The organism is Vibrio sp. ZOR0018 (assembly GCF_963865925.1).
GTDB classification, from domain to species: Bacteria; Pseudomonadota; Gammaproteobacteria; order Enterobacterales; family Vibrionaceae; genus Vibrio; species Vibrio anguillarum.
Window position 1 is genome coordinate 1 of record NZ_CAWMCN010000148.1, and the last position, 57671, is coordinate 57671.

A 57671-nucleotide genomic window follows, 5' to 3' on the forward strand; every position below is an offset into this window, starting at 1 on the left:
ACTGATTTGACCTACTGATTGGCTGCTGGTTGGGCTTGAACCCTTACTGGCTGTGCCGTGTCAGTGAGGCGGCATTATAGAGATCGCCGTCACGTTGGCAACCCCTTTTTGCTGTTTTTTTTGATTTTCTATTCGTTCGAACAGAAAAAAGCCAAAAGACGCTAAAAATCGACTTTTTATTTACAATTTTTTAAAGTTATCACTAAAAAGAGATACTTTTTGCCAGTTTGTGTACTCAACTTCTTTTGAGGTGTCAGTTTCACCGCCAGTCAATGACATGATGAAACGAATCATCACCTTATCGAAAAAGTGATAACGTGGATAGTAAAGAGCACCAGCGAAAACTCCGATTAGCTTGGGTTGCCATGCTGATTTACTGAGAAAGGTTTTAATATAGACACTTCCTTCTGGAGTATCTTTACCCTGCGCTTCTTTTCTTGCAGTTAAGTTGACACAAAAGAACGCCGCTTTAGCGAGTGCTAATTGCTCGGCATGTTTTTCTATAAATTGATAAAGCTTTTTATTTAAATGTCCGTAGCGAATAGAAGCACCAATTAAGACTCGATCGTAAAGAGCTAAATCAATATCCTCAATTTGATGTAAATCGGCAAGTTCGCAATCAAACTCAGAAAGTTCCTCTTTTATATAGTTAAGAATTTTCTTGGTTTGACCTTCACGGGAAGAATAAAGAAAAAGAGCTTTTTGCACGGGATATCCTTAACTGCGCCAAAACGTAGGGGTAAGCAGTATTAATAGTGTAAAAATTTCTAAGCGACCAAAGAGCATCGAAACAACCAATACCCATTTTGCACTGTCATTAACATCCGCAAAGTGTACGGAGACTTGACCCAATCCAGGCCCCAAGTTATTCAATGTTGCCGCGACGGCAGAAAATGCACTCAGTTCATCCATCCCTGTTGCGATCAATGCCAACATACACGCCACGAAGACCAGTGCGTACGCTGAGAAAAATCCCCAAACCGCGTCAACAACTCGCTGTGAAAGAGCACTTCCGCCCACCTTAATCGTATACACGGCTCTTGGGTGGATAAGGCGTTTCATCTCACGAGCACCTTGTAAGGTAAGCAATAAGATACGGATCACTTTCATGCCACCGCCCGTAGAGCCAGCACACCCACCTATAAATGAAGAAAACAACAATAATACAGGTAAGAATAACGGCCAATCTGCAAAACCCGTAGTGGTAAAGCCTGCCGTCGTCGAAATGGATACCGTTTGAAATAGCGCCTGATCAAAAGCGTCATAAAAAGAGTCGTAAGAATGGTGTTTGAGTAAAATCGAAAAGCAAACCGCAAACAAAATGACTTGTATAAGAGCGAAAGCTCTAAACTCTGGATCTTTAAGGTAATATTTTGGATGAACACCACCTGTCGCAAACGCCGCGTAATGGAGCGTAAAATTACAGGCTGAAATGAGCAAAAAAACAACTGTAATTAAATTGATCGCATAACTGTCAAAATACCCCATGCTTGCATCATGAGTCGAAAACCCACCAATAGCGATCGTAGAGAAGCTATGACAAATAGCATCAAATAGGGTCATTCCTGCTGCCCAAAAAGCAGTCGCGCATGCAATCGTTAAGCTTAAATAGATGTACCAAAGTGCTTTGGCGGTTTCGGCAATTCTTGGAGTGACTTTAGTATCTTTGACCGGGCCTGGAATTTCCGCTCGATACAACTGCATTCCCCCAATTCCCAATACTGGCAAAATGGCCACCGCTAGAACGATGATCCCCATCCCACCAAACCATTGTAAAAACTGCCGATAGAACAAAATCGCTTTAGGTAATTCATCTAACCCAACAATGACGGTTGCTCCGGTGGTGGTTAATGCTGAAAATGATTCAAAAAACGCATCAGTAACCGATACATTAGGGTTATCCGCTAACCAAAACGGTAATGAACCCGCACTACCGATAACCGTCCAAAACAGTACAACGATCAAAAAACCGTCTCTGGCTTTCAATTCATGTCGATAGCGGCGGTTTGGAAACCAAAAAAAACCGCCACACATCAACAATACAAAAAAGGTCGTGACAAAAGGCACACCTGCACCATCGCGGTACAGCAAAGCCACCAGCGCAGGGGCAAGCATAGAGACACTAAATAGCGCGAGCAAAAGCCCGACGATACGAATAATAGATCGAATTTGCATTGCTTTTTCTGAAGCGAAGCTTCTGACTTCCTAATTATTTTTTATGGCGGTCACTACAGCTTTTGCACCGCTTTTATTAATGATAGTTTGAGTAAAGGCATCAAGATGGCGCAATTCTATCTCAACAAGAAATTTAACCTGTTCTTTATAATCGGCTTCGACTTCTAATGCTTCATACTGCGCGATGATGGATTGAGCAATCGGCACAAAACCGTAGTCTAACGTTAGGGATAATTTTGTGGTGATTTTTTTCTCAATAGTTTGAAGCTGCTTGAGTGCTTGTTGTACTCCGCCACCATAAGCTTTAACTAACCCACCAGTGCCAAGACGAATCCCACCATAATAACGAGTGACGACGGCCGTTAACTCCCCGACACTCGATCCGGCTAGCTGCGCCAATATCGGTTTGCCCGCCGTCCCTGATGGCTCACCATCATCACTAAAACCCCACAACATCGAATCTTCCGGTCGTCCGGCAACAAAGCCCCAGCAGTTATGTCTGGCGTCGCTATGTTTTATCTTTATTTGCGCAATGAAAGCTTTGGCAGCGTCTACACTCGGAGTATGGGCCAAATAGGTAATAAAGAGGCTTTTTTTGATTTCCTCTTCAAATTGGGTGGGCAACGCTGGAATTAAATAAGGTTGTTCGTTCATGTGAAATCATAGATCGAGCGGATGGCAAGAGTGTAACACGTGCACTTAAAAAAGCAGCGCTGATCTCCATTCGCACTCAATGTTAAACAGTTGTTTAAAAAATGTATTGAAATTAAACAATCCTCAGGTCAAACTAAACCGACTGGTCAAACCAGAACCATTAATACAACAAAAACTCTCACACACGATCTTAAGGTTGTATGTCACGGAGATAGACAATGATTTACCAAGCCAACACCCTACAGGTAAAGGAATTACAAGATGGTATTGCGGAGTTGCGTTTCTGCTCCAAGGAGTCAGTGAACAAACTTGACCTTGCCACTCTTGAATCGCTCAACCATGCACTTGATGCCCTAAAAGCCCACCAAGGACTGAAAGGCCTTATTCTTACTTCCGATAAAGAATCTTTTATTGTCGGGGCTGATATCACGGAGTTTTTAGGTCTCTTTGCTAAACCTGCGCAAGAACTCGACCAATGGCTGCAATTTGCCAATAGCATTTTCAACAAACTAGAAGATCTACCCGTTCCGACACTAGCCGCTTTAACAGGACACGCTCTAGGCGGTGGATGTGAGTGTGTACTCGCTACCGATTTCCGTATTGGTGACGCAACCACCAGCATAGGATTACCGGAAACAAAGCTTGGTATTATGCCGGGGTTCGGTGGCTGTGTGCGTCTGCCTCGTGTAATTGGTGCCGACAATGCTATGGAAGTGATCACTCAAGGCAAAGCATGTCGTGCTGAGGAAGCCCTTAAAATTGGACTGCTCGATGCGATTGTTGATAGCGACAAACTGCTTGAGTCAGCACTCAAAACCATCACATCGGCCATCAATGAAACCGTTGATTGGAAAATGCGTCGCCAGCAAAAAATGTCCGCGCTGACACTCAGCAAATTAGAAGCCATGATGAGCTTCACCATGGCCAAAGGCTTGGTTGCACAGCATGCCGGACCTCATTATCCAGCGCCAATAACCGCTGTTATTGCAATAGAAGAAGCCGCGCGCTGTAGCCGTGATGAAGCATTGGCCATTGAGCGTAAACACTTCGTTAAGCTCGCTCATTCTGAAGCGGCGAAATCCTTGGTCGGTTTATTCCTCAACGACCAATATATTAAAGCACTGGCAAAAAAAGCGGCTAAATCAGCCAATAAAGAAACCGGACGAGCGGCTGTACTTGGTGCGGGGATCATGGGCGGCGGCATTGCTTATCAATCGGCAGTAAAAGGCGTGCCTGTTTTGATGAAAGATATTGCTCAATCGTCCCTTAATTTAGGTATGACTGAGGCATCTAAGTTACTTAACAAGCAGCTAGAGCGCGGAAAAATTGATGGTTTTAAAATGGCCAGTGTGCTGGCATCGATTACGCCTAGCCTGCATTATGCGGGGATTGAGCAAGCGGATGTGATTGTTGAAGCTGTGGTTGAAAACCCGAAAATCAAAGCCGCGGTACTAAGTGAAGTCGAAGCCAATGTTGGTGAGGATGCGGTTATCACCTCGAACACCTCAACCATTCCAATCAACCTACTGGCCAAATCACTCAAACGTCCAGAAAACTTCTGTGGTATGCATTTTTTTAACCCAGTACATCGTATGCCATTGGTGGAAATTATTCGTGGTGAACACACTTCCGATGAAACCGTCAATCGAGTTGTCGCTTACGCGGCCAAAATGGGTAAATCCCCCATCGTGGTCAATGACTGCCCTGGGTTCTTCGTAAACCGCGTACTTTTCCCTTACTTTGGTGGCTTTAGTTTATTACTGCGCGATGGCGCTGATTTCACTCAAATCGATAAAGTGATGGAACGTAAGTTTGGTTGGCCAATGGGCCCAGCTTATCTTCTAGATGTGGTCGGTATTGATACCGCTCACCATGCACAAGCAGTAATGGCACAAGGTTTCCCTGAACGTATGGGCAAACAGGGCCGCGATGCTATTGATGTACTGTTTGACGCCAATAAATATGGCCAGAAAAATGGCAGCGGTTTCTATCAATACACTTTAGATAAGAAAGGCAAACCGAAGAAAACTTTCTCTGAAGAGGTCCTCACTGTTCTTAACGTAGAATGTGGTGATAAACGTACTTTTGACGATCAAACCATCATTGAGCGCATGATGATTCCGATGATCAATGAAGTGGCACTCTGTTTAGAAGAGAAGATCATCGCCTCACCCCAAGAAGCTGATATGGCGTTGGTGTACGGCTTGGGGTTCCCTCCTTTTAGAGGCGGCGTATTCCGCTATCTCGATAGTCTTGGTTTACAAAACTACGTTGCAATGGCAAGCCAATACCAAGCATTGGGCGCGATGTATCATGTACCTCAACTGCTGCTTGATATGGCAGAAAAAGGCGAGACCTTCTACGGTGCTCAACAAGCAAGTTCTATCTAAGGAGAGATGTCCAAATGACTTCACATAAGAGAAATGTCGTAATTGTTGATTGCCTACGCACCCCGATGGGTCGTTCAAAAGGTGGGGCATTTCGTCATACTCGTGCGGAAGATTTATCTGCACATCTGATGAAAGGCATTTTAGCCCGTAATCCACAAGTCAACCCAAAAGAGATCGAAGATATCTACTGGGGTTGTGTGCAACAAACCTTAGAACAAGGCTTTAACGTCGCGCGTAATGCGGCACTGTTGGCTGGCTTGCCGATTGAAATTGGTGCCGTCACCGTTAACCGTTTATGTGGTTCATCAATGCAAGCACTGCATGATGCCACCCGCGCCATTATGGTTGGTGATGCTGAAATCTGCCTTGTGGGCGGCGTTGAGCATATGGGACACGTACCGATGAACCATGGCGTTGATTTCCATCCTGGCATGTCAAAAACCGTTGCCAAAGCTGCGGGGATGATGGGGTTAACGGCTGAGATGTTAGGTAAAATACACGGCATTAGCCGTGAGCAACAAGATGCCTTTGCCGCTCGTTCGCATCAACGCGCTTACGCAGCAACCGTTGAAGGCCGCTTCAAAAATGAAATCCTCCCCACTGAAGCTCATGCCGAAGATGGTACTCTGTTCACGCTCGATTTTGATGAAGTGATCCGCCCGGAAACCACTGTTGAGGGGCTAGCACAGTTGCGTCCTGTTTTTGACCCAGCCAATGGTACTGTAACGGCAGGCACCTCATCGGCTCTGTCCGATGGCGCATCGGCGATGTTGATCATGAGCGAAGAGAAAGCCAATGCGCTTGGCTTAAAGATTCGTGCGCGTGTGAAATCAATGGCCGTCGCTGGTTGCGATCCTTCAATTATGGGTTACGGGCCAGTTCCGGCGACCCATAAAGCGCTACAGCGTGCAGGCCTCACCATGCAAGATATGGATGTGATTGAGTTAAACGAAGCGTTTGCAGCTCAATCTCTACCTTGCGCGAAAGATCTTGGTTTGCTCGATGTAGTGGATGAGAAGGTTAACCTAAACGGAGGGGCGATCGCACTGGGTCACCCTCTCGGGTGTTCTGGCACGCGCATCTCCACCACACTGATTAACTTGATGGAAGCGAAAGACGCCAAATATGGTCTAGCAACGATGTGCATTGGTTTAGGCCAAGGCATTGCGACTATTTTTGAGCGCCCATAACCATTCTGTTTTTCTTCTCACTGAAGAGTCTTTTAAGAGCCAGCTCTGCTGGCTCTTCTTATTAGGTTATTTAGCTTGAAGCCAATCACGATAAAGTTGATCGCTACTGCCCAGATAATTTACCATCCACTCGATCAATTTATGATTATCATCTTTGCGCCATACTAAACAGCATTGACTAAGCAGTTTATCAACGGTGAGAACCCGTTCAACCAACCCACCATCAACAATCAAAGGTTGTGCAATGTGTCTTGGCATGTAGCCCACACCGACTTCATTTTTTAAGCATTCAATCGCACTATACCAATTCGGTAAAAGTAAACGCCGTTGCTGCGGGTAGTGATCCGTATGTCGCTTGGGTAATACACTTGACGTGTCATCCAAACAAATCGCCGGGAACTGACTGACAAAATCTTCGGTTAAATAGGACTCTTGAGCACAAGGGTGATGAGGAGACATTACAAATGCCCAATCCAACACCCCCATGTCACGCACTTCAAAATCACCACCGACAGGAATCGCAGAGGTTGCACCAATCACAATGTCAGCTCGACCTTGCGCAATAGCTTCCCATGAGCCATTAAACACTTCCATGTTGATTTGCAACTCAGCAAACTCAAACGTGCGATAAAAATCTTCCACCAGCGGTTTCATTTTGTCGAGTTTGACCACGTTATCAAGCGTCAATTTTAGCGTTTTCTGCCAACCATGCGCCGCGCGTTTAGTTTGTGAACGAATCTCTTCCATCTGCCTAAGCAATTGGCGAGCCTCCACCATAAACAGCTCACCAGCGGGCGTCAGCTCCACCTTTCTAGGTAAACGGCGAAACAGCAGCACATCCAAATCTTGTTCGACTTGGCGAACGCCGTAGCTGATCGCTGACGGCACTTTATGCAAAACCTCCGCAGCGGCGGTAAAACTACCCAACCGTGCGACAGTATCAAGCATTTCTAATGAGGATTTAGAAAACATAAGCCTTCAATTTTTTTGATGAATAACCAACAAATTTAGCGTTTCATTTAATATTAAACGAAAAATAGAATAGATGAGTAGATAAATTAAGGTTGGCATAGATTAATGCTGGCCAAATATTGATTAATTTTTTTGAATGGTAATAAAAATGAAAGCATCAAAATTACAGTTGCTGTACTTAGCCGCGCTCTCTATGCTTGGCTTCATTGCCACAGACATGTACCTCCCTGCCTTTAAAGCAATGGAAATGGACTTTGCCACAGGGCCAGAGCAAATAGCCTTGTCTCTCACCGTTTTTCTGGTCGGTATGGCATTAGGTCAACTGGTGTGGGGCTTAGCTTCCGATAAATATGGTCACCGTAACACTTTAGCGGCTGGCCTAGTTCTCTTCACGTTAGCATCATTTGGTTTAGCTTTTAGCGAGCAGGTGTGGCAATTATTAGCGTTGCGCTTTGTGCAAGCTTTAGGGGTGTGTGCTCCCGCAGTGATCTGGCAAGCAATGGTAATTCAACGCTACCCAGCTAAAACAAGCCAGCAAATATTCGCCACCATTATGCCTTTGGTCGCGCTTTCACCCGCGCTTGCACCTCAATTAGGCGTCTTACTGGCCGATAACTTTGGTTGGCACAGTATTTTTGTGACATTGACATTAATGGGCGTTGCGCTTGTAGCCTGTACTTTTGCTCAAAAAAATGAACAATCACAACCCAAACAAACCTCAATTAAGCAAGATATCAAAGCTCTGCTCAGCACTAAAACCTACTTGGGTAATGTGATGATGTTTGCTTGCGCTTCTGCGGCCTTCTTTGCTTACTTGACTGGGATGCCAGAGATTATGGCACACCTTGGTTATGCCGCTAAAGATATCGGTTTGAGTTTCATTCCTCAAACGATCGCTTTCATGGTTGGTGGCTACTTAGGTAAGGTGGGAGTGAATAAATTTGGTGACGAAAAAGTGCTCAAGCAGTTGATTGGCCTCTTCAGCGTTGCCACTTTATTAGTATTCATTGCATCACAATGGCAACTGACCTCAATTTGGCCAATTTTGGCACCGTTTTGCTTAATAGCAGTTGCCAACGGAGCGCTTTACCCTATCGTGGTGAACCGCGCACTATCGAGTGCCAAACAAAGCCCAGCCACTGCAGCGGGTTTACAAAATAGCTTACAAATCTGCGTTAGTAGTTTAGCCAGCGCATTGGTCGCAACGTTGGCCAGCCAAGCACAAATGGTGACGGGTATTGCAATTATGATTTGTATGGGCGGGCTATGGATTGGTTATATCGTCTCGAACCGCGAACTTTCTCAACACTTCACCGCACCAGATAATGCACGCGTAGTCAGCGATGAAGAGTAAGTCTTTTAATAAGAACTGATAAAAAGCCGCTCATTATAAGCGGCTTTTTAATCGTTCATTTGTTAGCTACGCTTAACAGGACGCTTCCAACCATTGATTTTGCGCTCTTTCGCGCGAGTGATGACTAACTCACCTTCAGCAACGTTACTGCTTAGCGTAGTGCCAGCACCAATCGTTGCACCATTGGCGATCGTTACAGGAGCAATCAACTGGCTGTCTGAACCGACAAACACATCATCACCAATTGTGGTTTTGAATTTATTGACACCATCGTAATTACAAGTGATAACGCCAGCTCCGACATTAACACGCTGGCCAATTTCGGCATCACCAAGATAAGTTAAGTGATTGGCTTTCGAACCTTCACCCAAACGAGTATTTTTTACTTCCACGAAGTTACCCACGTGAGCATCATTACGCAGTTCAGCACCAGGACGTAAACGGGTAAAAGGCCCAACGGTACAGTTTTCTGCAACGGTTGCCCCTTCAATGACGCTGTATGGGCGGATCACTGTGTTGTCATCAATTTCGCAATCTTTAAGCACGCAACCCATGCCGATAATTACGTTATCACCCAAAGAGACATTTCCTTCGATGATGACGTTTGCATCAATCTCAACATCCATCCCACACTGTAATTCACCACGCAGATCAAAACGCGTAGGATCACGTAGCATCACACCTTGTTCTAATAGCTTTTTCGCTTGTGTTGCTTGATAAGCACGCTCTAAACGAGCCAGTTGAGCGCGATCATTTACTCCTTCCACTTCAATAGAGCTGGCAGGATGAACAGCCTCAACTGCACGGCCTTCATTGTGCGCGGCAGCGATAACATCTGTCAGATAATATTCGCCTTGTGCGTTCTCATTACTTAAGCCTGACAACCAGCGCTTGAGATCGCGCCCCGTTGCCACCATCACGCCCGTATTGATCTCTTTAATTAACTTTTGCTCATCAGTGGCATCTTTTTGTTCAACAATTGCCACCACAGGGCCATGCTTACGCACGATACGGCCATAACCGGTTGGGTTATCCAGTACCACTGTCAGCAAGGCTATTCCATCATTAGGCTGTGCATCTAACAAGCTTTCCACGGTTTCTTCCGAGATCAATGGAACATCACCGTACAACACGAGGATCTTCTCATCGTCTTGGAAATGAGGCGAGGCTTGATCAACGGCATGGCCAGTTCCTAATTGATCCGCTTGCAGCACCCAGTTAACCGACTCTTCGGCAAGCGCTTGCTGCATTTGCTCACCACCATGACCATAAACCAAGTGGATATTTTGGGCACCTAAGCTATTGCACGTATCAATTACGTGTTTCACCATTGGCTTACCCGCCAGTGTGTGCAGCACTTTAGGCATATTAGAATACATTCGAGTACCTTTACCTGCTGCGAGGATCACTGCGCTAAATTTCATTGACAACCTATTGACGTTAAAAAAGTTAAGCCGCATTTTAGCGGTAATTAAAGAGATAGTTAATTTAACTAAATAATTTTCTGTTAAAAAATAAGCAAAAAGGCGACCTATAGGTCGCCTTTTTACATCACGTCTTAATTATAAAACACATTAACGACGTTTTTTGGTCAGCTCGATAACTCGTAACTGAGCCATGGCTTTAGCCAGTTCACTGGCCGCTTGTGCGAAGTTCATATCGCCATGCTGATTTGAAATATTCTCTTCAGCTTTGCGTTTGGCTTCTTCTGCCTTAGCTGCGTCTAGTTCTTCACCACGAATTGCCGTATCAGCCAGTACTGTAGCAGTACCCGGTTGCACTTCGACAATACCACCCGAAACATAAATAATTTCTTCGTGGCCGTGTAGCTTAACGATACGCACCATACCAGGCTTAATAGCGGTCAGCAGCGGTGTGTGACCATGGAAAATTCCCAGTTCACCTTCGCTACCGGTCACCTGAAACGTTTCGACTTGGCCAGAGAAGATTTTCTTCTCTGCACTGACGACGTCTAGGTGAAAGGTTATTGCTGCCATATCGCCTCCTAGTTAGCCTTATAGCTTCTTAGCATTCTCAATCGCATCGTCGATAGTACCGCAGTACATAAACGCTTGCTCTGGAATGTCATCGTATTCACCAGATAGAAGACCTTTGAAGCCACGTAGCGTCTCTTTTAGAGGTACGTAAACACCAGGGTCACCTGTAAATACTTCAGCTACGTGATAAGGCTGAGTTAGAAAACGTTCAATCTTACGTGCACGTGATACAACTTGCTTATCCGATTCAGACAACTCGTCCATACCCAAGATCGCAATGATGTCTTTCAGCTCTTTGTAGCGCTGAAGCGTCTGCTGAACGCCACGAGCGATGTCGTAGTGCTCTTGACCTACGACGAGTGGGTCTAGCTGACGAGACGTTGAATCGAGTGGGTCGATCGCTGGGTATAGGCCCATTGCTGCGATGTTACGGTTAAGTACAACCGTTGCATCCAAGTGCGCGAACGTTGTGGCTGGAGACGGGTCCGTCAAGTCATCTGCTGGTACATATACCGCCTGTACAGACGTGATAGAACCTTGCTTAGTTGACGTAATACGCTCCTGAAGCACACCCATTTCTTCTGCAAGAGTAGGTTGGTAACCTACCGCTGAAGGCATACGACCTAGCAGTGCTGATACTTCCGTACCGGCAAGCGTGTAACGGTAGATGTTATCGATGAACAGAAGTACGTCACGACCTTCGTCACGGAAACGTTCTGCCATTGTCAAACCCGTCAGTGCAACACGTAGACGGTTGCCTGGTGGCTCGTTCATCTGTCCGTAAACCATCGCTACTTTTGATTTTTCAGGCTCTTCGATGTTTACAACACCGGCTTCCTGCATCTCATAGTAGAAATCGTTACCTTCACGAGTACGTTCACCAACACCCGCAAATACTGAAAGACCTGAGTGTTGCAGTGCGATGTTGTTGATAAGTTCCATCATGTTAACGGTCTTACCTACACCTGCACCACCAAATAGACCGATTTTACCACCCTTAGAGAATGGACAAACCAAATCGATTACTTTTACACCGGTTTCAAGAAGAGCAGTTTCGTTTGATTGCTCTTCATAGCTTGGAGCTGGACGGTGGATAGAGTAAAGCTCTTCCGCACCGATTTCACCACGCTCATCAATCGCATCACCAAGCACGTTCATGATACGACCTAAAGTCTTAATACCGACTGGTACTGAAATTGGAGCGCCAGTATTTTCAACTACCAAACCACGACGTAAACCATCAGAGCTACCCATTACGATTGCGCGAATCACGCCACCGCCAAGCTGCTGTTGAACTTCAAGAACGAGACGTTCTTTTGAATCCACAACATTCAGAGCATCGTAAACACTTGGTACTTCGCCCTGTGGGAACTCTACGTCGACTACCGCACCGATGATCTGTACGATCTTACCTGTAGCCATCGTTAATCCTCTAAACTGTTTGTTTTACCTAAGCTTAAACCGCTGCTGCACCAGAAACGATTTCCGATAGTTCTTGTGTAATCGCCGCCTGACGGGCTTTGTTATACACAAGCTGTAAATCATCAATCAAGTTGCTTGCGTTATCGGTAGCTGCTTTCATCGCAATCATTCGAGCAGCTTGCTCACAAGCAAGATTCTCAACCACACCCTGATAAACCTGAGACTCTACATAACGCAGCAATAGTGCATCGAGTAGAGGCTTTGGTTCAGGCTCATAGATGTAATCCCAAGAATGTTCGCGTTTCATCTCTTCGCTATTCGATCTAGGCAAAGGTAGTAATTGATCGATCGTTGGTTCTTGAACCATAGTATTCACAAATTTGTTGAACACTACGTATAGGCGATCCAACTCACCTGCATCATATTTCTTCAGCATAACACCAACGGAACCGATCAAATCTTCCAAGGTTGGGCTATCGCCCAAACCAGAGACTTGAGCAGCGACTTTAGCGCCACTGTTTCTAAAGAAAGCCGTTGCCTTTGAGCCCACAATTGCCAGCTCAACCTCAGCACCTTTCTCCGACCAATCTTTCATGTCATGTAGAGCTTTTTTGAACAAGTTCACGTTCAAACCACCACACAAACCACGGTCTGTTGAAATAATGATGTAACCAACACGTTTGGCTTCGCGCTCTTCTAGATAAGGATGACGATATTCTAGATTTGCACTCGCCACATGACCGATCACTTTACGCATTGTTTCAGCGTATGGACGAGAAGCTTCCATGCCGTCTTGCGAACGACGCATTTTTGAAGCTGCTACCATTTCCATCGCTTTCGTAATTTTCTGCGTGCTTTTAACACTACCGATTTTATTACGTATCTCTTTTGCGCCGGCCATCGTTTTACTCTCTTTTAAGGTAATCCGTTATTGGTCAGTGGTGACCCTAGGGTCACCCACCAATTACCAGGTCTGGGTTGCCTTGAAATCGTCAACCAGTTTCTTGAACTGAGCTTCGATTTCATCGTTATAAGCACCCGATTTGTCGATATCTTTTACAAGATCAACATATTGACCACGAGCATACGACAGTAGAGCAGATTCAAAATCAGCCAGTTTATTCAACGCAACATCATTTAAATAACCACGCTCTGCCGCAAAGATAACCAACGCTTGGTCAAACACAGACATCGGAGCATATTGTTTCTGCTTCATCAGCTCTGTTACTTTCTGACCATGGTTTAGCTGTCTCTTCGTCGCTTCATCAAGATCTGACGAGAACTGAGCAAATGCAGCAAGTTCACGGTACTGTGCAAGCGCGGTACGGATACCACCTGACAGTTTCTTGATGATTTTCGTCTGAGCGGCACCACCTACACGAGATACTGAAATACCAGGGTCAACGGCTGGGCGAACACCCGCGTTGAATAGTTCAGTTTGTAGGAAGATCTGACCATCGGTAATCGAGATTACGTTAGTCGGTACGAATGCTGAAACGTCACCCGCTTGTGTTTCAATGATAGGTAGCGCGGTTAAAGAACCGGTTTTACCTTTCACTTCACCCTTAGTGAAACGTTCTACATACTCTTCGCTGACACGAGCAGCACGCTCAAGTAGACGAGAGTGGAGATAGAAAACGTCACCTGGGAATGCTTCACGGCCTGGTGGGCGTTTGAGTAGTAGTGAGATCTGACGGTAAGCAACCGCTTGTTTAGATAAGTCATCATAAACAATCAGTGCATCTTCACCGCGATCGCGGAAGTATTCACCCATTGCACAACCTGCATATGGCGCAAGGTATTGCAATGCCGCTGATTCAGAAGCCGATGCAACAACCACAACTGTGTTTGCAAGCGCGCCGTGCTCTTCTAATTTGCGTACTACGTTAGCGATAGTTGAGGCTTTTTGGCCAATCGCAACATAGATAGAGTAAATACCTGAATCTTTTTGGTTAATAATTGCGTCGATCGCCATTGCTGTTTTACCAGTTTGACGGTCACCGATGATAAGTTCACGTTGGCCACGACCGATTGGGATCATAGAGTCAACTGACTTATAGCCGGTTTGTACTGGTTGATCGACTGATTTACGGTCGATTACACCAGGTGCAATCATTTCAACAGGTGAAGACAATTTCGCTTCGATAGGACCTTTACCATCGATAGGCTGACCGAGTGTATTCACTACGCGACCTAACAATTCAGGACCAACTGGCACTTCAAGAATACGACCAGAACCTGTTACTTTCATGCCTTCCTTAAGGTCAGCATATGGGCCCATGACAACCGCACCAACCGAGTCACGCTCAAGGTTAAGTGCAAGTGCATAACGGCCACTCGGTAATTCAATCATTTCACCTTGCATCACGTCCGCTAGGCCGTGAATGCGAATGATACCATCGCTTACCGATACGATAGTACCTTCATTGCGAGCTTCACTAACAACGTCGAAAGATTCGATACGTTGTTTAATTAGATCGCTAATTTCCGTGGAATTAAGTTGCATGCTCCAATCCCCATCAAGACTGTAATGCATCGCTCAGGCGGTTTAAACGACCGCGGGCTGAGTTATCGATGACAAGGTCTCCGGCTCGAATTATAACCCCACCAAGTAGGGTCTCATCTATACTGCAATTCAGCTGAACTTTGCGTTCAAGACGCTGCTCAAGTTTGGTGCTGATATTGACAAGCTGTTCATCAGAAAGCTCAGTTGCTGAAATCACTTCAACATCCATCTGCTTCTCATGCTCTTGTTTCAGAGCAAAGAACTGTTCACTAACATCAGGAAGAGCCTTTAATCGGCCATTCTCAGCCATCACCTTTAACAGGTTCTGGCCATAAACATCAAACTGTTCGCCACAAATTGCGATGAAAATTTCCGCTAATTTCTCAGCCGAAACAGAGCCCGTTAGTAGCTCTTTCATTTGCTCGTTCTTTGCGACCTCGGCAGCAAAAGCTAACATCTGACCCCATTGGTCAAGTTGCTTTTTCTCTACCGCAAAATCGAATGCTGCTTTAGCATAGGGGCGTGCAATTGTAGTCAAATCAGACATAAAGCGCCCCCATCCTTAAAGTCTTGCAGTAATGTTGTCAAGAATATCTTTGTGCGCATCTTTATCGATAGAACGCTCAAGGATTTTCTCAGCACCAGCTACAGCCAGAGTTGCAACTTGTTTACGCAGCTCATCGCGGGCACGGTTACGTTCAGATTCAAGTTCAGCTTCCGCTTGAGCAAGGATTTTCTGGCGTTCAGCCTGAGCTTCCTCACGTGCTTCGTCTAAAATTTGAGCTTTACGTTTATTTGCCTGTTCGATGACCTCAGTTGCAGTGCGCTTCGCTTCTTTCATTTGTTCAGAAGCGTTGGCTTGTGCTAGATCCAAGTTTTTAGCAGCACGCTCAGCGGCTGAAAGACCGTCAGCAATTTTCTTCTGACGCTCTTCGATCGCATTCATGATTGGCGGCCATACATATTTCATGCAGAACCACACAAACAGCGCAAACGCGATTGCTTGACCTAGCAGAGTTGCGTTCATATTCACAACAGCTACCCCTCTATTTGTTCACCAACGAAAAGTATTAATCAACGACAAATCATCAATTTGTGTGATCGGTTGATTAACCTAGTTGACCAACAAATGGGTTCGCGAAAGTGAATAGAAGCGCAATTACGATACCGATCATAGGAACCGCATCAAGTAGACCCGCGATGATAAACATCTTAACTTGCAGCATAGGAGCCATTTCTGGTTGACGAGCAGCACCTTCAAGGAATTTACCGCCTAGAAGTGCGAAACCAATCGCTGTACCAAGAGAAGCAAGACCGACGATAATACCTACGGCGATTGCAGAAAAGCTCAGTAAAGTTTCCATTACTATCTCCAATTTATAGTTGTTGGCTTATGTGCCCAAATAAAAAGCTTTAAAAAATTAATGATCACTATCTTCGTGTGCCATTGATAGATAAACAATAGTCAACATCATGAACACGAAAGATTGAATCAGAATTACCAGAATATGGAAAATCGCCCACGGTAGTGAACCCATCCATTGTAGCCACCATGGTAGCATCGCTGCGATAAGAATAAATACCACCTCACCTGCGAACATGTTACCGAATAGACGCATACCGAGTGAGAGAGGTTTCGCAAGTAACGATACCACTTCAATAAGTAGGTTAAACGGAATCATGGTCCAGTGATTGAATGGATGTAGAGCTAATTCTTTCGCAAAACCACCTAGGCCTTTCACTTTGATGCTGTAGTAAATCATCAGAGCAAATACGCCTAGAGCCATAGCCATGGTGATATTCACATCAGCTGACGGAACCACTTTTAGATAAGGGATACCAAGCCAATGTTGTGCTGGATACGGTAAGAAATCGATGGGCACTAAGTCCATGATGTTCATTAACAATACCCAACAAAAGATAGTCAGTGCCAGCGGTGCTATAAGTGGATTGCGTCCATGAAAGGTGTCTTTGACGTTTTGATCGACAAATTCTACCAATATTTCAACAAAACACTGCAGCTTACCGGGTACACCCGCTGTTGCTTTCTTTGCTACAGAGCGAAATATCCATAGGAATATTAAGCCAGTAAACAAGGAAAAAAACAGGCTATCGATATGTACGTTCCAGAAACTCGTCTCACTAATTGACAGCCCCAAATCGTAATGCTCAGAAATCTTCGCAAGAGAGAGGTTCGTCAAGTGGTGTTCAATGTATCCGGACGATGTTAGCGCTTCACCTGGCGCAGCCATAACTCATCCTATTTTTTGTTGTTAATGAATAGCACTGGCGCACAGATATTAATACCTAGAGCCAGCAAATAGGTTAGTTTGAGGGGAACGAGTTCCACCTGCATATACATGTAGGCAACACAGAACAGTGCAACTGTGATGAGGATCTTGAGTACTTCGCCAGTGTAGAAAGAGGCCGCGACTTGCTTCGCAGCACGAGCTCCACTAAACATAAAAGCACACAGCGCAAAAACCGCATTAGCAATGACAAAAATGCCACCCCCAATCAGCGCAGAAAAGCCCCATTCAGCATTTACAGCTACCGCCATCCCTGCCGCCACAAAAATAACCGCGCCAGACTGGATCATTAACAATCGCTTAGCAAGCTCTCGTCCTGGTCTAGCCAACGCAGCTACCATGTATTCGTACCTCTAGTAATATCCTCAGCTCATCTACAACATAGGGCTGGGAAATTGGCGAAAATTATACGGTGAGTCGAACTGATTGCAATTGAAAGACAGCAAAAAGTTACAATTTTGTTTACAAACCGACAACTTTCAAATAAAAAAACGTTTTTTGCATAATTGACTTAAATCAATTATCTCATTTAGCTTTCTAGCTTGGCAATTAGTTGCTCTAATTTGTGAGGCTCATCAAGACTAATCGTCATTTTGGCTTTGCCACCTTTTGAACGAATGATCGACACTTTAGCCCCTAAAATTTCACTCAATCTTTGTGACATTTGTTGTGCATCTAAGTCTTCCGATGCAGATCCGTCCTCAGAAGGCTGTGTTAGACACTTTTTCACTAATTGCTCAGTTTGTCTCACGGTCAGCTGTTTTGCGGCCACACGTTGTGCAATTTCAATTTGTTGATCGCCTTCGAGCATCAATAATGCTCGTGCATGGCCCATTTCAAGCTGCTTGGTTTCCACTAAACGCTTCACGCCATCCGCCAATTGATTTAAGCGTAATAAGTTACTCACGGTAGTGCGTGATTTACCAATCACATCAGCCACCTGCTGGTGAGTAAGCTTAAATTCGTCTTGCAACCGCTCTAAAGCTTGTGCTTCTTCAATCGCATTCAAATCTTCGCGTTGAATATTTTCTATCAGTGCCATCGCAATCGCAGCGCGATCTTGGACATTTTTGATCAAACAGGGCACTTGCTTTAAACCTGCTTGTTTTGCAGCGCGCCAACGGCGTTCACCAGCAATAATTTCATAGCCGCCAAGCTCTAAACGTCTTACCACGATCGGCTGGATAATACCTTGCGATTGGATAGACGCAGATAGCTCTTCCAACGCTTCTGCCGACATATCTTTACGTGGTTGATACATGCCAGGTTTCAAATTTGATACCGCGATATCCATTAATTCGCCATCAGAAGAGAGTGCTTGGCTATGTGAGGCGGCTTGCTCCTTTTCACGAGCAAGAGAACTGGTTGCGAGCAATGCATCCAATCCTTTTCCTAAACCACGTTTAGTCATGTAGACGAATTCCTTTAGTTGAGATTATGCGGGTATTTCTTCTCGACGAAGCATTTCGCCAGCTAAGGCGAGATACGCTTTTGCCCCAGCTGAATACTTGTCGTAGTACATTGCTGGCTTGCCATAACTTGGCGCTTCAGCAAGACGGACATTACGAGGAATAACGGTGCGATAGACTTTGTTTCCAAAGTGCTTTTTCAGTTGATCGGATACTTCATTGGCTAGGCGATTACGCGGATCGTACATCGTTCGAAGTAACCCTTCGATTTTCAGGTTTTCGTTGACTACCGCGGCTAACTTGCTGATGGTATCCATTAACGCCGTTAAACCTTCTAATGCAAAATACTCACATTGCATTGGCACTAACACAGAATCCGCTGCGGCCATGGCGTTGATTGTAAGAAGATTTAAAGAAGGAGGACAATCAATAAAGATGAAATCATAGTTATCACGAACTGGCGCGAGGGCATTTTTCAAACGCACTTCGCGAGCAAAGACTTCCATTAATTTGATTTCAGCGGCTGTCACGTCTCCGTTCGCCGCAATCAAATCGTAGTGTCCCGTTGTTTTGCGACATACGACTTCATCAAAAGGAGTGTCTTCGACCAACAATTCGTACGCGGTTGCATCTACTTGATACTTATCAACACCACTGGCCATCGTTGCATTGCCTTGTGGGTCGAGATCGATCACTAAAACTTTACGCTTAGTCGCCGCCATAGAGGCCGCTAAGTTAATGCACGTTGTTGTTTTTCCTACGCCACCTTTCTGGTTGGCGATTGCTACGATTTTGCCCACGGTATGCCTCGCTGTTATCCCTTGCGAGATAAGATTACAAGATGACGGTCACCTTCCAACTCAGGAACTTTCAAAGCTTTGACATCAGTCACAGAACACCACTCAGGTAGTGTGGCTATTTCCTCATCTGGTCGTTGTCCTTTCAGGGCTAAAAATCGGCCCGATGTTTCTTTTGGTAAATGGTGACACCATTCCACCATATCGAGCATTGAAGCAAACGCACGGCTCAGTACGCCATCAAATTTTACTTCAGGCTGAAACTCTTCGACTCGACTTTGAATCGTGGTCACATTTTTGATACCAAGCTCATGCAGAACTTGTTTAATAAAACGAATGCGCTTACCCAAACTATCGAGTAAGTAAAAGGTTTTATCAGGATTCATGATAGCGAGAGGTATACCAGGTAAACCAGGCCCAGTACCAACGTCGATAAAACGCTCACCCTGTAAGTGAGGACTTACCACTATACTATCTAAAATATGTTTCACCAACATGTCCATAGGATCGCGCACTGAGGTGAGATTGTAGGCTTTGTTCCATTTATTCAGCAGTTCCACGTAACCGACTAATTGGCTACGTTGCTGCTCATTGACCTCGAGATCGGTTTGACCAATTAAATCATCGAGACGCGTTCTTAACTCGCTCATGCGGCGTCTTCCCCTTTCTTCAGTACACCTTGCTTTTTCAAATAAACCAATAAGATAGAAATAGCAGCTGGTGTAATACCAGAAATACGAGAGGCAATACCAACTGTTTCAGGCTTGGCATTGTTGAGCTTAAGGATCACTTCGTTGGACAAGCCTTTGACCTGTTTATAGTCAAGATCCAGCGGCAATTTAGTGTGCTCATGGCGCAATGATTTGTCGATCTCATCTTGCTGACGCTGAATATAACCATCGTATTTGATTTGAATTTCAACTTGCTCAGCCGCTTCACTATCGTTCAATGCTGGTGCAAATGACTCAAGCGACGTGAGCTGTTGATAGGTGATTTCAGGTCGACGTAGTAGATCTTCACCACTTGCTTCACGAGACATGGGTGTTTTGAGCAACGCATTCAGTGCATCAACACCGACGGAGTTCGGGTTCATCCACGTTTGTTTCAAACGTTGACGCTCGATTTCCATGTTTTCCATTTTTTGATTAAAACGCGCCCAGCGCACATCATCGACTAAACCTAACTCTCTGGCTTTTTCGGTTAAACGCAAATCGGCGTTATCTTCGCGTAGCAGTAAGCGATATTCAGCGCGAGAGGTAAACATGCGATAAGGTTCTTTGGTACCCATAGTGGAAAGATCATCGATCAACACGCCCATGTAAGCTTGATCACGGCGTGGACTCCAGCCTTCTTTTTCTTGGCTAAATAAGCTTGCATTCAAACCAGCCATTAACCCTTGCGCTGCCGCTTCTTCGTATCCGGTGGTGCCGTTGATTTGACCAGCAAAGAACAAACCACTGATGAATTTGGTTTCGTAGGTTTGTTTTAAATCTTGTGGATTGAAAAAATCGTACTCGATAGCGTAACCCGGACGAACAATATTTGCGTTTTCAAACCCTTTCATTGAGCGAACGATCTGCACTTGTACATCAAACGGTAAGCTGGTGGAAATACCGTTAGGGTAGAGTTCTGTCGTGGTCAAACCTTCAGGCTCGATAAAAATTTGATGGCTATTTTTGTCGGCAAAACGCATGACTTTGTCTTCGATCGATGGGCAGTAGCGTGGGCCGATACCTTCGATGACACCTGCGTACATCGGACTACGATCAAGATTGGCACGGATCACATCATGCGTTTTATCGTTGGTATGCGTGATGTAGCATGGTATTTGACGTGGATGCTGTTCACGTTGTCCCATGAAGGAAAAAACAGGCGTTGGGTTATCACCGTGTTGTGTTTCTAACACTGAGAAGTCCACGCTACGCGCATCGATCCTTGGTGGCGTACCCGTTTTTAAACGATCGACTCGAAACGGCAGTTCACGTAAACGTTGCGCTAATGCGATCGATGGAGGATCTCCTGCGCGGCCTCCTGAGAAGTTTTCAAGACCAATGTGGATCTTTCCACCAAGGAAGGTGCCTACCGTCAACACCACCGCTTTGGCGTGGAATTTGAGGCCCATTTGAGTCACAACGCCCATTACACGATCATTTTCAACGATAAGATCATCGACCGCTTGTTGGAACAAAGTTAAGTTTGGCGTGTTTTCAAGCACATCACGCACATACGATTTGTAAAGCGCACGATCTGCTTGGGCTCGAGTCGCTCGAACCGCTGGCCCTTTTGAGGCATTGAGTGTTCTAAATTGAATACCTGCATGATCAATCGCTTGTGCCATTAGACCGCCCATGGCATCGACTTCTTTAACCAGATGTCCTTTACCAATTCCGCCGATCGCAGGATTGCACGACATCTGTCCTAGAGTCTCAATGTTATGGGTAAGCAATAGCGTACTTTGACCAGTACGAGCTGCAGCGAGAGCGGCTTCCGTTCCAGCATGGCCACCACCGACCACAATGACGTCAAATTTTTCGTGATAAAGCATGAACCGACCTCAGGTATTCAATGAAGCATGGACTGACAAAAGAGGCGTATTCTACCTGCTTTCCACTGGCTAGAAAATCGCTTTTCTGCTTTTTTAATCTGAGCTTGATAAGTTAATAATATATAAGATCTATATAGAGATCTTTTATTAGATCTATTATTAGGATCGAGCATATCTGTGGATAACCGATAAATGATCAACAAGATCATGGTTTTTAAGAGGATCACAAGCTGTGATCCTGACATGATCTAATCGTGTATTAGCTGGGATCAAAAAGGCTAGTTATGCACAGGGTCGTAAAATGCATAAGTTATTAATTGGATAACTATAGGTTAATCACCGAATAACAGCATAGTTATACACATTAAAATATTTAAAATGGACTTAACTTTTCTATGGCGAGTATTGAGACAGTTATACACAGAGCTTAAGGGTACAAAAAAAGCGGCTCACAGGCCGCTTGGTGACTTTATGCCATTCGCTAGAATTGTTCGATGTGCTGTTTGAGCCATACTTCAGCGGCATCTTCAGGAACGGAATATTCTAATATATCTATGGTGAAACAGTCGCTAATTGGCGTTGCACCTATATCCTCAAGCAGTTGATATGCATGCTTACCTGCTGCGCAAAACGTGTCATAGCTTGAATCGCCAAGTGCTACCACGGCATATTTTAACTCGCTCGTATTCGGTGGTGTTGATTGCAAAGAAGCGATAAAAGGTTGGATATTGTCTGGGTAGTCACCCGCTCCATGCGTGGAGGTGACAATGAGCCAAGTCCCTTGTGCGGGGAGTTCACTTAAGTTGGGTTGGTTGTGGATAGTCGTAGTATAACCTTGCTCTTGCAGTAGATCGTTGAGATGATCGGCGACATATTCAGCGCCTCCTAAGGTGCTGCCAGTGATGATATGGATCATGAGATATTCCTATAATTAAGAGTGATCAAGCTTCTCACTGCGATCATTTGCCGATACAGAACGACGAAAAGATGCGCCCTAACAAGTCATCGGAGCTAAATTCGCCCGTTATCTCGTTTAGATGTTGCTGCGATAAACGCAGTTCTTCCGCTAAGATTTCACCAGCCATGTAGCCTTCGAGCTGCTGCTGACCAATCATGAGGTGCTGTGCGGCGCGCTCTAGCGCGTCCAAATGGCGTCGTCTGGCCATAAAGCCGCCTTCATTGCCCCCAGCAAAGCCCATGCACTCTTTGAGATGAGTACGCAGAGCATCAACTCCCTCTCCAGTTTTTGCCGACAGGCGGATTAAGGTTGGAGAATTAACATGACAGATACCGAGTGATTCTTTGGTTTGATCGACTTTGTTGCGGATCACCGTCATACCGATGTTTTCAGGCAATCGATCGACAAAATCTGGCCAAATTTCTTTCGGATCGGTGGCATCGGTGGTGGTGCCATCAACCATAAAGAGCACACGATCTGCTTTTGCTATTTCATCCCAAGCACGCTCAATACCTATTCTTTCGACTTCGTCATTGGCATCACGTAGACCAGCGGTATCGATGATATGCAGTGGCATGCCATCGATGTGGATGTGCTCTCGCAGCACGTCACGCGTGGTTCCTGCTATGTCTGTAACGATGGCTGAATCTTTGCCTGAAAGCGCATTCAATAGACTCGATTTGCCCGCGTTAGGACGCCCTGCTATCACCACTTTCATCCCTTCGCGTAAAATGGCCCCTTGATTCGCCTCTTTGCGCACGGCGTCTAAGTTGTCGATGATATTTTGCAGATCTGCGGCAACTTTACCATCGGCAAGAAAATCGATCTCCTCTTCAGGAAAATCAATCGCTGCTTCAACGTAAATTCGCAGGTGGATTAGGGAATCGACCAAGGTATGAATGCGTTTGGAAAATTGACCTTGCAATGAATGCAGGGCGGATTTGGCCGCTTCTTCAGAGCTGGCATCAATCAAATCGGCAATCGCTTCCGCTTGGGTTAAATCCATTTTGTCGTTTAAAAACGCACGCTCAGAAAATTCACCCGGGCGCGCTGCGCGCAAGCCACTGATAGCCAAAATGCGTTTGATCAGCATATCCATGACGACCGGACCGCCGTGTCCTTGTAGTTCGAGCACATCTTCGCCGGTAAAGGAGTGAGGATTAGGAAAATAGATCGCGATGCCTTGGTCAAGTTCGGTGCCATTTTGATGCTTAAAAGGCAAGTATTCCGCATAACGAGGTTTCAGGGTTTTCCCGGTTACTTCAAGCGCGACTTGAGCTGCTTTCGGGCCTGAGACGCGAATAATCCCCACGCCACCTCGGCCTGGAGCGGTTGCTTGAGCAACAATGGTGTCTGTAGACATAAGGGTACCTAACATAGGGGTGTATGAGCGCAATTGTAATCAGCCAAAAACAAAAAGGCGACCAAAAGGTCGCCTTTGTTTCACTTGTCAGTGTGACTTCTTGCTGAAGTGGCTACTTAGAGTGTAAGCCTTTTTTCTCCAGCGCTTTATAAATCAAGGTTTGCTGGATCAAGGTGACGATGTTCGATACCAACCAGTAAATCACTAAACCTGATGGGAAGAACAAGAAGAAGAATGTAAACATAACCGGCATAAAGGTCATGATCTTCTGTTGCATCGGGTCAGTGACTGTCGTCGGGCTCATTTTCTGGATCATAAACATACTCACACCCATCAGCAGTGGCAAGATGTAGTATGGGTCTTGTGCTGAAAGGTCATGAATCCAACCAAAGAAAGGTGAATGACGCAGTTCAACCGATTCCATTAATGACCAGTAAAGCGCAATGAAGATAGGCATTTGCAGGAAGATAGGTAAACAACCACCGAGTGGGTTTACTTTCTCTTTCTTATACAGCTCCATCATTTCTTGGCTCATGCGTTGGCGGTCATCGCCGATGCGCTCACGCATTGCTTGCAGCTTCGGTTGCAGCATGCGCATTTTTGCCATAGAGGTGTATTGTGCTTTGGTCAGTGGGTACATAGCACCGCGAACAATGAAGGTTAAGCAGATGATTGCTACACCCCAGTTGCTAACGAAGCTTTGAATGAATGAAAGCAACATGTGTAGTGGTTTTGCAATAAACCATAACCAGCCGTAGTCGACAACTAGATCAAGATTTGGCGCAACTGCAGCCATCTCATCTTGTAGTTTTGGACCGACCCAAAGTGTGGCTAAGAATGTCGCTTTTTCACCGTTGGCGATGGTTTTATTTGGCATGCGAACACCAATATCACCTAAGTTGCCAATCACGCGAGTGTATAAGTTTGACCCTGCTGCATCACGTGGGATCCACGCGCTGGCAAAGTAGTGTTGGATCATCGCCGCCCAACCTTCACCGTTAACTAAAGGCAGTGACAAGTTACGATCTTGCATATCATCGAAACTGTATTTCTTATAACGTGTATCTTGTGTTGAGTAAGCACCGCCACGGTAAGTTGGCATAGCCAAGCTGCCACCAGCGTCCAATAAATTTTGGCGTAGGTGTGCATACATACCCAGTGTCGCGTTATTACCAGATTGGTTGACTACATCAAATTCAACATCCAAGGCGTAGCTGCCACGTTTAAGGATGAAGGTTTTGGTGTATTCAAGGCCATTGGCTTGATAAGTCATGGGAATGCGCAGTTCGTCTTGACCATCCGCTAGAGCAAAGGTGTCGGCGCTAACAGTATAGTTTGGACGATTGTTGCTGCTTAAATCGATCCCTTGCGGTCCCACTAAACCACTTTGCGCGATAAACTGGTGACCAGGAATGTCTTTAAGTAGCACAAATGGGTCTTCTGAATTGAGTTCAGCATCGTACTTATTCAGCTCGGCCTTCACTACATCACCACCTACCGTGTCAATTGACAGAGTCAGTACATCAGTCTTGACGGTGATGGTTTTTGCAGACGCATTGGTTACTGCTGGTGCTGGGTCTAACTCATCAGCCATAGATGGTGCAGTTAAAGTGCTGCTATTTTGTGCCTGCTCAACCGCTTGAGGTGCTGGGTTCTTTGCTACTTGCCATTGCTGGAAAAGTAAAAAAGAAACGAGTGCCAAGGCGATTAACAGGATATTACGTTGAGAATCCATCGTTAATTATCTCTGTCTTGTTTTTGGACTGGTGGCGGAACGGGGTCAAAACCCCCTTCGTTCAAAGGGTGGCATTTTAATAGACGTTTGCCTGATAACCAACACCCTTTTACAAAACCGTGAGCTTTCAACGCTTCTATCGCATAGTTTGAACAGGTTGGAGTAAAACGACAGCGTGGTCCAAGCAGAGGACTGATGATTCCTTGGTAAAGGCGGACGAATCCGATTGCTAACCACGCGAAGGGCGAGACAGGCGATGCCATAATTTTTCAAATAGTTTGAACATTTCTTCATTGCTTAAATCTTGCGCGCTCTTTTTCGCAATCACAACAAAATCTTTGTTAGGAAGTTGATGCTGTTTATTACGGAAGCTTTCGCGAGCGAGGCGTTTGAAGCGATTACGGCCAACAGCAGTTTTTATCTGTTTTTTGGGGACGGCCAACCCTAACCTTGGGTGGGTAAGAGCGTTTTCGCGAGCAATGATAGTGAAATGGGGGAAGCCTGCGCTGTGCGCTTGCTGGAAGACTTTTTTATAATGTTCGGGAGTTAACAAACGTAACTCCCGATTGAACGCGTACGTATTCAAAATAATCGCGAATTATTTTGACAGGCGCGCGCGGCCTTTAGCACGACGTGCATTAATAACCTTACGGCCATTCTTAGTTGCCATGCGTGCACGGAAACCGTGAGTACGCTTGCGCTTTAGAACGGTAGGTTGAAAAGTGCGTTTAGACATGTGTAATTACCTTACTGATCAGTAGTTTTTAGGTTCAAATAAACCCGGCGTGGGCATATTTTCGCTTCTTTAAATAGAAAGAAAGGAATCCGACGCCTCTCAACAAAGAGGCGGAATTGTAATCACTGTCACAATAAGTGTCAACGATTGGGTTCACTAAAATTCCGGTCGGGGGATTATACGCAGTCTCCTTTAAATCACAAGGATCCTTCGTCGATCCCCACCTGATTTAAAAATTTCTTGAGCTTAGGATCCTGTGGATTACCAAAGATATCCTGTGGAGAGCCTTGCTCTACAATTTGCCCATCGGCCATGAAGATCACGCGATCGGCTACCTCCTTTGCAAACTGCATCTCATGGGTAACCACCAGCATTGTTTGGTGATGAGTGGCTAATTTCTTCATTAAAGCAAGCACTTCGCCAACCCATTCAGGATCGAGTGCTGACGTAGGTTCATCAAATAGCAGCAATTCTGGTTGTAGCGCCATCGCACGACCGATCCCAACGCGCTGCTGCTGGCCACCAGAAAGCGCTGCGGGATAACTATCTCCTTTATCCCCAAGACCGATGTCATCCAAAATCTGCTGTGCGCGGGTCAGGGCGAGATCTTTTTTCCAACCGTGCACCGTAATGAGCCCTTCGGCGACATTTTGCCTCGCCGTCATATGAGCAAACAGCGCGTAGTTTTGAAAAACAAAGCCTGTTTTTCTGCGCAGTGCTAATACATCTGCTTTGGTCTGTTGCTGGGTGTCGACGGTGACATCATCAATAGTAATGGAGCCTTGGTCTGCGCGTTCTAGGAAGTTGACGCAGCGCAGTAAGGTCGATTTACCTGTTCCGCTTGAGCCAATAATGACGATGATTTCACCTTTTTCTATTGCTAAGCTGATTCCTTTGAGCACTTCAGTATCGCCAAAGCGCTTATGAATATTATCGAGTTTAATCATCGTACATACGCCTTATTGAGCCTATCTTCAGCCCAAATTTGTACCCGAGTCAGTACCACCACTACGGCCCAGTAAATTAATGCAACGGCGAGGAAAGCTTCAAAGAAGCGAAAGCTTGACGAAGCTTCCATCTGCGCTCTGGCCATGATCTCAGCGACTCCTAATGTAAAAGCTAATGAGGTCGATTTGATCATATCAATGAAGTAATTCATTAATGATGGCAACGCGATACGAGTAGCTTGCGGCAAAATAATGCGGCGCATTGCTTGGCTTGTGGTCATACCCACAGACAAACTCGCTTCCATTTGGCTGCGATCAATACCCAAAATGGCGGCGCGAATACTTTCTGCCATATAAGCGGCGAAGTGAAGAGTTAGCCCGATCACCGCGGCGCTAAATGCATTTAAACCGACCATCCACGGTAACACTTGCGGCAGACCATAGTAGAGTAGAAATAGTTGTACCAGCAGGGGAGTACCGCGGAAAAAGCTGATGTACAGCTGGCTTAGCGGATCCAAAATGGGCACTTTGAACACACGAATATTGGCTAAAATGACCGACAGGATCAAAGCAAACACTAAGCCCCAAGTCGCCATCTCCATGGTGGTGCCTAAATACCTGAGCAGTATTGGCATCAGCTCAAGCATATAGTGAAAATCAAATCCCATCGGCTTACCTTTTTAAAACAAAAAAGGTGGAATGTGTGGTTCCACCTCAATCCTATCTTTTGATAATAGGGGAATTTACTTATTGGTGATATCGGCAGCAAACCATTTTTCAGAAATCGCACTCAGTGTGCCATCAGCGCGCATCGAAGCTAACGCTTGATTCACTTCAGCTTGCAGTTTTTGGCCTTGCTCGTTGTTAACAAACGGCCAAGCGTTTTCAATGGTTTCAAAAGGGTGACCAGCCAATTGCAACGGTAAGCCCGTTGTTTTAATCAATTCCAGAGCCGAAAGGCGATCCATCACAAACGCATCGGCACGGCCAAGAGCAACGTCATGTTCAATGCCGGTATCGTAAGTTTTGATGATGATTTTATTGTCTTTGTCAAAGCTGCGTAGCAGCTGCTCGAAGTTTGAGCCTAAATTGACCGCGACCGTTTTGCCGGCAAGATCGTCAATCCCTTTAATGCTGTCATTACCTTTGCGAACGGTAATTTGTGCACCGTCGATGACATACGGGTCAGCAAATAAGTATTTCGCTTTACGTGCTTCTGTGACGGTGATTTGGTTTGAAATGGTATCAATTCGGCCAGTTTCAAGCAGGCCAAAGAGACCGGAGAAATTAGCCGTAACATATTTTACATCGTAATCATTGCGTTTACCTATCTCATCCCAAACATCCACTTCAAAGCCTTGCAGCTTGTCTTGTTTGACAAAAGTGAATGGAAAATAGCGCCCTGACATGCCGACTTTTATTTCCGTTGCCGCGTGTACGCTTGCAGCGGATAGTGCAATTGCAGTAATGGCGACTTTAACCCAGTTTTTCATCTTGAAACTCCTTATATTTATAGAGAGGGATGTTACTGGTAAAGCACTCAATAGAATAAATAACCAGTAGTTATTAACCATAACCGAACATAGTGACACCATTGGGGATAAGTATAGAGGATCCTTGTATATGTGGATCATCGTGTGGGTAAAGTGGTGCTAATTGTGAAGATCGACAAAAATCAAGCGCAAATTGTGTGAATAACTTCGATCTTATTCACTGGATCACGGATCAATCGCTGGCGATCTTGGTTATCAACAGGTAAAATCGCCAGTCTTTTCGATCATTTACTTAGGGTGAGGGCAACCGTGTCATCTTCGCTTTGGTTGCAATGTTTGCAACAGCTTCAAGAAGAGTTACCAGCAGCGGAATTCAGCATGTGGGTACGTCCGTTACAAGCGGAGCTCAATGACAATACTCTCACTTTATTCGCCCCAAACCGCTTTGTGCTTGATTGGGTGCGCGATAAATACATCAACAGCATTAACCGACTACTGCAAGAGCATTGTGGCCACGATACCCCGAACCTGCGTTTTGAAGTGGGTAGTCGCCGGGTCAGCGCGCCTAAAGCTGCTCCCGTTCGTACTCAAGCGGATGTCGCGGCTGAATCTTCAGCTCCTGCACAGTTACAAGCGCGTAAACCAGTACATCGTACGTGGGAAAACGACACGGTTGTGGCAGACATCAATCACAGATCAAACGTTAACCCTAAACATAAGTTCAATAACTTCGTTGAAGGTAAATCGAACCAACTTGGTTTGGCTGCAGCGCGTCAAGTTTCTGATAACCCTGGCGCGGCCTATAACCCACTCTTCTTATACGGTGGTACAGGGCTAGGTAAAACACACTTATTGCACGCAGTTGGTAATGCGATTGTTGATAACAACCCAAATGCAAAAGTGATTTACATGCACTCAGAGCGTTTCGTGCAAGATATGGTGAAAGCGCTGCAAAATAATGCGATTGAAGAGTTCAAACGCTATTACCGCAGTGTTGATGCACTCTTGATCGATGATATTCAATTCTTTGCCAATAAAGAGCGTTCGCAAGAAGAGTTCTTTCATACCTTTAACGCATTGCTTGAAGGTAACCAACAAATCATTTTGACTTCCGACCGCTACCCTAAAGAGATCAATGGGGTGGAAGATCGCCTGAAATCTCGTTTTGGTTGGGGTTTGACGGTTGCGATTGAGCCACCAGAGCTTGAAACGCGTGTCGCGATTTTAATGAAGAAGGCAGAAGATCACCAAATTCATCTTGCCGATGAAGTTGCCTTTTTTATTGCCAAACGCTTACGTTCCAACGTGCGTGAATTGGAAGGTGCACTAAACCGTGTTATCGCCAACGCTAACTTTACTGGCCGTCCGATCACCATCGATTTTGTGCGTGAAGCGCTACGTGACTTATTAGCTTTGCAAGAAAAATTGGTCACCATTGATAACATTCAAAAGACCGTGGCGGAATACTACAAAATTAAAGTGGCGGATTTGCTTTCTAAACGTCGCTCTCGCTCGGTTGCTCGTCCACGCCAGTTGGCGATGGCACTGGCTAAAGAGCTGACTAACCACAGCTTGCCTGAAATTGGTGATGCGTTTGGTGGCCGAGATCATACGACAGTGCTGCACGCTTGCCGTAAAATCCAGCAGTTACGTGAAGAGAGCCACGACATCAAAGAAGACTATTCGAATTTAATTCGTACCCTGTCTTCTTGATGCACAACCTTCTTATATCAGCTATTTTAACCCTCACATTTAGGGTTGCCCGATAACATCGTAAGAGCTAACTATGAAATTTACTATTGAACGTAGCCACTTCATTAAGCCACTTCAGCAAGTATCTGGAACATTAGGCGGACGTGCGACTTTGCCAATTCTTGGTAATTTGTTGCTCAAAGTGGAAGAGAACGAGCTGTCGATGACGGCGACCGATCTTGAAGTCGAACTGATTAGCCGCGTGACACTTGAAGGTGAGTGCGAAGCAGGAAGCATCACTGTCCCTGCGCGTAAATTTTTAGATATTTGTCGCGGCTTGCCCGATAGCGCGGTGATCACTGTGGTATTGGAAGGCGATCGCATTCAGATGCGTTCTGGCCGTAGCCGTTTCTCTCTGGCAACCTTACCTGCCAGTGACTTTCCTAATATTGAAGATTGGCAAAGTGAAGTGGAAGTGTCGCTCACTCAGGCAGAACTGCGCAGTTTAATTGAGAAAACCCAGTTTTCGATGGCTAACCAAGATGTGCGTTATTACCTGAACGGTATGCTATTTGAAATCGACGGTTCAACCTTGCGCTCTGTGGCAACCGATGGACACCGTATGGCGGTTTCGCAAACGGCACTCAGCGCGGATTTTGCCAATAAACAGATCATCGTGCCGCGTAAAGGGGTACAGGAACTGGTCAAGTTACTTGATGCGCCAGAACAGCCGGTTGTGCTGCAAATTGGTAGCTCAAATTTGCGCGCCCAAGTGAATAATTTCATCTTCACTTCTAAGCTGGTTGATGGCCGCTTCCCTGATTATCGCCGCGTTATGCCGCAGCAAACGACCAAAACCTTAGAAACGGGCTGTGATGAGTTACGTCAGGCATTTTCTCGTGCCGCGATTCTCTCAAATGAAAAGTTTCGCGGGGTACGGGTTAATCTTGCGGATAATGAAATGCGCATTACCGCCAACAACCCAGAGCAAGAAGAAGCGGAAGAGTTGTTGGATGTCACCTTTGAAGGCGACGCTATCGAAATCGGTTTTAACGTCAGCTATGTGCTCGATGTACTGAATACATTACGTTGTGAACAGGTTCGTGTATCGATGTCTGACGCCAACGCCAGCGCGCTGATTGAAAATCGCGATGACGACAGCGCGATGTATGTCGTCATGCCGATCCGACTTTAAGTTTGCGCAATGCCGCTGACTCGTTTAATCGTCCAACAATTTCGCAATATTAAAGCCTGTGATATCCCATTATCATCAGGCTTTAACTTTCTTATTGGCCCTAATGGCAGCGGCAAAACCAGTGTATTGGAAGCGATTTACCTGCTGGGTCATGGTCGCTCGTTCAAAAGCGCCTTAACCGGACGCGTCATACAAAATGAGTGTCAGGAGCTGTTTGTGCATGGGCGTTTTTTGACCTCGGATCAATTTGAGCTACCGATTGGCATTAATAAGCAGCGTGACGGTTCAACAGAGGTTAAAATAGGCGGTCAATCTGGGCAAAAACTGGCGCAACTGGCACAAGTTTTACCTTTGCAATTGATTCATCCGGAAGGGTTTGATCTGCTCACCGATGGACCAAAACAACGACGTGCATTTATTGATTGGGGGGTATTTCATAGTGAACCTGCCTTTTATGATGCATGGGGGCGTTTTAAGCGCCTCAATAAGCAGCGCAATGCGTTGTTAAAAACGGCAACCCATTATCGTGAACTCAGTTACTGGGATCAGGAGATGGCGCGCTTGGCTGAACAAATCGATGCATGGCGCACACATTATGTGACGCAAATGAAGTGTGTTGCCGAGGCGTTGTGTCGCAGTTTTTTGCCAGAATTTGATGTGCAAATGAAGTATTATCGTGGTTGGGAAAAAGAGACGCCCTATCAACAAATCCTCGAGAAAAACTTCGAACGCGATCAATCGCTAGGCTACACATTCAGTGGCCCGAATAAAGCGGATTTAAAAATAAAGGTCAATGGAACACCGGTTGAAGATGTTCTATCACGCGGTCAGCTTAAATTAATGGTGTGTGCACTGCGCGTCGCACAAGGACAACACTTAACCGAGCTGACAGGTAAGCAATGCATCTATTTAATTGATGACTTTGCTTCCGAATTAGATAGCCATCGTCGTAAGCGTTTAGCGGATTGCTTAAAATCGACGGGGGCACAAGTTTTTGTAAGTTCTATTACGCAAGGCCAAGTTGCAGACATGATTGAGTCAAACAGCAAGATGTTTCATGTGGAACATGGCACAATAGAGCACGGATAAAATAGTGAGAGAGTAACTCATGTCGAATAATTACGATTCATCGAGTATTAAGGTACTGAAGGGTCTGGACGCAGTTCGTAAACGTCCAGGAATGTACATCGGCGACACGGATGATGGCACCGGTCTGCACCACATGGTTTTTGAGGTGGTGGATAACTCAATTGATGAAGCGTTGGCAGGTCACTGTAAAGACATCGTAGTGACTATTCACGAAGACAATTCAGTTTCAGTTAGCGATGATGGCCGTGGTATTCCTACCGACCTTCACGAAGAAGAACAAGTTTCTGCCGCGGAAGTTATTATGACGGTTCTGCATGCGGGCGGTAAATTTGATGACAACTCATACAAGGTTTCGGGTGGTCTGCATGGTGTCGGTGTGTCCGTCGTCAACGCGCTGTCTGAAAAAGTGCTACTGACTATCTATCGTAACGGCGCTATCCACACACAAACTTATTGTCACGGTGTGCCACAAGCGCCGTTGGCTGTGGTGGGTGAAACCGATAAAACAGGGACAACCCTGCGTTTTTGGCCAAGTGCTGAAACCTTTACCAACATTGAATTCCATTACGATATTTTAGCTAAGCGTCTGCGTGAGCTCTCTTTCCTAAACTCTGGTGTATCCATCAAATTGCTTGATGAACGCGAAGAAGATAAAAAAGACCATTTCAGATATGAAGGTGGTATTAAAGCGTTCGTTGGCCATTTAAACCGCAATAAAACGCCGATCCATGAAAAAGTATTCCATTTCAGCTCTGAGCGTGACGATGGGATTACCGTGGAAGTGGCGATGCAGTGGAACGATGGTTTCCAAGAAAACATTTACTGCTTTACCAACAATATTCCTCAACGTGATGGTGGTGCCCACTTAGCGGGTTTCCGTGGGGCGTTAACTCGTACCCTAAACACCTTCATGGATAAGGAAGGCTTCTCGAAAAAAGCGCAAGCGGCGACCTCGGGTGATGATGCTCGTGAAGGCTTAACCGCGGTGGTTTCAGTGAAAGTGCCGGATCCTAAGTTCTCTAGCCAAACTAAAGATAAATTGGTTTCATCCGAGGTGAAATCTGCGGTTGAGTCAGCAATGGGTGAGAAATTGGCGGAGTTTTTGGCTGAAAACCCAAGTGAAGCCAAAATGGTCTGTTCAAAAATCATTGATGCGGCTCGTGCTCGTGAAGCGGCGCGTAAAGCGCGTGAAATGACACGTCGTAAAGGTGCGTTAGATCTTGCCGGTTTGCCGGGTAAACTCGCCGATTGCCAAGAAAAAGATCCTGCACTATCTGAACTGTACATAGTGGAAGGGGACTCTGCTGGCGGTTCTGCCAAGCAGGGACGTAACCGTAAAAACCAAGCGATTTTGCCGCTGAAAGGTAAAATTCTTAACGTTGAAAAAGCTCGTTTCGACAAAATGCTTTCTTCGCAAGAAGTCGCAACGCTTATCACCGCATTAGGCTGTGGCATTGGCCGTGATGAATATAACCCAGACAAACTGCGTTATCACAACATCATCATCATGACCGATGCGGACGTCGATGGTTCGCACATCCGTACGCTACTGTTGACCTTCTTCTATCGTCAAATGCCTGAGCTTATTGAGCGTGGCTACATCTACATTGCTCAACCGCCTTTGTATAAAGTGAAAAAAGGCAAGCAAGAGCAGTACATCAAAGATGAAGATGCGATGAACCAATACCAAGTTGCTTTGGCATTGGATGGTGCCTCACTGCATGTTAACCCTCAAGCGCCAGCATTAGCAGGTGAAGCGTTAGAAACCTTGGTTAAGCAATACAATGTCGCCATTAAGCTGGTGGAGCGTATGAGCCGCCGCTACCCTTACGCCTTGATCCATGAATTCATCTATATGCCGCGTATCATTGTTGATCAATGCGCTGATTCTGCAGTAGTAGAAGCGTGGGGCAAACAGCTGGTGGAGCAGTTAAATGCGAAAGAAGTTGGCGCAAGCCAATACAGCATTGAAACTGAGCACAATGCGGAGCTTGGTATTTATCAGCCTAAGATTGTAGTGCGCACTCATGGTGTAACGCACCAACATCTATTAAGTGCTGATTTGCTCAATTCGAAAGAGTACAGCAAGCTGGCGGACCTTTCTGAAGCACTTTATGGCTTAGTTGAAGAAGGGGCTTACATTCAACGTGGTGAGCGTATTCAACCTGTCGATAACTTTGTTGATGCGTTGAACTGGTTAATTAAAGAGTCTCGCCGTGGCCTAAGCCTGCAACGCTACAAAGGTCTAGGTGAAATGAACCCAGATCAGTTGTGGGAAACGACGATGGATCCTGAATCTCGCCGTATGCTGCAAGTCACGATTGAAGATGCTGTTGGTGCTGATGAACTGTTTACCACCTTGATGGGTGATCAAGTTGAGCCGCGTCGCGCATTCATCGAAGAGAACGCCTTAAAAGTTGCCAACCTCGATGTCTAAGCCGTTGCTATAAAGCAAATCCCAAAAACACCGTTTCGCAAGAGCGGTGTTTTTTTATGGTCAATACAAAGTCACCCAACGTGGGAGCAACCATTTTTAGCATCAACACTTTCTACTTATCTTAGGTTGTCTTTAAGGATAAAAGGTCATAAACGTTTTTTTATTGGGATTTCCTCTCAATAAAAAAAAGTATCTACTATTTTATTTTATTCCATGTTTTTAGAGGTTTTTATGAGCTTGAATTATATTTTTTGGCCGATATAGTATTCATTAATTACTTTTTAGGAGATGTGGGTTTGTTATTTATCTTACAGTAATAAATCCGAAGGTCTAACTTTCGGATATTATCTAATCTATTTTTGGAATTATTGTAAGGAGTAATAAATATCAACTTATTTAAGCGTTGGCTTGTTTTTTTCAAAAGTAAAATAATAACAAGCTTATTTGTTACCTATCAGTCTCCACTGATTTTACTGACTCTTTTCGAGAGAATAGAAGCAGAATCATTGGCCAGATATTCTACGGCAGAGCGCCGAGTCAACGTTGGAGATAGGGTCAGCTTTGTTGATACAGAAAAGTGTCAACCTTATCAAATTATTATAGTGCTTGGTGAGCGGAATAACCCTAATGATGGTCTCGTATCACTTTACTCTTATTTAGGCGCTTCTATTTTTGGATTACGTGAACAAGAGTGTTTTAAATTATATATTTTAGGAAAAGAGCGAGAATATAAAGTGGTTAATATTCTTCCTGAAAAGTCACTAACGTGTGTAAATTAAATTTCTTCGTTAAAATAAGGAGATTACTATGAGTAAGAAAGATATGAAAAAAGCGCAACTTAGCCTAAAAGAAAAGCGGAAATTAAAGCAAGAAAAAATGGAAGAAAGCAGTGTAATTAAAGAAAGGAAAAAACGCGGAAAATAAAATAAGTTTTCATCGGTTAAAGTGCAAAATAAAGCCTAATGATATCGTTAGGCTTTTTTATGTCTCTGTATTGACTCTATATCCTGCTAATGAAGGCTTTGTAACCCTACGAAGTATCAGTTTGATTTGATGTCCTCTTTCTAGTTTCTGCTCGCTTTAGCGAGGACTAAAAAATTTTTCAAAAAATCCTTGAAAAGAATTTTAGTGCCCCTATATCTATCAATGAAGAGGATGCCGTAAGGACCTCTGGAATGGCGACACAGGTTTGCTCTCTTAAGAGGAGCCTTGTGTTGTGATCATTAAATGTGTTGTTAGCTCCATGTTGAAAGAATGGCTGCTAACGGCTTAGCGCCTATGCGCTAAGGCTATTGCTTATGATGAGGATAGTATGATGAGAACAGTAGATTTCACTCCTTTATACCGCAACGCAATTGGTTTTGACCGTCTATTAAACATGATGGAATCCAGTTCAGCGAAGAATAGCTCTGCGGGTTACCCTCCGTACAATATTGAACAGCAAGACGACAATAAATATCGCATCACGATGGCGGTAGCTGGTTTTTCTGAAGAGCAGATTGAGATTACTCAACAAGAAAATACGCTGATTGTGCGTGGCGAACGTAAACCCGAAGAGAATAAAAACTACGTCTACCAAGGTATTGCTGAGCGCGATTTTGAACGTAAATTCCAATTGGCCGACTATGTCAAAGTACTCGGAGCCACAATGGAAAATGGCTTGCTACACGTGGATCTTGAACGTGAAACACCTGAAGCGATGCAACCACGTAAAATTGCGATTAATGGTAAAAACTTAATTGAGAACAATTAAGTTACTGGCCACATTAAAGTAGTGAAAGAGCGCCTTTTGGCGCTCTTTTTCATGGCAGAAAGGATGAATTACTGTTGATAAGCTAATGCCACTTCTTGAGCAATAATTTGAATGCCCTTTTGCATGGCTTCATCATCTTGCACGTAGTTCATGCGCAGACACTGATGCGCGTGTTGCCAATCGTCTTGTTGACCAATAAAGAAATATTCACCCGGTACAATCAATACTCCTCTGGCTTTTAGACGTTGGTAAAGTTCCATGGTGGTTATAGGGAGCTCATCAAACCAGAGCCATAAAAAGATCGCCCCTTCTGGTTTATGGATACGAAAGCGCGGGTCGCTAATGGCTTGCTTGAGTAACTCGACTGCTCTTTGTGATTTCTGCTGGTAGAAGGGCTTGATCACATCGCGACTGAGCCTTAATAGATCGCCTTTTTCAATCATGTGATGAGCAATGGCTGGGCCGATGCTGCCTGGCGCTAAGCTAATGATGCCATTCATGTTGGTTAATGCTTGGGTAATGGTTTCGTTGGCAATGACGATACCGCAGCGCACACCGGGTAAACCCAGTTTCGAAAGGCTCATGCATAAAATGGTGTTGTCATTCCAAAAGGGTTCAATCTCTTCAAAAATGATGTTGGGAAATGGAACGCCGTATGCATTGTCGATAATCAGTGGGATATTGTTCTCTCTAGCCAGCTTATCGAGCTTGTGGATCTCTTGTTCTGTGAGCACATTTCCCGTCGGATTGGTTGGACGGGAAGCACAAATGGCGGCTACCGACGAATCCACGCTCAATGTTTCGAAATCCACGTGGTATTTGAATAAGCCATTGTCGAGTAGTTCTATTTCTGGGCGATAGGAGACAAAAATATCTTCATCTATCCCGGCATCACCATAACCAATATATTCAGGCGCTAATGGCAGTAAAATTTTCTTATGTGAACCATCAGCTTGCTGGCCAGCAAACAGATTAAATAGATAGAAAAATCCACTCTGGCTGCCATTGGTTAAGCTAATGTTCTTTTCACTGATTTCCCAGCCATAGGTTTCTTTGAGCAGTTTTGCGAGAGATTTAACGAACAGATCTTTACCTTGTGGGCCATCATAGTTGGCGAGGGCAGCGATCAGTTCACCACTGCTAAGCATGTCAGCACTGGTTTGATGAAAGTAGTCAATCATGGCGGGAATGGCGGCTGGGTTACCACCGCCGAGCATAATGGCTCCGGGAGTGCGCAGGCCATCATTGAGATCGTCCATTAACTGGGTAATACCGGAATACTGATTAAATTTTTCACCAAATTTCGAAAACTGCATTGCTGACTGCCTAATTCATTCTTGTATTTGCTTGCATAAAGGGGCATGAAACGATGCCATGCCCATCGAGTAATCCTTGAACATACCCCAATGTTTTTGCGAGTCAAAGCACTATTTTTCGCCAAATAACACACTGCGGTCAGATAAAACAAAAAGCCCAGCGGATGGCCGCTGGGCTTTGATAGATTAATTTGTGTGCCGAAATACCAGCGACTACTTTTGCAGCAGTGAAATATCAGCAATTTGTAGGAACAGATTACGCAAGTTGTTGAGCAGCGTTAAACGGTTTTGTTTTAATGCTTCATCGTCTGCCATCACCATGACATTATCAAAGAAAGCATCAACAGGTTCACGTAGTGCTGCCAGCTTGCTCAATGCTTGTTGGTAATCACCGGTAGCGAAAGCAGGTTCTAGTGCTTCGGTCATCACTTCCACTTCTTCCGCTAAGGCTTTTTCGTCCGCTTCTTGAAGAAGTGTTAGGTTGATTTCTGCAGCCAGTTCACCGTCAAATTTCGCTAAAATGTTACCGACACGCTTGTTTGCCGCCGCTAGGGCTTCAGCCGCTTCCAGTTCACGGAAGTGGGAAACTGCTTTAACACGTTTGTCAAAATCAGCGGGTTTGGTTGGACGACGAGCAAGTACCGCTTGGATGATGTCGACGCTAAAACCTTCATCTTGATACCAAGCACGGAAACGGCCAAGCATAAACTCAATCACATCGTGCTCAACGTTGTCGTTGGTGAGGCGATCACCAAACAGCGATTTTGCTTTTGCTACTAGGTCAACTAAGTCCAAGTTATAGCCGTATTCAACGATGATGCGCAGTACACCCAGTGATGCGCGACGCAGAGCAAAGGGATCCGAGCCTTTTGGCGCTTGGCCAATACCGAAGATGCCGACTATGGTGTCTAGCTTGTCTGCGATGGCCACTGCGGCGGAAACGCCATTGGTTGGCAGAGCATCGCCAGCAAAGCGTGGCATGTACTGCTCGTTTAGTGCAACGGCGACTTCTTCTGCTTCTCCGTCATGGCGAGCATAATGCATACCCATCACGCCTTGCGTGTCGGTAAATTCAAACACCATTGAGGTCATCAAATCGCATTTAGCCAGTAAGCCCGCACGTTTTGATTTTTCTACATCCGCGCCAATCTGTTCTGCAATGTAACCAGCCAGTTCAGTAATACGGTCAGTTTTATCTTTAATCGTACCCAACTGCTGCTGGAAAATCGCGGTTTCTAGTCGTGGTAGACGATCGACTAATTTGCTTTTGAGATCGGTATTAAAGAAGAATTCCGCGTCCGCTAAGCGTGGACGAACGACTTTCTCGTTGCCTTCGATAACATGGCGAGGCTCTTTCGACTCGATGTTAGAGACGAAAATAAAGTTAGGCAGCAATTGCTTATTCGCATCGCTCATCTGATGAGAATAAACCGGGAAGTATTTTTGGTCACCTTTCATGGTGTAAACCAAAGCTTCTGACGGTACTTTAAGGAATTTTTCTTCAAATTTAGCCGTCAGCACCACTGGCCATTCAACCAGTGAGGTCACTTCTTCAACCAAGTCATCGTCAAGATCGGCAACACCGCCAACCTGTAGCGCTGCTTTTTGTGCATCAGCAATAATTATCGCTTTACGAGCATCGTAATCGGCGATCACTTTACCGCGCTGTTCTAAAATCGCTGGGTATTGCTCTGCTGAATCGATGGTGAACTCTTTTTCGCCCATAAAGCGGTGACCACGAATGGTGCGCGCAGAAGCTACGCCTAAGATCTCACCTTCGATCAGTTCATCACCCATCAAAATAGTCAGAGTTTTTACTGGGCGGATAAATTGTGTTTCTTTATCACCCCAGCGCATGGGTTTGGCGATAGGCAAGTTTGCTAACGCTTTGGCGGCGAGTTCAACCACAATGGCTTTAGCTTCTTGGCCTTTGACATCCTGTTTAAACAGTAGCCATTCACCTTGGTCTGTTGTTAGGCGATCCGCTTGCTCAACAGTAATGCCGTTGCCACGCGCCCAGCCTTGTGCTGCTTTGGTTGGATTGCCATCGGCATCAAAAGCAACTGAAATAGCAGGGCCACGTTTTTCGACCACTTTATCCGCTTGACCTTGGGCCAAATTAGTCACTTTCAGTGCCAAACGGCGAGGGGTTGCAAACCATTTGATACCTTCGTGTGCCAGTTCAGCGGTTTTCAATTCTGCGGCAAAGTTAGCCGCAAACGCTTCAGCCAAAGTGCGAAGTTGTTTTGGTGGTAGCTCTTCTGTGCCTAATTCAATTAGAAATTCTTTTGCCATCTTATTTGTCCTCACCCTTTTTACACATAGGGAAGCCGAGTGCTTCACGAGATGCGTAGTATGCTTCTGCAACCGCTTTGGTCAGGTTACGGATGCGTAGGATGTAACGTTGACGTTCTGTCACCGAAATCGCTTTACGCGCGTCCAATAGGTTAAAGGCATGGCCCGCTTTCAAAATACGCTCATAGGCAGGAAGTGGCAGCGGTTTTTCTAGCTCAAGTAGATGCTTACACTCTTTTTCGCACTGGTCGAAGAAAGTGAAAAGAAAATCGACATCCGCGTGTTCGAAGTTGTAAGTGGATTGTTCGACTTCATTTTGATGGTAAATGTCACCATAGGTGACTTTACCTAATGGGCCATCTGTCCAGACTAAGTCATACACTGAATCCACGCCTTGAATGTACATGGCAAGACGTTCAATACCGTAAGTGATTTCACCAGTTACAGGTTTGCACTCAAGGCCGCCGACTTGTTGGAAGTAAGTAAATTGAGTTACTTCCATGCCGTTTAGCCACACTTCCCAGCCAAGACCCCAAGCACCTAAGGTTGGGTTTTCCCAGTTATCTTCCACGAAACGAATATCGTGTACTAGTGGGTCAACACCGAGCACCTCTAAAGACCCTAAATACAACTCTTGAATGTTGTCTGGTGAAGGTTTGATGATGACTTGGAATTGGTAATAGTGTTGCAGGCGGTTTGGGTTTTCACCATAACGACCGTCCGTTGGACGACGAGAGGGTTGAACATACGCCGTTGCAATGGGCTCTGGGCCTAAAGCTCGCAGGCATGTCATTGGGTGAGAGGTTCCTGCACCAACTTCCATGTCTAATGGTTGAACAATGGTACAGCCTTGTTGGGCCCAATAATCCTGCAGCGCGAGGATCATACCCTGAAAGGTTTTGATATCGTATTTTTGCATAGTCAGGTTCGCGCGATTCTTCTGTCTGAATGGATGAAAATAACGAACAAGTATACCCAGATATTCGCTCAGCGAGTAGGGGTAATCTTGCTTAATTAATGGTCGAAAATCCGTTTTGGTCGAATTTATCGCATCGATTGTGCCAAATTCCTGCACATGAACGATTTTGACTTATTTCTAACTTGAGATTTTCACTCGGCCTGATTAGAATTGCGCCGTCTTTGGGGAGTAGCTTACCAGTGAGATTTCTTATCTTAACGGTTCGTTCGTCAACATAATTGGTGCCAAATCACCGTGGCGTTCGAGGCTAAAGTCATTTTAGCTTAGCAAGACCTTAGACAAACATCACAAACCGGGGCGGGGAGTGGCGTTTGTCTATGGTTATTATAATTATCCCGCCCCATTGAGCCTGTCGTGAGCGTATTAGCTATTTCAATTACTACCGTCGCCTTAGCTGAAATTGGCGATAAAACCCAACTGCTTTCTCTGCTGCTAGCCAGTCGTTATCGTAAACCTTTGCCTATTATTGCCGCCATTTTTGTCGCAACGATGGTTAACCATGCACTCGCTGCTTGGCTGGGCGTGGTCGTTGCCGACTACCTGTCGCCAGAAATCCTTAAATGGGTGTTGGTCGCCAGCTTCCTTGCCATGGCGGGGTGGGTATTAATTCCAGATAAACTCGACGGCGATGAAAAAATTACCAATCGAGGCCCTTTTGTCGCTAGCTTCATCGCCTTTTTTGTCGCTGAAATTGGCGATAAAACCCAAATAGCAACGTCTATTCTTGGTGCGCAATATGCGGATGCTCTATTGTGGGTGGTGCTCGGAACGACAATTGGTATGTTGCTGGCTAACGTACCTGTGGTGCTGATTGGTAAATTATCCGCCGATAAAATGCCGCTGGGACTTATTCGTAAAATCACGGCGGTACTCTTTTTGATATTAGCGATCGGCGCGGCGATTTGGTAATTCCAATTGATTAGATGATTGGGCGAGTGAGCGTGACACAATTTATTACTCAACTTGTCGCCCAACGTCTACGGTTGCGTGATGAGTGACAAATTTATGCCATACTGGTCATGTTACTGTAGTGCTAGATGATGCAAGTCTAAGAGGGAATGCATATGCTGACACGTTATATGGGAATGACCGCCAAGAGCCAAAGTTACTTGTTTACGTTCGGTTTTGTGCTGACGTTGTTGGGTATGGCGTTGACGGAAATGTGGCTACCCATGGTGGCCGGCGCAATCATATTGTGTGGCTTAATGGTGGAATCTTGGATCCGAGTCGCGCACATTATCCCGATGCACGATGAAATTCGAACCCTGCAAAAGCAGATCACAAAACTGCAATCAGAGATCCGCACCATCGAGTTTAATGAGTAGTGTGCAGCGCAATGAATTAATAGCAAAAGGCGGCCTTTTTGAGGTCGCCTTTTCTTTTGCGTACACATCACTTAGATCGAGGCTTAACTCAATCCTTTCTTAATCAAATAGAGATAGGGCAATGTGTCCACTTTCTCCGCAATTAACTGATGATCCATAAAGCGGCAAAAACTGGGAATGTCTCGAGTGGTTGACGGGTCATCGGCTTTCACTAGTAAAATTTCGCCATCTTGCATGGTTCGAATGGTTTTTCTGACCATCATTACAGGCTCGGGACAGCGCAATCCTTCGGCTTCGAGTGTTTGTGTGGCAAGTGCCGGATCAAATGTCATATTCAAACCTAATCGATGTTATCGCAAGGCGTAGATAATACTGGCGAGGAAAAAATATTCAATAACCACTTGGCAAAGTGATCTTTTTGTTTTAACTTACTTAACAAGTTGATAACAATTTGGTGAGGCACTTATGTTGACAGCGCTTGATAGGTTAACCATTTATTCGGTTCTCTGCTTTATCTCATTTTGTGCCTTAGTGATGCGAACGCCTGCAGAAACGTCATGGATGCCACTTTTTGGTGTCAGTGCGTCACTGGTTGGGATCTGGCTTGAGATGCATCTTTGGAAAGGCATCTCAGAAGAGCAGAATCACTAATCCATCACATATTGATCAACGCATTGCACTAATACGACACGAAACACATTCCGACACTATCCCCATTTTCTTGGGCTTCCCCGCTGAAAGGCGGGATTTTTTTTGCCTAACGCGTACACTGAGCCTATTTGCCATGATAAAAGTGGGGTTGTTGCATGGAGTTGGAAGATATCTATCGTCGCGATCTGAATTTATTGATTGCACTGAGAGTGTTGATAGAAGAGAGCAGTGTCAGTAAAGCGGCCCAGCGTTTAAATCTTAGCCAGTCAGCCATGAGCCGTGTATTAGGTCGGTTACGTGATCTGCTCAATGATCCTCTTTTTACGCGCCAAGGTCAGCATCTCATTCCGACTGAAAAAGCGCTGGAGCTTAATCGCGCATTAGGCGAACCATTGGAGTCTCTACGTCAAATCCTTTCACCTGTTGAATTTGACCCCCAGCAATGTGAACAAACCTTCACCATTGCCACGACAGATTACGCAATGCAGACCATCTTACCGTTTGCTTTACCAAGGATATATCAAGAGGCACCAAACGTGTCGTTTGAGTTTTTACCTTTGCAGCATGATAGGTTGGCCGATCAACTGACTTATGAAGGGGCTGATTTAGCGATTTGTCGCCCAACGTCGCCAGTAGCACCATTGATGAGTGAGGTGCTTGGGCGAGTCGGTGTGCTTTGTTTGCTCTCCCAACACCATCCGTTGGCGAATCGGCAGATCTCTTTAGCGGATTACCTGACATACCCTCATGCGATGATTGCGATCAGTGATGGTGTTAATGCCTTAATTGAACAAGCATTAAGTGGGCAGCCTAAACGGAAAATGGTGCTCAGAGCCTATCATTTAGAAGCTGCGCTAGCGATTGTTGATACCATGCCATTGATTATTACGGTGCCTGCGGATCTGGCCTATTTAGTGGCAGAACGTTACACATTGGTGGTGAAGCCGTTACCGTTTCAGTTTACGCCGTTTGACTACTCTATGATTTGGCACTCGCGATGTGAGCATTCTCCTGCCCAAGAATGGTTAAGGCAGATCGTCAAACAAGAGTGCAGTCGGTTGATTGCTAAGCGTATTGAAGAGATGCAGTTAGAGGGATAAAAATCATCAAGCTTTGAGTAAGACCAAAGCTTGATGAATGAATGGTTTAAAGCTTAATCACCACGCGACCAGTCACTTGACCATTGGTGATCGTTTCAGCGTACTGCGCTGTTTGTTCGAGGGTGATTTCTTCACACGCTTGCTCAAAGTAGCTTGCAGGTAGCAGTTTCGCTAAGCTTTCCCATGCTGCCATGCGTTTTTCTCGCGGGCAAGAGACGGAGTCGACACCTTGCAGGCGTACATTGCGCAAAATGAACGGCATGACGGTGGTGGGTAAATCAAAACCACCCGCTAAACCACACGCGGCAACTGTGCTGTTGTAGTCCATTTGGGCTAACACTTTGGCTAACATTTTGCTGCCTACTGTATCGACCGCGCCAGCCCAAATCTGTTTTTCCAGCGGACGAGCTGGCTCTTCAAATTCGCTGCGATCAATAATGCGGCTTGCTCCTAGTTTTTCTAGCAGTGGACCATTTTGTTCAACACGACCCGTTACCGCAGCAACTGTATAACCTAGCTTAGCTAATAGTGTTACAGCAACTGAACCCACGCCGCCACTGGCACCCGTCACCAATATTTCACCCTTTTCCGGTTGAATACCCGCATCTAAAATGGCTTGCACGCAAAGCATGGCAGTAAAGCCAGCAGTGCCAATCATCATCGCTTTTTTGCTATCAAGGCCGTGCGCGAGTGGTACTAACCAATCGGCTTTCAAGCGTGCTTTTTGCGCCATACCACCCCAATGGTTTTCACCTACTCCCCAGCCGGTTAGTACAACTTTATCACCGGTTTGGTAGCGAGTATCTTGAGATTCAAGTACGGTTCCCGCAAGATCAATGCCCGGTACCATAGGGAAATTGCGAATGATTTTGCCTTTACCTGTAATGGCTAAACCATCTTTGTAATTCAATGATGAGTAATCGACCGCGACTAAAACTTCACCTTGCGGTAATTGTGATTCATCGATTTGTTCAATGGTGGCAACTGTGTTTTTTTCTTGTTGATTAAGGATTAACGCTTTAAACATTCGGATCTCCAGATTGGCACAGCAAGCATAAGATGTCGCTAAGTGTAGTACTGAATTAACTATGACTAAAATGAAACTTTAGCATTGGTTCTATGCGTATTATGCATCACTCATAAAAAATGCCAGTCGTGGGACTGGCATTGAGCTTTAGGATAAGAAGAACTGGTATGAAGGATTGTCCGTCTCATCTTTGCATTGGTAACCCAATTCTCTAAGGTGAGCGGAGAAGCGGTTTAAATCACTCTCTTCGAGTTCAAAACCACACAATACGCGGCCATAATCGGCGCCATGATTGCGGTAATTAAACAAGCTAATGTTCCAGTGTGTGCCAAGCGTGCTGAGAAATTTCAGCAGAGCGCCCGGATATTCCGGAAATTCGAAGCTGTATAATCGCTCTTTTAGCGGCTTAGAGGGTTTGCCTCCAATCATATAACGGACATGCAGTTTGGCCATTTCATCATCCGATAGATCCACCACAGGGTAGCCACCTTGGCGTAAATCGTGAATGATGTTGTCGAGCTCTTCTTGCCCACTTAACAGGCGTACACCGACGAAAATGTTGGCCAGCTTGTCATCGTTATAGCGATAGTTGAACTCGGTGACCGCGCGACCGCCAATGATATTACAAAACTCAAAAAACGCGCCTTGACGTTCAGGTATGGTCACCGCCAAAAGCCCTTCACGTTTTTCGCCTAGCTCACATCGCTCCGACACGTAACGCAAGCCGTGGAAATTGGTGTTAGCCCCTGAAAGTACGGTGCCTAACTGTTTATCCACCAGCTTATGTTTTTCCGCGAATTTCTTCAGACCAGCCAGAGCAAGCGCTCCAGAAGGTTCGGCAATCGCACGCGTGTCTTCGAAGATATCTTTAACCGCCGAGCAGATTTCATCGCTTGATACCGTGATGTGGCCATCAATGTATTGCTGACACAAACGGAAGGTTTCATCACCAATACGTTTTACCGCGACACCGTCGGCAAACATGCTGACTTGGTCAAGCACCACGGGTTTACCTGCCTCGAGTGCTGCTTTTAAACAAGCAGAATCTTCAGGTTCAACCGCAATGACTTTGATTTCTGGCATCAGCTGTTTGATGAGCACCGCGACCCCAGCGGCTAAACCGCCACCGCCGACTGGTACAAAAATGTAATCAAGGTGGCCATTTTGTTGCAGCATTTCCATGCCAATCGTGCCTTGCCCTGCAATGACCAGTGGGTGATCGAACGGTGGGACAAACGTATAACCTTGCTCGTGAGCCAAGCGTTCCGCTTCGGCTTTGGCTTCATCAAAGTTGTTGCCATGCAAAATCACCAAACCGCCAAAACCGCGCACCGCTTCGACTTTGATATCAGGGGTAGTTTTAGGCATCACAATGGTGGTTTTAATGCCTAATTTTGTTCCCGATAGAGCCATTCCCTGCGCGTGGTTGCCTGCTGACGCAGCAATCACCCCTGCTTGTTTTTGCACCTCAGATAAACTCGACACCATATTATAAGCGCCGCGTAATTTAAAAGAGTGCACAGGCTGGCGATCTTCACGCTTGAGCTGAACGCGATTTTTGATGCGCGCCGATAAGCGGGGCATATCCTGCAGTGGCGTCACCGTTGCGACGTCATACACGGGGGCGCGCAGGATCTGGCGCAGATAATCTGCGCCAGTTTGAGTTGCGTTACCTGAGTCGCTCATCCGCTAGCCCTCTAGCTTAGATTTGTCTCGAACAGCCCCTTTATCAGCGCTGGTGGCCATACTTGCGTAGGCTTTCAATGCCAAAGAGACTTCACGCTGGCGATTGACAGGTTTCCAACCGAGCTGGTCTTGTTTTACGCGGCGCTCAGCCAGTTCAGCTTCTGAAACGTTGAGCGTAATGGAGCGGTTTGGAATATCGATGGCGATAATATCCCCAGAATTCACCAAACCTATCGTTCCGCCGTTCGCAGCTTCTGGAGAAACGTGACCAATTGATAAACCGGAAGTCCCCCCAGAGAAACGACCGTCAGTCAGTAGCGCGCACTCTTTGCCTAGCCCCATTGATTTGAGGTACGTGGTTGGGTAAAGCATTTCTTGCATACCCGGGCCGCCTTTCGGGCCTTCATAGCGGATGACGACAACATCGCCAGCCTTCACTTTACCGCCTAAAATGCCTTCAACGGCATTTTCTTGGCTTTCAAAGACCACGGCTGGGCCTGCAAATTTCAGACTACCTTCATCAACCCCTGCTGTTTTTACAATACAGCCATCAACGGCAATGTTGCCTGATAGAACGGCTAGGCCACCATCTTGGCTAAAAGCATACTCTTTGGTACGAATACAGCCTTCTTTGCGATCGTCATCGAGGCGATCCCAGCGGCATTGTTGTGAGAAGGCTTTAGTGGTACGAATGCCCGCAGGACCGGCACGGAAAAAGGTTAAGACATCTTCATCTTGCGTTTGCATGATGTCGTATTGAGCCAACTGCTCTTTCATCGATAAACCCAACACGGTGCGAGTTTGATTATTGATGAGACCGGCGCGATCCAATTCACCAAGAATCGCCATCACGCCACCCGCGCGGTGTACATCTTCCATGTGATATTTTTGAGTCGATGGCGCGACTTTACACAGATGAGGTACGCGGCGTGACATGCGGTCGATATCACCCATGTCAAAATCGATTTCACCTTCTTGAGCGCCTGCTAATAGGTGCAATACCGTGTTGGTTGAGCCGCCCATGGCAATATCGAGCGCCATCGCATTTTCGAACGCGGCTTTGTTGGCAATATTACGCGGTAAGGCGGATGCATCATCTTGCTCGTAGTAACGCTTGGTTAATTCAACAATGCGTTTACCTGCGTTGATGAAGAGCGCTTCACGATCGGCATGCGTGGCCAACATCGAACCATTACCCGGTTGAGAAAGTCCCAATGCTTCGGTGAGACAGTTCATCGAGTTGGCGGTAAACATGCCAGAACAAGAACCACAGGTTGGGCAGGCCGAGCGTTCAATTTGTTCACTTTGTGCATCGGAGACTTTAGGGTCAGCGCCTTGGATCATCGCATCGACTAAATCGAGTTTGATGATTTGATCAGAAAGCTTGGTTTTACCCGCTTCCATTGGCCCGCCAGAAACAAAGATGACGGGAATATTAATGCGCAGTGCCGCCATCATCATCCCAGGGGTGATTTTGTCGCAGTTGGAAATGCAGACCATCGCATCAGCGCAGTGCGCATTAACCATGTACTCGACAGAGTCTGCGATCAACTCGCGTGAGGGCAGTGAGTACAGCATGCCGCCATGCCCCATGGCGATACCATCATCTACCGCGATGGTATTAAATTCTTTGGCGATGCCGCCGGCTTTTTCGATTTCACCCGCAACCAATTGCCCCATATCTTTGAGGTGCACGTGGCCCGGTACGAATTGAGTGAACGAGTTAACCACCGCAATAATCGGCTTACCGAAATCTTCATCTTTGACGCCAGTGGCGCGCCATAATGCGCGCGCTCCAGCCATATTACGTCCGTGTGTCGTCGTTGCGGATCTATACTTTGGCATTGTCTATCGTCCTCTATTACTTCGGTTGTGGGTACACGTAATCCAACCAGCCCCACTTGTCTTCAGTGGTGCCGTTAAATAGGCCAAAGTAAGCTTCTTGCATCACTTTCGTGATTGGCCCACGTTTGCCCTCTCCAACCGTAATTTGGTCTACGCTCCGTACAGGGACGATTTCGGCGGCGGTGCCAGTCATAAAAATTTCGTCAGCAAGATAGAGAGCTTCGCGCGCAATGTTCACTTCACGCACTTCGTAGCCCATTTCTTTAGCCAGCGTCATGATCGAATCACGCGTGATGCCCGGCAAGATGGAGCTGGTGGTTGGTGGCGTGAGCAGCACACCGTTTTTGATGACGAAAATGTTTTCGCCTGCACCTTCAGATAAATAACCATCCACGCTTAAGGCGATACCTTCGGCATAGCCATGACGACGAGCTTCACCACCGACAAGCAGAGACGATAAATAGTTACCACCCGCTTTGGCTGCGGTTGGAATGGTGTTTGGCGCAGCGCGATGCCAGCTAGAAACCATCGCATCCACACCATTTTCTAGCGCTTCATCACCTAAGTAAGCACCCCAAGGGAAGGCGGCAATGATTAACTCCATTTCAGTATTCACTGGTGGGCAAACGCCAAGGCCAACGTTGCCAACAAAGCCAAGTGGGCGAATGTAGGCTGAATCCAGTTTATTGACGCGCAATGTTTCACGTGTCGCTTCCATGATCTCTTCTATCGTATAGGGGATAGGGAAACGGTAAATTTTTGCTGAATCTTTTAGGCGTTGAGCGTGCTCTTTATGACGGAAGACGATTGGACCTTTAGGAGTGTTATAACAACGCACACCTTCAAACACCGAAGTGCCGTAGTGCATCGCGTGTGTCAGTACATGAACGTTTGCATTTGCCCACGGAACCATTTCACCGTTGAACCAAATGTAATCTGCAGTTTTTGTTGCCATTTATTGCCTTCCTTATGCACAAATCTTTTGTTGTAAATTGTTATTCGGTAGTTCGTTATTTTTTATTGGGGTGACATCGACACTGCGAATATCCCATAATTTTTCAATTTGATTGATCAGTGTGCTGATGGGGCGATCACTATCAACAATGATTTCAACACTGGCGACTTTACTGGCGTGGTTTTGCGTTGCGGCCACTTGTTTTATCACAAACCCACGATGGCGAATCACGCGCAGAACACGCTCTAATAGCACCGGTTTATCATCGGCTTTGATGTCTAATAGGTATCTATCCATTAGGTGTTCTCCAACATATCACTATTTGAGGCGCCCGGTGGTACGAGCGGCCATACGTTTTCTTCTTCATCAATCAAAACGTGAAGCAGATAAGCTGTTTTGCTGGCCAGCATTTCTTTAAGTGCCGGTTCAACTTCTTCTTTTTTGGTGATGGTTTTGCCAGGAATATCGAACGCCTTAGCTAGCATCACGAAATCTGGGTTGTCATCCAAAATCGTTTCGCTATGGCGGCCATCAAAGAACAGCGATTGCCATTGGCGCACCATACCCAAACGATGGTTGTTCAGTAGTACCATCTTAACCGGGATTTGGCGGCGTTTGAGCGTACCAAGTTCTTGAACATTCATCATGAACGAACCATCTCCAGAAATGAGAATGGATTGATCATCAGGGCGAGCAACGGCAGCGCCCATTGAGGCTGGCAACCCAAAGCCCATAGTGCCAAGGCCAGCTGAGGTGATGAAGTTCTGTGGAGCACGCGGCTGAATGTGCTGCGCGGCCCACATTTGATGTTGGCCAACGTCGGTTGAGACGATGGCTGAATCGGGCATCATGTCGGACAGTTGTTTGAGTAACAATGGTGCAAAAATGAGATCGCCCGGGTGGTCATAGCGCCACTTAAAGCCACTGCGCAAACTTTCACTGTGGTGAACCCACGGTGCGATATCATGCGTCAGTTCCAGTTGTGGAAGAATGAGATTGATGTCACCACGTAGTGACGCATTGGCGATCCGGAGTTTATTAAACTCGGCCGCATCGATATCGATATGAATCACTTTGGCGTGTGGTGCAAAAGTATCCAGTTTTCCCGTTACTCGGTCATCAAAGCGCGCTCCAACCACAACCAACAAATCACACTCTTGAACGACCAAGTTTGCCGCCTTAGTCCCGTGCATACCAAGCATGCCAAGGTAATGCGGGTCATGGCGCTCAATTGTGCCCAAGCCTTTTAAAGTGCTTACTGATGGCATCGGATTGAGGCGTAAAAACTCGCGTACGGAATCGGTCGCTTTGGCCAGTTGAACGCCACCGCCAACATACAATACAGGACGAGAGCTTTGTGAAAGCAGTTGTTGCGCTGCGTGAAGCTGCTCTTGGCTGGCAACTGGCATGGCTGGCGCAGTGAATGCAGGTAGCTCAGTCACGGGGGTTTTTGCCAGTTGTACATCTTTAGCGATATCCACAATCACCGGGCCGGGGCGACCCGCTTTCGCTACCTCAAAGGCTTCGGCAAGGGTGGGTGCGAGATCGTGGATATCGGTAACGAGGTAGCTGTGTTTGGTGCAAGAGAGTGACATACCAATCACGTCCATCTCTTGAAAAGCATCGGTACCAATGTGCGAGCTTGCGACTTGGCCGGTGATGGCGACGAGGGGGATTGAGTCAAGAAATGCATCGGCAAGACCGGTGACCAAATTGGTCGCTCCGGGTCCTGAGGTGGCCATGCACACCGCGACATCTTGTGTCGAGCGCGCCATGCCAATCGCCGCCATGGCTGCACCTTGTTCGTGGCGACAGAGGATGTGTTCTACACCGCCATCGTATAATGCATCATAGATTGGCATAATAGCGCCGCCGGGATAACCAAAAACGGTTTTGATTCCCTGCTGCTTTAATGCGGCTACAACCAGTTGTGCTCCTGTCATCGTAACCCTCCCAAACTGTGTATGGCACAGTAAACCATGTTGTGTTTGCACTTCATGTGCGCTCCCATTCTTCCTGCCATATCGGGTTGGATAATCACCAACCAGTATGAACTTTTTAGTTTAATAGTTGTAAAAAAACCCCCGGACTTTTCAGTGCGGGGGTCTTTTGAATCTGGTGGTTATTTTGCGCCCACTAGCCCCCGCGCGGAATCAATAATGACCACGATAATCAGGCTTAGCAGTAGGTTAATGTGAGCGTTCAAATTCATCACTTAATTCTTAAAATAGTTGGCGTAATATCTTACGAAATTGTTTGCGTCTCTAGTGGTAACACACAATTCCGTTAAATGACAAGCAAAAACTCATTCTTTTTTCACATTCTTTCAGCATCACAACAAGCTATATAACAATCTCTCGTGTGCAAATAAGGGCGCAGAAACAGAACGAACACTTTTTAAACAACCACAAAGGAATGAAATGGGACTCGCAATTATTCACAGCCGAGCCAGTGTTGGCGTGCAAGCACCGACAGTGACAGTTGAAGTACATATTAGCAATGGTATGCCCGGTTTTACGTTGGTCGGCTTGCCTGAAACGACGGTCAAAGAGTCTCGTGATCGCGTGCGCAGCGCTATCATTAATTCCCGTTTTGAGTTTCCCGCCAAGCGTATTACGGTCAATCTAGCCCCTGCGGATCTCCCCAAAGAGGGTGGTCGATTTGATTTACCGATCGCGTTGGGTATTTTGGCGGCCTCACAGCAGATAGCGCTAACGAAGTTAGATGGGTATGAGTTTATTGGTGAATTAGCCTTATCTGGTGAGTTGCGTCCTGTTAAAGGTGTATTACCCGCCGCTTTAGCTGCGAATCGAGCCAAGCGCTGTTTGGTGGTGCCTCATGGTAATGGTGATCAAGCCGCATTAGTGGCAAAAGATCAGCATAAATCGGCGCAAACGCTGCTTGAGGTGTGTGCTGATTTGTGTGGCCAGCAAACCCTCTCTCTTTTTCAAACCGAACCTAAACTATGCCGAGCGAAAAATACTCGCGATCTGCAAGATATCATTGGTCAACAGCAAGGAAAGCGAGCGTTAGAAATCGCAGCCGCGGGCAACCATAACCTGCTTTTTCTCGGTCCACCCGGAACGGGTAAAACCATGCTTGCCTCTCGGTTGTGTGATTTATTACCAGAAATGAATGAAGATGAAGCGATGGAAACCGCTTCGGTTGCTTCTCTGACTCCACAAGACATCAACCAGCACAACTGGAAGCAAAGGCCATTTCGCTCGCCTCATCATTCCAGTTCAATGGCGGCGCTGGTCGGTGGCGGTTCTATTCCGAGGCCGGGGGAAATTTCTTTGGCACACAATGGGTTATTGTTTCTTGACGAAATGCCGGAATTTGAACGAAAAGTGCTCGACTCACTGCGTGAACCTTTAGAGTCGGGTGAAATTATTATTTCAAGAGCGCAAGGCAAAACGCGTTTTCCAGCTCGCTTTCAATTAGTGGGGGCGTTGAACCCCAGCCCAACCGGTTATTACGAAGGCACGCAAGCCAGAGCCAACCCGCAGAGTATTTTGCGCTATTTGGGGCGCTTATCGGGGCCACTGCTTGATCGTTTTGACATGTCGATAGAAATCCCCTCGCTTCCCAAAGGGATGTTGGCAAATGGCGGCGAAAGAGGTGAAGCAACGGCTGTGGTTAAAGAAAGAGTGTTGATTGCTCGTGAACGGATGGTGATTCGTAATGGCAAGGTTAATGCTTTGTTGGGGAGCCGAGAAATTGAACAGTATTGCCCTTTAACTAAGGCTGACGCCGAATTTTTGGAAAATGCACTGCACCGCCTAGGGCTCTCCATCCGCGCGTATCATCGCATTATCAAAGTGGCGCGTACGATTGCTGATTTAGAAGGGGCCGAGCAGATTGCGAAGCCCCATCTAGCGGAAGCACTCGGCTATCGAGCGATGGACCGCTTGTTGAAACAACTGACCGCACAAGCGGTGTAATGAACTTAAAACTGGTAATTTAACCCTAGCGCTGTAAAGAGAGACGATTCGTCGTAAAACGAGAGGTTTGAGCTCGATTGGTTATAACCGGCTAAAGCGATTAATGACCAATCATCCCAATCCATAAATTGGCTGTATTCGTACGCGAAGAATAGGCTCAGTTCATCGTCATTACGCACAGTGTGATTAAACAGTGAATTTCCACCTTGATAGTCGCGCTTGGTATAACCAGCGGTCAGCGCCAGTTTATGGCGATTGATAAACGTGAAGTAGGAGAGATCGGCGGCGTAAGAGTGATGAGTATTGGCGTCGCCATCCGCTTGGTGGTTGATATAAGTGATGGAGGGCTGTAACAAACTGGTTGGGCTCAGAGAGTAACGGTACTGCCCTTTTAGGTAGTAACTTTTACCATCACGAGCCAGTTCAGGGCTTGGAAACTGATCGTTGCCGATCTCTTTGGTCGCGTAAGCGACATCGATAGTCCATGGGCTGCCTTGAATACTATTGAATGTTAATCGGTAGGCATTTCCTGACTCATCGGTTTCTTGGCGCTGACTGTTTAGTTGGTAAGGGTTAGCCCAGGTTTTTCCAGACATCACGGTCGGCAAAAAAGCCACATCAACCACGGTACCTGTCTCCATCTCATATTGATACCCCAGCTGAAGCGCTAAAGTGCCGACGGCAATATCATCACGTGAGGTGCCTAGATAAACCTGTTGTTGACGTTTGTCCCCGAAGGTGTAAGCAAGGTTACCCAAAGGCCCAACGGCAAAGTTTGACTGCCGGCTACTCTTTGTTTCGAGTGATGTAATACGCTCATCTCCACCCGTATCAAACGATGATTGGGAAGATGCAAAAATAGTATTAATGGCAATCTCACCACTTAAACCTGTTTCTGGAGCCAGTTCGGCAGATACATGAAAAGCCAGAGCGCTAACAAGCGTCATGGACAGGTATTTATTCATTAGGAGTTTCCATACTTTGATTCAATAGTGGTTAAGTATATGAATAAACTTGGATGACGACACGATAAAACTAATCTGACCGTTTTATGAATGAAGGGTGAGCTTTGTCTTAGGCATACACAGTTTTGTGCTGCGATGGCTTGTGTTTCAAGATTGGTTGTATGAGAAAGCGCTGCAAGGTTGAACTTGATTAAGTAAAAATGAGGAGCCGTTGTGCTCCTCATTTGGGAATGATTACTTGGTCAGTAGGTAATTGACCAGTTCGAAGTATTCATTGGTCGATTTAACACCTTGTCCCTGCACCAAATAATGATTGTTAACCACGACAGCAGGCACACCTGAAAGGCCGCTTTCTTGGAACTGTTTATCAAAGCGGCGCACCATTGAATCGACGGCAAAACCATTAAAGGCGGCATCAAATTTTGCTGCATCAATACCTTCGTCTAGGAAGATTTGGCGTAGATCCGCATCATCTCTTGGTGGTTTACGCATCGTGTGGATGCGGTTAAACATCACGGGCACCATTTTGTCTTCAACTTTGAGGGCAAGCATGGTGGCGTAAGCTTTACTCATTGATTTACCCATAGAGCCACCCATAAAAGAAACATGGTTTTTCTGCAGAGTAACCCCTTGTGGGAGCTGCTTTTTCAGTTGGGCGATGATCGGCTCAAAGGTATTGCAGTGTGGGCAGTAAAAGGAGAAAAACTCCGTCACGGTTGGATTTTTAGAGGGTTCAAGATCAAGCACTTTATAATGCTCACCTTCTTTAAATTGGGCTGCATGAGCCGATAAGCTCAGCAGTAAGGTTGCAACCAGTGCAAAAAGCTTCTTCATTGTGTACTCCATTTATTGCTTCAAGGTGACTTACCATTGTGGCATTAGTGAGAGCGTGGGCTCGTCTAATGCTGCTATTTGTTCTTTAAACGCAAGCACTTGGCTTTCCCAATATTTAGGGTCATTAAACCAAGGGAAGGCGAGTGGAAAAGCAGGGTCTTGCCATCGTTTGGCCAACCATGCCATGTAATGCACCATTCGTAGACCGCGTAACGGTTCAATTAGTTTCAATTCGGCTGGATTAAAATCGTGAAACTCTTGATACGACTCTAAGATAATGTCCAACTGCATTCGCTTATCTTGCAATTCGCCATTGAGTAGCATCCACAAATCCTGTACTGCTGGTCCATTGCGAGCATCGTCTAAATCGACAAACATGGGCCCATCTCGCCACAAAATATTGCCTGGATGGCAATCACCATGCAAGCGGATGGCCGCGGATTTTGTTGGCCATTGCTGTTCAATTTTGTTGATCAATAACGATAAGTCACTGAAAAAGGTATTTTGCAAGTGCTGAGGTATAAAGGACGCATTTTCCAATAGCTGTTTGGGTTGATAAAGATACTCATCTAAGCTGATGGTCGGGCGATGAACAAATGTACGAGTGGCACTGATGTGATGAATGCGTCCAAGAAACCGGCCCACGCCTTCTAATTGGTCCATATTGTCCACTTCAAACTGCCGCCCACCCACACTGTTAAACAGCGCGAAATGATAGCCCTGATAGTGATGTAAGGTTGCACCGTTGATGAGCAATGGCTCAGCAATCGGAATTTCCGCCGCGTACAGCTCGCGTGTGAAATCGTGCTCCTCTTGAATTTGCTCAACACTCCAGCGCTGAGGTCGATAGAATTTCACCACATAGCGTTGGCGTTCTTCATCGATGAATTGATAAACGCGGTTTTCGTAACTGTTGAGTGCCAGAAATCCTGATTCAGCACGAATGCCGATGCTTTCTAAGGCATACCACATGGTATCAGGGGTGAGTGCATCAAAATGGAAAGAAGCTTTGGTCATGATTAAAAAGGGCCCATTACTGAGCCCTTTTCCATTCGTTATGAAGTTAGAGTTTATTAATAAACCGGCTCTCAACTTCTATCGTGAATTGGTTACTGTCCGTGAGTATAAACTGAATCGTCGCTATAGGAGAGCTGAGTTTGTCAGGAGCGACGCCAAGGCTGGTTGGTAGGTTCAATACCTCTCCTGGTTTGACTTGAATGGTTTGTTTACCATACCAAGAGACGTCCGATAGCCCTTTCACGTCAAGCTTATACTCTTGCGTTTGCTGAGTTTTGTTGATGACTTTCAAGGTGTAAGTGTTCTCAATTTCACCATTGCTGTTGGTTTTAAATAGCTGGTTTCTATCACGCAATACACTTAAGCCGACCGGATCAACGCTGGCCACTTGAGCGATGAATAAGCCAAACATCACCAGCAGTACCGTGCCATAACCGAGTAATTTAGGCCTGAGTATTTTGGTGTGGTGGCCGGAGAGGCGGTGCTCCGTGGTATAGCTGATGAGCCCTTTTTCATAGCCCATACGTTCCATCGTGGTATCGCACGCATCAATACAAGCGCCGCAGTTAATGCATTCGTACTGCAAGCCATCACGAATATCGATGCCAGTCGGA

At 45.9% G+C, this 57671-nt stretch carries 55 protein-coding genes (1 of these 55 running past the window's edge); 14 read left to right on the forward strand and 41 right to left on the reverse strand.

Annotated elements, in window-relative coordinates:
- Positions 1-180: 180 nt before the first annotated feature.
- Genes hemG through AACR75_RS16815 form a run of 3 tightly spaced genes read right to left on the reverse strand, consistent with a single transcriptional unit; the run spans position 181 to position 2829 of the window.
- Positions 181-708, reverse strand: coding sequence for a menaquinone-dependent protoporphyrinogen IX dehydrogenase (gene hemG, locus AACR75_RS16805; RefSeq protein ID WP_013855605.1), 528 nt, complete (start codon positions 706-708; stop codon positions 181-183).
- A 9-nt stretch (positions 709-717) separates the two neighbouring features.
- Positions 718-2175, reverse strand: coding sequence for a TrkH family potassium uptake protein (locus AACR75_RS16810; RefSeq protein WP_017046377.1), 1458 nt, complete (start codon positions 2173-2175; stop codon positions 718-720).
- 30 nt (positions 2176-2205) lie between these two features.
- A complete protein-coding gene (locus AACR75_RS16815; RefSeq protein ID WP_047688042.1) occupies positions 2206-2829 on the reverse strand; it encodes a YigZ family protein in 624 nt (207 codons plus the stop codon).
- 218 nt (positions 2830-3047) lie between these two features.
- Between AACR75_RS16815 and fadB the strand changes: the two genes are divergently transcribed.
- Together fadB and fadA are read left to right on the forward strand one after the other, a co-directional pair.
- Complete coding sequence (gene fadB, locus AACR75_RS16820) at positions 3048-5219, forward strand: fatty acid oxidation complex subunit alpha FadB (protein ID WP_047688044.1); 2172 nt, start codon at positions 3048-3050, stop codon at positions 5217-5219.
- A 14-nt stretch (positions 5220-5233) separates the two neighbouring features.
- A complete protein-coding gene (fadA, locus tag AACR75_RS16825) occupies positions 5234-6409 on the forward strand; it encodes an acetyl-CoA C-acyltransferase FadA (RefSeq protein ID WP_047688049.1) in 1176 nt (391 codons plus the stop codon).
- A 66-nt stretch (positions 6410-6475) separates the two neighbouring features.
- Here the strand turns inward: fadA and punR are convergent, their stop codons facing one another.
- Positions 6476-7381, reverse strand: coding sequence for a DNA-binding transcriptional activator PunR (gene punR / locus AACR75_RS16830; RefSeq protein ID WP_047688051.1), 906 nt, complete (start codon positions 7379-7381; stop codon positions 6476-6478).
- A 148-nt stretch (positions 7382-7529) separates the two neighbouring features.
- Between punR and punC the strand changes: the two genes are divergently transcribed.
- On the forward strand, positions 7530-8735 hold the full coding sequence (punC, locus tag AACR75_RS16835; protein ID WP_047688053.1) for a purine nucleoside transporter PunC: 1206 nt from the start codon (positions 7530-7532) through the stop codon (positions 8733-8735).
- A 62-nt stretch (positions 8736-8797) separates the two neighbouring features.
- On the opposite strand, the gene glmU is transcribed toward punC, so the two are convergent.
- The 23 genes from glmU to AACR75_RS16950 all read right to left on the reverse strand — a co-directional run bounded on the left by glmU (position 8798) and on the right by AACR75_RS16950 (position 28952).
- Positions 8798-10159 carry a bifunctional UDP-N-acetylglucosamine diphosphorylase/glucosamine-1-phosphate N-acetyltransferase GlmU gene (glmU, locus tag AACR75_RS16840; protein ID WP_026029111.1) on the reverse strand — a complete coding sequence of 454 codons (1362 nt, stop codon included), beginning with the start codon at positions 10157-10159 and terminating at the stop codon, positions 8798-8800.
- A gap of 150 nt (positions 10160-10309) precedes the next feature.
- On the reverse strand, positions 10310-10732 hold the full coding sequence (locus AACR75_RS16845) for a F0F1 ATP synthase subunit epsilon (RefSeq protein ID WP_013855597.1): 423 nt from the start codon (positions 10730-10732) through the stop codon (positions 10310-10312).
- A gap of 18 nt (positions 10733-10750) precedes the next feature.
- Entirely contained in the window at positions 10751-12154 is a 1404-nt protein-coding gene (gene atpD, locus AACR75_RS16850) for a F0F1 ATP synthase subunit beta (RefSeq protein WP_010319968.1), read from the reverse strand.
- Between the two features lie 34 nt (positions 12155-12188).
- Complete coding sequence (gene atpG / locus AACR75_RS16855) at positions 12189-13055, reverse strand: F0F1 ATP synthase subunit gamma (RefSeq protein WP_013855594.1); 867 nt, start codon at positions 13053-13055, stop codon at positions 12189-12191.
- Between the two features lie 63 nt (positions 13056-13118).
- Positions 13119-14660 (reverse strand): F0F1 ATP synthase subunit alpha, encoded by a 1542-nt coding sequence (gene atpA / locus AACR75_RS16860; protein ID WP_026027662.1) that lies wholly within the window; start codon positions 14658-14660, stop codon positions 13119-13121.
- 13 nt (positions 14661-14673) lie between these two features.
- Positions 14674-15207 (reverse strand): F0F1 ATP synthase subunit delta, encoded by a 534-nt coding sequence (atpH, locus tag AACR75_RS16865; protein ID WP_013855592.1) that lies wholly within the window; start codon positions 15205-15207, stop codon positions 14674-14676.
- Positions 15208-15222: 15 nt separating this feature from the next.
- Positions 15223-15693: a F0F1 ATP synthase subunit B gene (gene atpF / locus AACR75_RS16870; protein ID WP_013855591.1), complete on the reverse strand. Its 471-nt coding sequence runs from the start codon at positions 15691-15693 to the stop codon at positions 15223-15225.
- A gap of 76 nt (positions 15694-15769) precedes the next feature.
- Positions 15770-16024 (reverse strand): F0F1 ATP synthase subunit C, encoded by a 255-nt coding sequence (gene atpE / locus AACR75_RS16875; protein WP_002540812.1) that lies wholly within the window; start codon positions 16022-16024, stop codon positions 15770-15772.
- A 57-nt stretch (positions 16025-16081) separates the two neighbouring features.
- A complete protein-coding gene (gene atpB, locus AACR75_RS16880) occupies positions 16082-16912 on the reverse strand; it encodes a F0F1 ATP synthase subunit A (protein ID WP_013855589.1) in 831 nt (276 codons plus the stop codon).
- A gap of 8 nt (positions 16913-16920) precedes the next feature.
- Complete coding sequence (locus tag AACR75_RS16885) at positions 16921-17310, reverse strand: F0F1 ATP synthase subunit I (protein WP_013855588.1); 390 nt, start codon at positions 17308-17310, stop codon at positions 16921-16923.
- A 188-nt stretch (positions 17311-17498) separates the two neighbouring features.
- Entirely contained in the window at positions 17499-18380 is an 882-nt protein-coding gene (locus AACR75_RS16890; RefSeq protein WP_017049648.1) for a ParB/RepB/Spo0J family partition protein, read from the reverse strand.
- Positions 18381-18404: 24 nt separating this feature from the next.
- Positions 18405-19178: a ParA family protein gene (locus AACR75_RS16895; RefSeq protein ID WP_013855586.1), complete on the reverse strand. Its 774-nt coding sequence runs from the start codon at positions 19176-19178 to the stop codon at positions 18405-18407.
- Between the two features lie 14 nt (positions 19179-19192).
- Entirely contained in the window at positions 19193-19825 is a 633-nt protein-coding gene (rsmG, locus tag AACR75_RS16900) for a 16S rRNA (guanine(527)-N(7))-methyltransferase RsmG (protein ID WP_010319958.1), read from the reverse strand.
- A complete protein-coding gene (gene mnmG / locus AACR75_RS16905) occupies positions 19822-21720 on the reverse strand; it encodes a tRNA uridine-5-carboxymethylaminomethyl(34) synthesis enzyme MnmG (RefSeq protein WP_047688056.1) in 1899 nt (632 codons plus the stop codon). The genes rsmG and mnmG overlap by 4 nt, the downstream gene beginning before the upstream one ends.
- A 481-nt stretch (positions 21721-22201) precedes the next feature.
- Entirely contained in the window at positions 22202-22636 is a 435-nt protein-coding gene (gene mioC / locus AACR75_RS16910; RefSeq protein ID WP_013855584.1) for an FMN-binding protein MioC, read from the reverse strand.
- A 43-nt stretch (positions 22637-22679) separates the two neighbouring features.
- Complete coding sequence (mnmE, locus tag AACR75_RS16915) at positions 22680-24041, reverse strand: tRNA uridine-5-carboxymethylaminomethyl(34) synthesis GTPase MnmE (RefSeq protein WP_026028517.1); 1362 nt, start codon at positions 24039-24041, stop codon at positions 22680-22682.
- A gap of 112 nt (positions 24042-24153) precedes the next feature.
- On the reverse strand, positions 24154-25776 hold the full coding sequence (gene yidC / locus AACR75_RS16920) for a membrane protein insertase YidC (protein WP_017046370.1): 1623 nt from the start codon (positions 25774-25776) through the stop codon (positions 24154-24156).
- 2 nt (positions 25777-25778) lie between these two features.
- Positions 25779-26039, reverse strand: coding sequence for a membrane protein insertion efficiency factor YidD (gene yidD, locus AACR75_RS16925; protein ID WP_010319953.1), 261 nt, complete (start codon positions 26037-26039; stop codon positions 25779-25781).
- Positions 26006-26362: a ribonuclease P protein component gene (rnpA, locus tag AACR75_RS16930; protein WP_047688059.1), complete on the reverse strand. Its 357-nt coding sequence runs from the start codon at positions 26360-26362 to the stop codon at positions 26006-26008. The genes yidD and rnpA overlap by 34 nt, the downstream gene beginning before the upstream one ends.
- Before the next feature lie 12 nt (positions 26363-26374).
- Positions 26375-26512 (reverse strand): 50S ribosomal protein L34, encoded by a 138-nt coding sequence (gene rpmH / locus AACR75_RS16935; RefSeq protein WP_010319951.1) that lies wholly within the window; start codon positions 26510-26512, stop codon positions 26375-26377.
- 197 nt (positions 26513-26709) lie between these two features.
- Positions 26710-27459 carry an amino acid ABC transporter ATP-binding protein gene (locus AACR75_RS16940; protein ID WP_017047819.1) on the reverse strand — a complete coding sequence of 250 codons (750 nt, stop codon included), beginning with the start codon at positions 27457-27459 and terminating at the stop codon, positions 26710-26712.
- Complete coding sequence (locus AACR75_RS16945) at positions 27456-28127, reverse strand: amino acid ABC transporter permease (protein ID WP_029388115.1); 672 nt, start codon at positions 28125-28127, stop codon at positions 27456-27458. The genes AACR75_RS16940 and AACR75_RS16945 overlap by 4 nt, the downstream gene beginning before the upstream one ends.
- A gap of 75 nt (positions 28128-28202) precedes the next feature.
- The gene (locus tag AACR75_RS16950; RefSeq protein ID WP_026027668.1) at positions 28203-28952 is read right to left on the reverse strand and encodes an amino acid ABC transporter substrate-binding protein; all 750 of its coding nucleotides are present in this window, start codon (positions 28950-28952) and stop codon (positions 28203-28205) included.
- Positions 28953-29261: 309 nt separating this feature from the next.
- On the opposite strand from AACR75_RS16950, the gene dnaA reads away from it, so the two are divergent.
- The 6 genes from dnaA to AACR75_RS16980 all read left to right on the forward strand — a co-directional run bounded on the left by dnaA (position 29262) and on the right by AACR75_RS16980 (position 37118).
- A complete protein-coding gene (gene dnaA / locus AACR75_RS16955) occupies positions 29262-30665 on the forward strand; it encodes a chromosomal replication initiator protein DnaA (RefSeq protein ID WP_010319947.1) in 1404 nt (467 codons plus the stop codon).
- 73 nt (positions 30666-30738) lie between these two features.
- Positions 30739-31839 carry a DNA polymerase III subunit beta gene (dnaN, locus tag AACR75_RS16960; protein ID WP_017046368.1) on the forward strand — a complete coding sequence of 367 codons (1101 nt, stop codon included), beginning with the start codon at positions 30739-30741 and terminating at the stop codon, positions 31837-31839.
- Positions 31840-31848: 9 nt separating this feature from the next.
- Positions 31849-32928, forward strand: coding sequence for a DNA replication/repair protein RecF (recF, locus tag AACR75_RS16965; RefSeq protein WP_013855575.1), 1080 nt, complete (start codon positions 31849-31851; stop codon positions 32926-32928).
- Positions 32929-32947: 19 nt separating this feature from the next.
- Positions 32948-35365: a DNA topoisomerase (ATP-hydrolyzing) subunit B gene (gene gyrB / locus AACR75_RS16970; protein WP_017046367.1), complete on the forward strand. Its 2418-nt coding sequence runs from the start codon at positions 32948-32950 to the stop codon at positions 35363-35365.
- 506 nt (positions 35366-35871) lie between these two features.
- Positions 35872-36144, forward strand: coding sequence for a GreA/GreB family elongation factor (locus AACR75_RS16975; RefSeq protein ID WP_017046366.1), 273 nt, complete (start codon positions 35872-35874; stop codon positions 36142-36144).
- 536 nt (positions 36145-36680) lie between these two features.
- Positions 36681-37118 (forward strand): Hsp20 family protein, encoded by a 438-nt coding sequence (locus AACR75_RS16980; RefSeq protein ID WP_010319943.1) that lies wholly within the window; start codon positions 36681-36683, stop codon positions 37116-37118.
- A 68-nt stretch (positions 37119-37186) separates the two neighbouring features.
- Here AACR75_RS16980 and AACR75_RS16985 read toward each other — a convergent pair whose 3' ends face one another.
- The 3 genes from AACR75_RS16985 to glyQ all read right to left on the reverse strand — a co-directional run bounded on the left by AACR75_RS16985 (position 37187) and on the right by glyQ (position 41648).
- The gene (locus AACR75_RS16985) at positions 37187-38434 is read right to left on the reverse strand and encodes a valine--pyruvate transaminase (RefSeq protein WP_010319942.1); all 1248 of its coding nucleotides are present in this window, start codon (positions 38432-38434) and stop codon (positions 37187-37189) included.
- A gap of 213 nt (positions 38435-38647) precedes the next feature.
- Complete coding sequence (glyS, locus tag AACR75_RS16990) at positions 38648-40729, reverse strand: glycine--tRNA ligase subunit beta (RefSeq protein WP_047688068.1); 2082 nt, start codon at positions 40727-40729, stop codon at positions 38648-38650.
- 1 nt (position 40730) lies between these two features.
- On the reverse strand, positions 40731-41648 hold the full coding sequence (glyQ, locus tag AACR75_RS16995; protein ID WP_013855568.1) for a glycine--tRNA ligase subunit alpha: 918 nt from the start codon (positions 41646-41648) through the stop codon (positions 40731-40733).
- 414 nt (positions 41649-42062) lie between these two features.
- On the opposite strand from glyQ, the gene AACR75_RS17000 reads away from it, so the two are divergent.
- Complete coding sequence (locus tag AACR75_RS17000) at positions 42063-42617, forward strand: TMEM165/GDT1 family protein (protein ID WP_017046363.1); 555 nt, start codon at positions 42063-42065, stop codon at positions 42615-42617.
- Positions 42618-42772: 155 nt separating this feature from the next.
- On the forward strand, positions 42773-43033 hold the full coding sequence (locus AACR75_RS17005; protein WP_010319938.1) for a hypothetical protein: 261 nt from the start codon (positions 42773-42775) through the stop codon (positions 43031-43033).
- Between the two features lie 83 nt (positions 43034-43116).
- Here AACR75_RS17005 and tusA read toward each other — a convergent pair whose 3' ends face one another.
- Positions 43117-43365: a sulfurtransferase TusA gene (tusA, locus tag AACR75_RS17010; protein WP_010319937.1), complete on the reverse strand. Its 249-nt coding sequence runs from the start codon at positions 43363-43365 to the stop codon at positions 43117-43119.
- Positions 43366-43498: 133 nt separating this feature from the next.
- Here tusA and AACR75_RS17015 point away from each other — a divergent pair, with 133 nt between their 5' ends.
- Both AACR75_RS17015 and AACR75_RS17020 read left to right on the forward strand, forming a co-directional pair.
- Positions 43499-43684, forward strand: a complete 186-nt coding sequence (locus tag AACR75_RS17015; protein WP_010319936.1) for a hypothetical protein — start codon at positions 43499-43501, stop codon at positions 43682-43684.
- A 155-nt stretch (positions 43685-43839) separates the two neighbouring features.
- On the forward strand, positions 43840-44784 hold the full coding sequence (locus tag AACR75_RS17020; RefSeq protein WP_047688071.1) for a LysR family transcriptional regulator: 945 nt from the start codon (positions 43840-43842) through the stop codon (positions 44782-44784).
- Positions 44785-44830: 46 nt separating this feature from the next.
- On the opposite strand, the gene acuI is transcribed toward AACR75_RS17020, so the two are convergent.
- The 6 genes from acuI to ilvG all read right to left on the reverse strand — a co-directional run bounded on the left by acuI (position 44831) and on the right by ilvG (position 52240).
- Positions 44831-45811, reverse strand: coding sequence for an acrylyl-CoA reductase (NADPH) (gene acuI, locus AACR75_RS17025; RefSeq protein ID WP_047688073.1), 981 nt, complete (start codon positions 45809-45811; stop codon positions 44831-44833).
- 147 nt (positions 45812-45958) lie between these two features.
- Positions 45959-47497, reverse strand: a complete 1539-nt coding sequence (gene ilvA, locus AACR75_RS17030) for a threonine ammonia-lyase, biosynthetic (RefSeq protein ID WP_017046359.1) — start codon at positions 47495-47497, stop codon at positions 45959-45961.
- 3 nt (positions 47498-47500) lie between these two features.
- Positions 47501-49342: a dihydroxy-acid dehydratase gene (ilvD, locus tag AACR75_RS17035; protein WP_047688076.1), complete on the reverse strand. Its 1842-nt coding sequence runs from the start codon at positions 49340-49342 to the stop codon at positions 47501-47503.
- Between the two features lie 16 nt (positions 49343-49358).
- Positions 49359-50297, reverse strand: a complete 939-nt coding sequence (gene ilvE / locus AACR75_RS17040) for a branched-chain-amino-acid transaminase (protein ID WP_010319931.1) — start codon at positions 50295-50297, stop codon at positions 49359-49361.
- A 12-nt stretch (positions 50298-50309) separates the two neighbouring features.
- Positions 50310-50594 (reverse strand): acetolactate synthase 2 small subunit, encoded by a 285-nt coding sequence (gene ilvM / locus AACR75_RS17045; RefSeq protein ID WP_010319930.1) that lies wholly within the window; start codon positions 50592-50594, stop codon positions 50310-50312.
- Entirely contained in the window at positions 50594-52240 is a 1647-nt protein-coding gene (gene ilvG, locus AACR75_RS17050; protein ID WP_047688077.1) for an acetolactate synthase 2 catalytic subunit, read from the reverse strand. The genes ilvM and ilvG overlap by 1 nt, the downstream gene beginning before the upstream one ends.
- Positions 52241-52717: 477 nt before the next feature.
- On the opposite strand from ilvG, the gene AACR75_RS17055 reads away from it, so the two are divergent.
- A complete protein-coding gene (locus AACR75_RS17055; protein WP_019281087.1) occupies positions 52718-54241 on the forward strand; it encodes a YifB family Mg chelatase-like AAA ATPase in 1524 nt (507 codons plus the stop codon).
- A 5-nt stretch (positions 54242-54246) separates the two neighbouring features.
- Here AACR75_RS17055 and AACR75_RS17060 read toward each other — a convergent pair whose 3' ends face one another.
- From AACR75_RS17060 to ccoG, 4 genes are all read right to left on the reverse strand, one after another.
- On the reverse strand, positions 54247-55206 hold the full coding sequence (locus AACR75_RS17060) for a DUF2860 domain-containing protein (RefSeq protein ID WP_047688078.1): 960 nt from the start codon (positions 55204-55206) through the stop codon (positions 54247-54249).
- A gap of 234 nt (positions 55207-55440) precedes the next feature.
- Positions 55441-56040: a thiol:disulfide interchange protein DsbA/DsbL gene (locus tag AACR75_RS17065; protein WP_026028316.1), complete on the reverse strand. Its 600-nt coding sequence runs from the start codon at positions 56038-56040 to the stop codon at positions 55441-55443.
- 30 nt (positions 56041-56070) lie between these two features.
- On the reverse strand, positions 56071-57057 hold the full coding sequence (locus tag AACR75_RS17070; protein ID WP_026028317.1) for a serine/threonine protein kinase: 987 nt from the start codon (positions 57055-57057) through the stop codon (positions 56071-56073).
- Positions 57058-57103: 46 nt separating this feature from the next.
- Positions 57104-57671 carry the 3' portion of a cytochrome c oxidase accessory protein CcoG gene (gene ccoG / locus AACR75_RS17075; RefSeq protein WP_017046352.1) on the reverse strand. The gene runs 851 nt beyond the window's last position, so only the last 568 of its 1419 coding nucleotides appear in the window; its start codon lies off the right edge, out of view; its stop codon occupies positions 57104-57106.

What these genes read in the sequence shown, in the direction of transcription:
- gyrB (WP_017046367.1), top strand. Translation starts at nt 32,948, where the DNA reads ATGTCGAATAATTACGATTCATCGAGTATTAAGGTACTGAAGGGTCTG.
- yidC (WP_017046370.1), bottom strand. Translation starts at nt 25,776, where the DNA reads ATGGATTCTCAACGTAATATCCTGTTAATCGCCTTGGCACTCGTTTCT.
- ilvD (WP_047688076.1), bottom strand. Translation starts at nt 49,342, where the DNA reads ATGCCAAAGTATAGATCCGCAACGACGACACACGGACGTAATATGGCT.
- recF (WP_013855575.1), top strand. Translation starts at nt 31,849, where the DNA reads ATGCCGCTGACTCGTTTAATCGTCCAACAATTTCGCAATATTAAAGCC.
- atpA (WP_026027662.1), bottom strand. Translation starts at nt 14,660, where the DNA reads ATGCAACTTAATTCCACGGAAATTAGCGATCTAATTAAACAACGTATC.
- punC (WP_047688053.1), top strand. Translation starts at nt 7,530, where the DNA reads ATGAAAGCATCAAAATTACAGTTGCTGTACTTAGCCGCGCTCTCTATG.
- AACR75_RS17015 (WP_010319936.1), top strand. Translation starts at nt 43,499, where the DNA reads ATGTTGACAGCGCTTGATAGGTTAACCATTTATTCGGTTCTCTGCTTT.
- atpH (WP_013855592.1), bottom strand. Translation starts at nt 15,207, where the DNA reads ATGTCTGATTTGACTACAATTGCACGCCCCTATGCTAAAGCAGCATTC.
- rpmH (WP_010319951.1), bottom strand. Translation starts at nt 26,512, where the DNA reads ATGTCTAAACGCACTTTTCAACCTACCGTTCTAAAGCGCAAGCGTACT.
- fadB (WP_047688044.1), top strand. Translation starts at nt 3,048, where the DNA reads ATGATTTACCAAGCCAACACCCTACAGGTAAAGGAATTACAAGATGGT.
- AACR75_RS17005 (WP_010319938.1), top strand. Translation starts at nt 42,773, where the DNA reads ATGCTGACACGTTATATGGGAATGACCGCCAAGAGCCAAAGTTACTTG.
- AACR75_RS16810 (WP_017046377.1), bottom strand. Translation starts at nt 2,175, where the DNA reads ATGCAAATTCGATCTATTATTCGTATCGTCGGGCTTTTGCTCGCGCTA.
- atpE (WP_002540812.1), bottom strand. Translation starts at nt 16,024, where the DNA reads ATGGAAACTTTACTGAGCTTTTCTGCAATCGCCGTAGGTATTATCGTC.
- AACR75_RS17070 (WP_026028317.1), bottom strand. Translation starts at nt 57,057, where the DNA reads ATGACCAAAGCTTCTTTCCATTTTGATGCACTCACCCCTGATACCATG.
- AACR75_RS16980 (WP_010319943.1), top strand. Translation starts at nt 36,681, where the DNA reads ATGAGAACAGTAGATTTCACTCCTTTATACCGCAACGCAATTGGTTTT.
- dnaN (WP_017046368.1), top strand. Translation starts at nt 30,739, where the DNA reads ATGAAATTTACTATTGAACGTAGCCACTTCATTAAGCCACTTCAGCAA.
- ilvA (WP_017046359.1), bottom strand. Translation starts at nt 47,497, where the DNA reads ATGAGCGACTCAGGTAACGCAACTCAAACTGGCGCAGATTATCTGCGC.
- AACR75_RS16940 (WP_017047819.1), bottom strand. Translation starts at nt 27,459, where the DNA reads ATGATTAAACTCGATAATATTCATAAGCGCTTTGGCGATACTGAAGTG.
- rsmG (WP_010319958.1), bottom strand. Translation starts at nt 19,825, where the DNA reads ATGAGCGAGTTAAGAACGCGTCTCGATGATTTAATTGGTCAAACCGAT.
- AACR75_RS17060 (WP_047688078.1), bottom strand. Translation starts at nt 55,206, where the DNA reads ATGAATAAATACCTGTCCATGACGCTTGTTAGCGCTCTGGCTTTTCAT.
- ilvM (WP_010319930.1), bottom strand. Translation starts at nt 50,594, where the DNA reads ATGGATAGATACCTATTAGACATCAAAGCCGATGATAAACCGGTGCTA.
- mnmE (WP_026028517.1), bottom strand. Translation starts at nt 24,041, where the DNA reads ATGTCTACAGACACCATTGTTGCTCAAGCAACCGCTCCAGGCCGAGGT.
- glyS (WP_047688068.1), bottom strand. Translation starts at nt 40,729, where the DNA reads ATGGCAAAAGAATTTCTAATTGAATTAGGCACAGAAGAGCTACCACCA.
- mioC (WP_013855584.1), bottom strand. Translation starts at nt 22,636, where the DNA reads ATGATCCATATCATCACTGGCAGCACCTTAGGAGGCGCTGAATATGTC.
- AACR75_RS17055 (WP_019281087.1), top strand. Translation starts at nt 52,718, where the DNA reads ATGGGACTCGCAATTATTCACAGCCGAGCCAGTGTTGGCGTGCAAGCA.
- AACR75_RS16985 (WP_010319942.1), bottom strand. Translation starts at nt 38,434, where the DNA reads ATGCAGTTTTCGAAATTTGGTGAAAAATTTAATCAGTATTCCGGTATT.
- AACR75_RS16945 (WP_029388115.1), bottom strand. Translation starts at nt 28,127, where the DNA reads ATGGGATTTGATTTTCACTATATGCTTGAGCTGATGCCAATACTGCTC.
- AACR75_RS16885 (WP_013855588.1), bottom strand. Translation starts at nt 17,310, where the DNA reads ATGGTAGCTGCGTTGGCTAGACCAGGACGAGAGCTTGCTAAGCGATTG.
- AACR75_RS17020 (WP_047688071.1), top strand. Translation starts at nt 43,840, where the DNA reads ATGGAGTTGGAAGATATCTATCGTCGCGATCTGAATTTATTGATTGCA.
- atpD (WP_010319968.1), bottom strand. Translation starts at nt 12,154, where the DNA reads ATGGCTACAGGTAAGATCGTACAGATCATCGGTGCGGTAGTCGACGTA.
- AACR75_RS16890 (WP_017049648.1), bottom strand. Translation starts at nt 18,380, where the DNA reads ATGACTAAACGTGGTTTAGGAAAAGGATTGGATGCATTGCTCGCAACC.
- atpG (WP_013855594.1), bottom strand. Translation starts at nt 13,055, where the DNA reads ATGGCCGGCGCAAAAGAGATACGTAATAAAATCGGTAGTGTTAAAAGC.
- fadA (WP_047688049.1), top strand. Translation starts at nt 5,234, where the DNA reads ATGACTTCACATAAGAGAAATGTCGTAATTGTTGATTGCCTACGCACC.
- mnmG (WP_047688056.1), bottom strand. Translation starts at nt 21,720, where the DNA reads ATGCTTTATCACGAAAAATTTGACGTCATTGTGGTCGGTGGTGGCCAT.
- atpB (WP_013855589.1), bottom strand. Translation starts at nt 16,912, where the DNA reads ATGGCTGCGCCAGGTGAAGCGCTAACATCGTCCGGATACATTGAACAC.
- ilvE (WP_010319931.1), bottom strand. Translation starts at nt 50,297, where the DNA reads ATGGCAACAAAAACTGCAGATTACATTTGGTTCAACGGTGAAATGGTT.
- yidD (WP_010319953.1), bottom strand. Translation starts at nt 26,039, where the DNA reads ATGGCATCGCCTGTCTCGCCCTTCGCGTGGTTAGCAATCGGATTCGTC.
- ilvG (WP_047688077.1), bottom strand. Translation starts at nt 52,240, where the DNA reads ATGACAGGAGCACAACTGGTTGTAGCCGCATTAAAGCAGCAGGGAATC.
- punR (WP_047688051.1), bottom strand. Translation starts at nt 7,381, where the DNA reads ATGTTTTCTAAATCCTCATTAGAAATGCTTGATACTGTCGCACGGTTG.
- AACR75_RS16950 (WP_026027668.1), bottom strand. Translation starts at nt 28,952, where the DNA reads ATGAAAAACTGGGTTAAAGTCGCCATTACTGCAATTGCACTATCCGCT.
- tusA (WP_010319937.1), bottom strand. Translation starts at nt 43,365, where the DNA reads ATGACATTTGATCCGGCACTTGCCACACAAACACTCGAAGCCGAAGGA.
- AACR75_RS16845 (WP_013855597.1), bottom strand. Translation starts at nt 10,732, where the DNA reads ATGGCAGCAATAACCTTTCACCTAGACGTCGTCAGTGCAGAGAAGAAA.
- glyQ (WP_013855568.1), bottom strand. Translation starts at nt 41,648, where the DNA reads ATGCAAAAATACGATATCAAAACCTTTCAGGGTATGATCCTCGCGCTG.
- glmU (WP_026029111.1), bottom strand. Translation starts at nt 10,159, where the DNA reads ATGAAATTTAGCGCAGTGATCCTCGCAGCAGGTAAAGGTACTCGAATG.
- AACR75_RS16815 (WP_047688042.1), bottom strand. Translation starts at nt 2,829, where the DNA reads ATGAACGAACAACCTTATTTAATTCCAGCGTTGCCCACCCAATTTGAA.
- AACR75_RS17065 (WP_026028316.1), bottom strand. Translation starts at nt 56,040, where the DNA reads ATGAAGAAGCTTTTTGCACTGGTTGCAACCTTACTGCTGAGCTTATCG.
- acuI (WP_047688073.1), bottom strand. Translation starts at nt 45,811, where the DNA reads ATGTTTAAAGCGTTAATCCTTAATCAACAAGAAAAAAACACAGTTGCC.